Consider the following 57,671-nt stretch of genomic DNA (forward strand, 5'->3'; position numbering starts at 1 on the left):
TCAGCGCGATGAAGTCGGCCGGCGTGTAGCGCGACAGCGCCGAGCGGCAGAACTGCGGGTTCTGCCCCACGAAGTGCTTGTGCGGCGCGGCCGGGTCCAGGTCGCGGTTGGTGAAGTTGCAGCGCCCGCCACCCGAGATGCGGATCTTCTCGGCCACTTTTTCAGCGTGGTCGATCAGCAGCACCGAGAGGCCGCGCTGCCCCGCCTGCGCGGCGCAGAACAGGCCCGCCGCGCCGGCGCCGATGACGACGGCGTCGAACCGCCGCGCGGTGTCCGCCGTGTTCATGGAAGCCACTAGCCCTTCCACGTGAACGGAAACTTGAGCTGCTTCATGAACCCGTTGGGCACGTAGTCGCCCAGCACGCCGTAGTGCTCGGGCCAGAGCTTGGTGCTCTTGACCGCCGTGCCGAAGGCGTAGTCGATGAAGGCGAAGTGCGCCGCGTAGTTCTTGTCCAGCGCCTCCTGGTCCTGGCTGTGGTGCCAGTGGTGGAAGTTGGGCGTGACGATCAGGTAGCGCAGCGGCCCCAGGCGCACGCTCACGTTGGCGTGGTTGAACACGGCCTGGAAGCCCACGATCACGATGTACGCGTCGATCACCTCCTTGGAAAAGCCCAGCACGTAGATCGGTGCCAGCACCAGCGTGCGCGTGATCAGCAGCTCCAGGATGTGCTGGCGCGAGCCGGCCATCCAGTCCATGCTTTTCACGCTGTGGTGCACCGCGTGCAGGCGCCACAGCACCGGCACCTCGTGGTAGGCCCGGTGCGTCCAGTACTGCACCAGGTCGGCCACCAGGATGATGAGGAACAGCGCCACCCAGAAGTTCAGCCCCTGCACCCAGCCGCGGACGCCGTCGCTCGCGGCCCAGCCGAAGAACTTGTGCACCAGCAGGTTGGTGGCCAGCAGCACGAAGCCCACCACCATGTGGTTCACGATGAAGTGGTGGAAATCGGTCTGCCACTCGGCGCGGAACACCGGCTGGTCGCGCCGCAGGGCGAACAGCTTTTCGATGAAGATGAAGATCAGCGCGCTGCCCAGCAGGTCGAGGATGAACCAGTCCAGGCCGATGTAGGGCGTGTTGTCCGCGAAGTCGTTCACCGGCACCTTGTGCCCGCCCAGCAGCGCGGTGGACACCACCAGCAGGAAGGCCGCCGCCGACAGCCAGCGCGAGCGGTTGAACAGCATGTTGACGAGCGAGATGCCGCCCGCCGCCACCAGCGCGGCCAGCATGATCATGCGGATCACGTCCACGTTGTAGCTCTTGCGCAGCTCCGGCGTGGTGAGGTATTGCGGGAAGTGGAAGGCCAGCACCCCCAGCATGCACAGGATGGCCAGCGACAGGGCGATGACGCCCGAGACCAGGCCGCGGCCGGTGCGCAGTTCGCCATGGCTGGCGGTGAGTTCGTTGAGTTTGTCGAGCATTTTTTCTCCGGGCGGGAACGCCGGGCGCGAGTGTAGCGAAGCCGCATCACCGGCCCGATCCGCGCCACGCAAGGCCCGTGCCGCGGGCCCTCGCGCTTCTAAAATCGCGCGCCATGACGATCAACCTTCCGGCCAACCAGCTCAGCATGACCGTGCTGATGTCCCCCGACATGGCCAACTTCTCGGGCAACGTGCACGGCGGCGCGGTGCTGCGGCTGCTGGACCAGGTGGCCTACGCCTGCGCCACGCGCTACTCGGGCTGCTACGCCGTCACGCTCAGCGTGGACCAGGTCACCTTCCTGCAGCCGATCCACGTGGGCGAGCTCGTCACCTTCCTGGCCTGCGTGAACTACACCGGCAACTCGTCGATGGAAGTGGGCATCAAGGTGGTGGCCGAAAACATCCGCACCCAGGTGGTGCGCCACGTGAACAGCTGCTTTTTCACCATGGTGGCCGTGGACGAGGACCGCAAGCCCGTCGCCGTGCCGCCCCTGTCGCCCTCCACCGCCGACGAGCGCCGCCGCTGGGAGGCCGCGCTGCTGCGCAAGGCCCTGCGCAAGGAGCAGGCCGAGCGCTTCGAGCAGGTGCGGCTGGCGGCGGCGGGGCCGGCCGGCCTGTAAGAGGTAAGAGACGCCAGACTCGCGGTGGCCGTGCGCCGGTGCGCGCACGGCTTCGCATGGTGGCATGCCCCGGTCGGGCCTGCCGCCCACCATGCTCCCCCACCGCCCGCCCGAGGGCAGGGGCGCCAGAGGAAGCGAGCCATGGAAACGACCGACCGGGCCGCTTCCCGCCAGAGCCTCGAACACCCGTTGCCATGCGCCGCTGCGAGGCCGGCGCGAGTGGCGGGGCTGGACCGCCTGCCTGTGGGTGGTTTCCATCCGCCTCGGCCCATCCACCGCATCGCGCGTCAACGCGGATCGAAACGGATCCAGGGTGTCGCCACATCGGGGTTCGGGTTGACCACCCACCAGTGGGCGTACACGCTGACCCCCATCTCGTTGGCGAGCGATTGCGCCAGGCTGAACCGTCCCGGCATGCCGGCGAAGCAGGTGACGAGCTTGATGGGCTGGTTCGTTCCGGTGGCACCATAGCCTTCCTGCCTGAGGAAGGCTGCCAGCGTCTGGGCGGACACAGGGCGGTTGATGGGTGTGCCGTTGGGTGCGGTCCACTCCACCATCGCGCTGCCGGCAATGCCGTGGGTCGCCACCACGTCCACGCTGGTGCCGTTAATGGTGGTGAGGTTCTGCTCGAACGTGGCGCGCTGCACAGGATCCAGGTGGGTCCAGGTATTTTCCATGGACTGGGTGACAGGGTCGTTGGGCATCAGGATCCGTACTTTTCCCTTCAGCATCCCGTCCCCGGCGTTTCTCGGAAAATTGGGATTGGCCGCCGGGTCCGGGAAGGACGGGATCTGCGTGTGCTCCGTGAGCGGTGTCGGGTTGACCCCCAGCGATTTGCCGCCGGTGAAAAAGGTCAGGTGCGCACCTGCCGCCATGAGTCCCGCCCCGCCGCCCGCGATGCCGCCAATGGCGATGTTCAGCAACGTGGCGCGGCTGAAGAAGGGCTGCCCGGACATGTAGGCGGAAACACCGGAGCCCGCCGCGGCCCCCGCCACGCCACCGGAAATGCCGGACACCACCGAGATCGATATCGTGGTGGCCGCCTTGCCGGCGCCGACGGCCAGCGCGGCGCGCGCGGTCAGCGAGCCCAGCGCGCCGCCTGCCAGCGCGCCGGCCGCCCCGGATGCCGCGCCCGCCAGCGCATCGATGCCGAACTGCTTCCAGGAGATGGGGTCTCCCGTGGCCATGCTCACCAGATCTCCCGCCATCGACCCCACCACGCCTGCCACGACGCCGACGAGAATCGCAGCGCCCACGCCGGTCCCCAGCAGCAGCACGCCCGCCACGCCGATCGCCAGGGTCGCCACGGCCCCCGCGATGATCCCCCACACGTTCATGCCCTGGGGGTCCGTGAAGCACAAGGGGTTGTTGCCCACGTACACGTAGGGCGAGGGGCTTTCCAGCAGCGGGTCCACGCTGAGATAGCGACCCAGCAGGGGGCTGTAGAAGCGGGCATTGCAGTCGTACAGGCCCGAGTCTTCGTCGTAGTTGTGGCCGGTGAACAGCCGCGGCCATGGCACCTGGCAGGGCACCACCGCCGTCGGCGCGCCGTAGATGTCGTAGCGCCATGCCCCGACCACCGCGTTGTCGGCATCCAGCACGACACGCACGCTTCCCAGATGGTCCAGCAGTCCGAAATAGAACTTTCCATCGATCCACGCCACCTGCACGTCGATGGCGGAGATGAAGCGGGCGATGGAGGTTGACGTGCCCGAATCCTGCACGAGCACCTCGCCGCCGGGCGAGGGCATCTGCCAGCGTTGCTGCCGCTCTCCGGTGCCGGCCGTGCGCGTGAGCTGTGCGCGGTGGCCGTCGGCATCACGCAGGATGTCCAGGGAGGTTCCGTCGCCGCCCCGGTAGGACACCGGGCGGCCGGTGCAGGCGTCATAGCCGGTTTCCCATGCGGGCGCGCCGCCGGGACCGCGGGCCTGGGAAATGGCCCCTGCACGGTCGTATTCCATGGTGAGCGTGCCGTCTGCCGCTGCATAGCTGGAGAGCCGGTTGGTCCCATCCTGATAGGCATAGGTCGCGCTGCTGTCCGCCCGGTCGTGGCGGGTGAAGTTGCCGTTCAGATCCATCTGCCAGCTCTGGGCGTTCATGCCGGTGCCGCAGCCGGTCAGCCTGCCCAGTGCGTCCATGTGCGTGCACAGGGGAGGCTCGGGCAGGTCGGCGATGCTGGAGTCGATTCCCTGCCGGGCGATTTCCCCGTTGTAGTAGCCCTGGCCGTCGCACGCACCGCTGGTGTAGTCCAGCGTTTCGTTCCACAGCGGGCCGGCGTCGAGGGTTCGCGGCCAGCCCGGCGCTTCGTAGGTGAAGGTGCGCTCCAGCAGGGCGCCCGAAGGGGTGGGCAGCAGCGTCGTCGTTTCGGGCTTGCCCTGCGGGGAGTAGGTGTGCGCGACGAGGACCGTGTCCAGGCCGTTCACTCGGGCCGACACCGAGGTCACGCGTGCGAGCGGGTCGTAGGCCAGCAGGCTGGTCAACTGGGTGGACGAATCGGTGCTCGACAGCAGGTTGCCGCCCCGCGACCAGGTGTTGGTGACGGTGCAGGAGCCCTGCGGCGAGCCGGGAATCGTCCGGGCGCGCCGCTCGATCCTCCCGGCCCGGTCGTAGGCGAATGTCTCCACCAGTTGCGCGCTGCCTTGTGCGCCTTGCTGCATCTCCACCTTCCAGAGCCGGCCTACGAGGCTGTCGGCCTGCGTCGCCTCGCTGCCGTCGCCATCGAAGTAGCGGCGAATGCCCCATGTCGTTGGCGAGGGGGGCCAGGAGGCGTCGTCGGCCTTTTGCTGCAGCACTTCCCTGTCCCACGCCTGCTGCACCGTGCCTTCCTCCACGATCCGGCTCAGCGAGTCGTACTTGCGGTAGATGATGTGGCCGTCGGGCAAGCCGCTGCCGTTGGAGAGAAAGCGTGCCAGGCCTGAAGTGCTGTACACCATCTCGCAGTGGCCGCTGTCGGGGTCGGTGGTGCCGATGCGGTGGCCCGCGAAGTCGTAGGTGGCGGTCGCACTGCCCGCCGGAATCCCGTTCTGTGACGCTCCAGCGGCCGCATAGGAATTGGGCGGCACGGAGGCGATGGTGCGGCCGGATGCGTCCTGTACCTGGCTCATGCGCCAGTTCAGCGATGTGTCCTGGGCGGAGGTCTGCACCACCCGGCCAACGAGGTTTTCCGCGGTGTCCTTCCAGGCCTGCGTCACCGCGCCGTTGGGGTCGGTGTCGATGACCAGGTGGTATTCCCCGAGCGGCAGCGGGTAGGCGAATTCGCCGGGCGTCTGGTTGGTGGAATAGGCCCGGGTGGCGTAGTGCGTGCTGCCCGGCCGGATCGCATAGTCGAAGCCGGGCTGCCCCATCGCCACGGGCCGCGCGAGCGGGGCCGCCTCGAAGGCCGTGCGTGAAAACGGATAGCCACCGGCCTGCGGGTGGTATTGGCTGGACAGCAGGCCTTCCAGGGGCGCTCCGCTCCAGAGGCTGCCGCCTTCTCCGGCGTTGGTGGCCATGCCCGCCTGGTATTCGAAAAGCGCTGCATTTCCCTGCGCGGTGATGCGGCTGTCGAGCGCCTTGACCGCGATGTTGCCGCGATCGTCATACAGCCCCATCTCCAGGATGGCGCTGTCACCGGACTCCAGGGAGAGGGTCTGCAAGCTGCGGGACAGGCCGTCGGCATAGCTCACACCCAGCGCGATGTCCTGCGCCACCACGAAGCCGCTGAAGGTGCCGGGTGCGCTCATGCCCACCTGGATGCCGAAGGGGGCCGTGACGTCCTGGCCGGCGTATTCGAAGACCTTGAGGCCGTCCGCGAAAAACAGCAGCCTGCCGGGCGTGGCCACCAGCAGCCACTCGCGCGCACGGCCATCGGCGGCGGCCCGTGCGGACACCGCGCCGGCCGCGTTCCGAAGCTGCCATTCGGGTTCGTCACCCCCGGTGCGCGCCACGAACCATTCGCCCGTGCCCAAGAGGACCTCGCCCAGGCTGGCCGGGTCCACCAGGATCCGCGCGGCCAGGCTCTCGGCCGTGAATCCCGTGCGCGCCAGGCGCGCGCCGAGCGGCTGTTGCGACTGCCCCTGGTAGATGAGCCGTCCCTGGCCGCAGGTCCATTCGGATTCGGAGCCGGAGACCGCCGTGTAGCTTTGCAGGGCATCGTCGGCGAAGGGGTCGTAGAAGCCGTCGCCGTTGCCCTGGATGTTGATGGCCGCATTGGGACGGTCCGTGGGGAAGGGATGGGTGCTGTCCACCACGTGGTCCTGCCGGCAGAAGTAGGCCATGCAGATCAGGCTCGGGTTGTTCCACGGGCCGATGGTCGCGGCGGGTTCCGACACCGGGTTGTAGACCGTGCGGGAGATGTTGCCGTTGGGGGTCAGCGCTCCGACCGTCCGAAGGCTCGCGCTGTCGTACACCACGGCCTGGAACTGGCAGTCCAGGGGGGCGAAGGCGATGTCGTCCAGGCGGATCCAGGGGACGGATGGTCCATCGATCTGCACCGCGATCGCCAGGGTCACGGTCGCCGGGCCCGCAAGCCCCAGTCCCGACATGTCGATGGTCCACTGCACGGGCTGCCATTGCCCGGCGGTCGGCTTCAAGGGGCGCTCCAGGCTTTGGCCTTGGGACGAGGTAATGCGCAGGGTGGCCGAGAACTCCGTGCCGGCGGCGCCCTGGGGCGTTTTCATCCAGAGCGAGAACACCTGCGGCGCCTGGCCCTGCGCGATGGACACGCTGCGCGTCAGCGTGCCCGACGCACTGACCTGCAGGCAGGATTGGCCGGTGGCGGCATCGCCGGCCTGGACGACGCTGCCCTCGGGAAGGCTCCAGGTGGGGGCCTGATAGTCCTCGAAACTGTCGTAGGCATTGCCCGAGGCGGAGTTGACGAACCCGGCGATGCGGAACCTCGCCCGGTCGTCGAACAGGGAGGCCATGGGGCGGCCCGCGAGGTCATGGGACAGCAGCACCTGCCCCAGTCCGTCCCGCTCGGAGATGCGTTCCTGAAGGAGCCAGCCGTGGCCCGGGTCCGTGCCGTCCCAGGCGGTGAAGGGCACCGCATCGGCCTCGTTCGCCACCCAGGTGTCCGCTTCCGCCCAGTAGGGCGTTCCATCGGCATGCTGCCAGGTCCGGAAGGTCTGCACCTTGCCCGCCTGAAACTGCCAGGCGCCGTCGTCGTCCTGGTTGTGCATCAGGGCCTGCGCCACGGGAGCCAGGATGTTCGCGCTCCAAAGCGCCGGATAGACCTCGAACCCGAAAACGGACGAGCGCCTGGTGGCCCGCCATTGCCCGGTGCTGCCGTAGTACCCGGTCTGTACGGTATCGGGACTGCCGCCGGCCAGGGAATAGGTGAACGCCATCGTGCGTGAGACGCCCTGCAGCACCTCCGTGGACGAGGTCACCTGCGGAACGCCACCATACAGGTTGCGCAGCGTGCCGCCGGCGGGCGCCGTTGCGACCTGGTCGACGTAGGTCCATTCGCTGATCTGCGACGACAAAGCGCTGCCGTCAGCGCCGAACACCTGCTTGGAGATGAGCATGCCCGCCACGAGCGAGTAGGCGTCTTCCACCGCGAAGCGGGTGTCCGCCAGCGCCCCGGCCCGCACCTGCCGCTCGGCAGCGGCCTGGAAGCTGCGCGCTGGCAAGCCGTTGTAGAAGTGGCTGGTCGTCCCGCCGTACTGCTGGAGCGCGGGATCGGTGGTGGCCGCGTATTCGGTGACCGTGGCGAACTGCACCACACTGCCGGAACTGTCGGTGGCCGCAGAGACATCGGTGTAGGCGTAGGCTTTTTTCAAGACACCGTAGCCGCTGTCCTGCGTGAGCGCGGTGACCACGAAGGCCCTCAGCGGCGCTTTCACGGAATGGTTGGCATAGCGGTGCAGCGTCATCTCGACGGACGCATCGATGTCGCTGCCGGTCGGGAAGGTCACGAAGCCCGATGGAATGGCCGGCAGTTTCCCGGAAACGGCGGTCTCGTAGCGCAGGGTGTGGTTCAGCATGCGGAACATCTGCTGCCCGGCGAAGGTCTCGCGCACCGGCTCGCCTTGCGCATCTTTCAGGAGCCCGCCATTGCGGAAGAACAGCACCTGCGTGTCCTGGGGAGCCCCGTCGGCGTCCAGCGTCATGTAAGCCAGGAAGTCCGGCGCCTGGTCGATGACCGTCGTGCTGTCGAAGGAGGCCGCGGTGATTTCACCGAGCCGGTGCGACTGCACCGGAGCCCAGCTGGGCCAGACGGACTGCGAATACAGCGTTCCCCCCTGCGAGGCATAGGTGCCCGCGAGGGTGGGAAAGCCGAGCGTCTCGCGCGATGGCGGCGGGGGATCTTCGTCCTGCAGCACCTGCGTGGTCCAGCCCGCGGCCGGATCGCTGGGGTCGAAACTGTCCAGGGCGGAGTACAGCGCCGAAGTCGTGTTCTCCGTTTTCAGCACCGCTTGCCCGTTCCAGGCATACCAGTAGAACTGGGTGCTGGGGTCGGCGCCGGGTGCGTACTGGATCCCGGCGAAGTGGTAGGACCAGTCGACGCCATCGAACCGCAGCACGTTCGGTCCGGAGCCCACGAGGCTGCCGCCGACGAGGGAAGGCCCCAGGGTCTGCAGGAAGGCCGTGGAGAGGTTGGTGAAGCCGGGGCCGTCGAAGACGTCCGGCATCGCCTGGAAGGCGAGATCGCCGTAATCCGCGTCCCAGCGCAGCACGGCCAGGCGATAGTCGAACGCCTGGATGGCGCTGCCTTTCGCGGTGAACTCCGTGATCCACGCGGCCGCCGCCATGCCGCCTTCGGTGGTCATCTGAAAATACGACGTGGTCCCGAAGGCTGGAATCACCACCTGCGTCGTCGCCAGCGACGCACCCTCGTGCCAGGCCAGCAAGGGGTCCCGAAAGCGAAGGTTGAAGAGTCCCTGCTCAGTGTCCGGGTCGTAGCAGAAGGTCAGATAGTGCTGGCCCGCGGCGCAGGCGAACAGACGGGCGTTGTTCCCGCTCTGCGGCGCCGTTTCCGTGGCGATGTCCCAGGACCGGGATTGCCAGTTCAGCGCATAGCGGGTGAACTGGCGGTTGTCCTTGTCCACCACCACATAGAAGTCGCTGCCGCCCACGACCTGCAGCTGGCCGCTGGCATGGGGATAGGGCTCGGGTTGGCCGCCCTCGGAGGCGAAGGCCCAGTCGGCCACCGCGATGGGGCGGCGGGAGGCCAGATAGACCGCGGTGGCGCTGTCGTCCAGGCGGGGCAGCATCAGCAAGAAACTGTGCTCGCTGGTGGTCGCGCCGATGCGGTCGACATCCAGCGCGCCGTCGAAACGCTGCCAGGTCTGCCAGGCGGGCATCCATCGGCCCACCCAGGTCAGAACATTCGCCAGCAAGGCGTTCTGCGCGCTGTCATACCAGGCCATCACCACGTAGTCCGAGCCGTACCAGACCCGGGGCGTGGCAGCCGTGTCGCTGCCGAAGGGGTTCGCAATCGTCAGGTTGCGGGCGCCGGGGTCCAGTTCGGCATCGGCCCCGACGTCGATTTCCGAATATTCGTAGCGGGTGATGCCACCGGTCGGCAAGGTGATGGCGGTCAGGGCGCCTGGAAGCGGCCCCTGCCCCTGCAGGTCGTACTCGAAGGAGATGCCGGGCCTGCTGGCGCCCCCGGGAAGGACATCGGTGACTGCCTTGAGGTACCGCTTGAAGCACGCCCCCGTGCCCAGCGGATTGCTGGCATCCGGGGGCGTGAGGTTCACGAGGTCATGCCATTCGAAGTTCAGGCGGACCTGGGGGGCGCCTGCGTCGTTGAACACATCCACGCTGTGCAGGTAGACCGATTCGAAACGGTCCTGCCAGGCGTTGGGCACCTGGCCGGGGCGCTGCCGTGGGTCCGAGTGAAGGGCGAGGTATTCCTTGGGGGCATCCAGCGACGTGTTGTCGTACGTCATCGGGCTCCAGTTGAATCGGCAGGACCAGCCCAGGTCGTTTTCCATCCGGGCCATCTGGCATTCGCGGGTGTAGGTGAGCGTGCCGGCGCCGACGGTCTGCTCCGACGTGCGGTACGCGAAGGCGATCCAGTTCCCCGCCGTGTTGCGCAGCTCCGCCAGGTTCCAGGCCTGTGCATGGCGCGCCTGCCCTTGCGCCTGCGTGCTCGGCCCGGTCCAGTTGTCCCAGTGGATGCCCCACTGCACGAGATGGCGGTCTTCGATGCCGTCGAGCTGGCGGTCGCTCTCGCCGTAGATCGCGACCGAGCCGTCGGGGCGCACCACTTCCCAGCTGTTCCATTGGGGATAGAACGTGACCTGCCAGAACTGGTAGGGCACGGTCTCATAGGACTGGCCCGCCGTCTCGATGCCCAGCGTGCCGTCCGCTTGCGGCATCAGGGCGTGGGAGCGGCGCTGCTGCGGATCGTCCAGGCGCCATTCGCCCGGCCGCTCCGTGGGCCGGATCAATGCCGCGCTGGAGGGGCGCCAGCCATGCGTTTCCAGTGCCGTGACCAGCCCCGGCGGCACCCGCCCCGGCAGCGCGCCGGCGAGCACCTGCGCGCTGACCGTGCCACGGCTCCACTGCGTCGGAATGGGCACGAGGCGCAGGGCCTGCCCCTGGTTCATCAGGTAGTACTCGGCATCCCGCAGCGGAGCGCTGCCGGTGTTCGCCACGATCTGATCCATCGGCATGTTCCACCCCACGCCGAGCCCGCCGCTGGGGTGCGTGAGGTTCCACTGCGCCACCTGGTCGGCCACGCTGCTCTGGTACATGAGCGTCAGATCGCAGGCCAGTCCGCCCCGCGCCGGGAGCGTGAGCAACTTGAGCGGAAAGGCCAGGTTGCCCCGGAACAGGTTGACGCCCGTGCCCAGGCTGCCTGCGTCGAACTGGAGAATTCCGAGGGCTGGGGCGCTGGATGACTGACCGGCGGTGGATGGCATGGCGACTCCTTGGAAAAAGAAAAGGCTCCAATGGGAACGGCCCTCCTTCACGCAGCAAAGGAGGGCCGTCCGGTCGGTGAATCAGTGGATTTACTGCGCCCAGGCAATCACCGAGGCGGTCAGGCTGCAACTGGCCGGGTTGAGCTTGTTGTTGCTGTTGTCCAGCAACTGCAGGGTGCCCGTGATCGTCACGGTGGGGGAGTTGGCCTGGGTCTGGACCTGGACGCTGGCGCCCACGGTGCGCAGATGGTGGTCCGTGTTGCCGAAGGACGCGGTGTAGGCGGCAACGGAGGCTCCGGCCGAAATCACGTTCGTCGGGAAGCTGTAGGTCGTCTGTGCCGTGACGACGCCCGCGTCGGACACCGAGGCGTTGGCAACCGGAATCGAAATGTTCTGAACGTACATGGATGGCATGGATTACTCCTTGTTCAAGGTGGGGTGAAATGGGTCCTGCCGCGCCCTCGCGTGCGGATCCCGCTGAACCATGGAGCCACGGCATGGCCCACCGGGCCCGCAGCCAGTGCCGTGAATGCATGGAATACAAAAAAATGAAGGCGGGCCGGCACCGGGGGCCCGCAGCGCCGTGCTCAGGGGACGGTGATGCCGTGCTTGTCGTTTTCGCCGGTCACACCGGACGACGTCACGCTGTTGGTGGTCCAGAAGATGTAGAGGTATTTCCGCTCGCCTGGGGCCGGATCGCCCCAGTTGTTGTTGGCGGTGAAGACGCGGGTGCCTTTGGCATACGCGTCCGCCACCTGCGCGGTCACATCGATGGTCTGGTTGTAGACGCCGTAGCCGGCGTTTTCGATCACGGTAATCGCCATGGTTCTCTCCCTTTGAGTATTGTTTTTGGCGGTGCCGCATCGTGTGATGGCGGTGCCTGCCAGGGAGCCAATGTACCGATGCGCTGCCCGTTTTTCACGGGTCTGTAGGCCTTGAATATGAAATTTCAGAACACTTCAGATGCTGAAGCATGGCGCGGTATTCGGGCACCGGCCGGCCGCGCGGTGAGTGCCTGCGACCGGGCCGAGAGAAAGCGCGCGCGCGGGTTCATCGGCCACTTTCCGCGGGGTTTCGGGGGCCCTCTGGCGTCGCCCGGCGCAGGGCGTCGGGCGGTCCTCGGTTCAGGCCGGCGCTGGCCTGCTGGACGCGGGGCTGCCGGCGTGTCAGCCGCCCACGGCGTTGCGCAGCGAGACGGGAGTGGTGGTGGCAGGGCGCGCCGCGCGAGGGGCGCCGGCCGCCGCCACGCCGCTCACCACGTCGCCCACGACGATGACCGAGGGGCTGGCGAGCTGCTCGCGCTCGATGGTGGCGTGCAACTCGCCCAGGGTGGTGAGCGCGTGGCGCTGCTGGGGCAGGCTCACGTGCTGGATGACGACCACGGGGGTGCTGGCGGGCAGGCCGGTGAGCAGCTCCTGCTGGATGTGCGCGGCGCTGCTCACGCCCATGTAGATGACCAGGGTGAGGCGTGCATCGCGCGCGGTGGCGGCCAGCTGGCGCCAGTCGGTGCCGGCGTCGCCGGGCTTGGCGTGGCCGGTGACGAAGACCACGCCATGCGCGTGCTCGCGGTGGGTGAGGGGCGTGCCCAGCAGCGTCATGCCGGCCAGGCCCGCGGTGATGCCGTTGACCACCTGCACGTCGATGCCGGCCGCGCGCAGGTGCTCGACCTCTTCGCCGCCGCGCCCGAAGATGAACGGGTCGCCGCCCTTGAGGCGCACGACGTTCTCACCCTCGTTCACGGCCATGACCATGAGCTTTTCGATGAAGGCCTGGGGCGTGCTCTTGCAGCCGCCGCGCTTGCCCACATGGACGATGCGCGCGCCGGGCGGGGCCATGGCCACGATCTCGTCGCTGACCAGGTCGTCCACCAGCAGCACGGTGGCGGCCTGGATGGCCTTGAGGGCCTTGATGGTGAGCAGTTCCGGATCGCCCGGGCCGGCGCCGACCAGCGTGCAGCGGCCGGGGGGGACGCCTTCGAAGGCGGGGGGGGATGGGCGATTCATGGGTTTGTCTCCAAAGGGATTTGCCCGGCCAGACGCAAGATGTGTTCCACCTGACGGGACAGCGGCGCGGGCACCGGCAGCGCGCCGTCGAGCACCTGGCGCGTGTAGCGGGCGGTGGTGTCCACGTCGATGTCCTGGGGCAGGCCGGGCACCTCGCTGGCCGTGCCGGGCTGCTGCTCTTCCCACAGATGGTGCGCGCCGGCGACGAAGGCGTCGTAACGGGGCGTGCGTCGCGGATCGGCGGCCACTTCGCCTTCCAACCCGCGCGAGAGCAGGGCGTTCATGCCCAGCGTGGCGAAGGTGGCGTGCAGCATGTCCTGGTACTCGGGGTGGGTGTAGGCGGTGACGACCAGCGACGGCCCGGCGCAGGGGTTCATCAGCTTGACCACGCTGTGGCCCGGGTTGCGCAGGCCGATGGCCTCGCGCGCGGCCAGCAGTCGGGCCAGGCCCGGGTGCAGGGCTTCGGTGTGAATGTGGGCCACGGTGCCGTTTGCTATCTTTTCAGGAGCATTCAGGGCAGATATTCCTAGGGCGTCGAGCACATCCGATGCCAGAATGCGCCGCGCTTCGGTGCGCATGCCGTGCAGCAGCACGGGCAGGCCCTCGCGCGCCAGCAGCAGCGCCAGCAGCGGGGTGAGCACGGGCAGCTTGCGCGCACCGTTGTAGCTGGGCAGCACGACCACGGGCCGGTCGCTGGCGGGCAGGCGGGCCAGGCGGGCGTGGGTGGCGTCGAGAAAGCCGCACATCTCCTCGGCGGTCTCGCCCTTGATGCGCATGGCGATGCAGAAGGCGCCGATCTCCAGGTCGGTGACCTGGCCGTCCAGCACCTGGCCGAACAGGTCGTTGGCCTGCTCGCGGCCGATGGCGCGGGCGCCGCGCGCGCCGCGGCCGAGGTCCTTGAGATAGTGGCTGATGGCCATGGCGTGGGGGTTTTTCTGGCGGATCGAAGGGGACCGGATTCTCCCCCACTTCTGCCAACTTTTGGTTATATAGAGAGGGCGGCGGGGGTCTGCGGGGAGGCCGGGGCCAGCGGCCCGGTGGCGCGCACCATGCGCTTGAGTTCGGGCACGCACGAGCCGCATTGGGTGCCGCAGCGCAGCGCGCCCTGCAGCTGCGCGAGCCGGTCGGCGTCGGTGCCGTGGCATTGCGCCAGGTGGGCGGTGATGGCGGCGTCGGTCACGTTCAGGCAGGAGCACACGGGCTTGCCGCGCGACTGCACGGCCTGCGCGCCGGAGGGCGCCTGGCCGCCGGGCACGAGCAGCAGGCGGCCGTAGCCTTGCGCGGGCAGCTCTTCCTGCAGCAGGGTCTTGAGCCAGGCCTCCGCCCGGGTGTCGCCGGCCAGCAGCATGCCGGCCAGCAGGGTGTCGCCGCCCTGGCGCTCCAGGCGCAGCGCGCGGCGCTGGCCCTGGCGGCGGTCGGCGTAGCGCAGGGTGTCGGGAGTGTCCAGGCCCAGCAGGGCCTCGATGCGTTCGATCAGCGCATCGGGCGCGGGCTCGTGGCCGGCGGCGCGCAGCAGCACGCCGTGGCGCTCGCGCTGCGGGCCGGCCAGGGGCGCGTTGTTGCTGAAAGGCACGCAGCTGGCGAAGGGCAGGGCGGGCATCAGCGCGGCCAGCGCCTCGCGCGCGGCCAGGGCGCTGTCGGCCGGCAGCCAGGCCATGGCGAGCAGCCGCCAGGGCAGCTCGGCCTTCAGGATCTTGACGGCGGTGTGCTTGAGTTCGGGCTGCTTGGAGGTGGGGCAGAAGGCCGGCGTGGTGAGCGCGTTCACGCCCGCCAGCGGCGTGCCGGTGGACGACTGCCCGCTCAGGTATTCGCTGCCCCAGTGCATGGCGATGAAGGCCTGCGACAGGCCCACGTCGGTGCTGCCCTGCACCGGCACCACGACGGCGCCGCGCGCGCTGGTGACGTGCACCAGGTCGCCCTCGGCCAGCTGGCGGCGCGCCATGTCCTGCGGGTGCATCTGCACGCTGGGCTCGGCCACGTGGCCGAACAGGCGGCCCAGCGTGCCGGTGCGGCTCATGCCGTGCCACTGGTCGCGCAGGCGGCCGGTGGTCAGGCTGAACGGGTAGCGCGCCTGGCGCGGCTCGGCCACGGGCTGCCAGGCGTTGGCGGCGAAGCGCGCGCGGCCGTCGGCGGTGGGGAACACGCCGTCTTCGTACAGGCGCGCTTTGCCCAGCGGGCGGGGCGGGGCCGAAGGGTCGGCATCGGCATCAGTGTTGTCGGCAGTGCCGGCCGGGCAGGGCCACTGCTGCGGGCCCTGGGCATCGAGCAGCGCCCACGACAGGCCGGTGATGTCCAGGTCGCGCCCGCGCGTGCTCTCGCGGTGCTCGTTCCACACGGCCTCGGCGCCACGCTCGGCCTCGCCGTCCCCGGTGGCGTACGGAAAGAGCGTGGGCCGCCCCGGGCGCAGCCGCGCCTCCAGCCGGTGGGCGAACTGCACGGCGATGGCCCAGTCGTGGCGCGTGTCCCCGGGCGCGGGCACCGCAGGGCGCACGCGGGAGATGCGGCGCTCGCTGTTGGTCACCGTGCCGGTCTTCTCGCCCCAGGTGGTGGCGGGCAGCAGCAGGTCGGCGTACTGCGCGGTGGCGGTGGTGGCGAAGGCCTCCTGCACCACCACGAACTCGGCGCGCTCCAGCGCGCGGCGCACGGTGGCCTGGTCGGGCAGGCTCTGCGCCGGGTTGGTGCAGGCGATCCACAGCGCCCGGATCTCGCCGTCGGCCGCGGCCTGGAACATCTCCACGGCGGTCTTGCCGGGCGTGCCCGGCACCTCGGGCACGCCCCACAGGGCGGCCACTTCGGCGCGGTGCTGCGGGTTGGCCAGGTCGCGGTGGGCCGACAGCAGGTTGGCCAGTCCCCCCACCTCGCGTCCGCCCATGGCGTTGGGTTGCCCGGTGAGCGAGAACGGCCCCGCGCCCGGTCGGCCGATCTGGCCCGTGGCCAGGTGCAGGTTGATGAGGGCGGCGTTCTTGGCCGTGCCGCTGGTGCTCTGGTTCAGGCCCTGGCAGTAAAGGCTGAGCGTGGGCTGGCGCGCGGCACCAGCACTTGCACCAGCACCCACACCGGCGAACCAGCGCGCGGCGGTGGCCAGATCCGCCTCGCTGATGCCGCACACCTCGGCCACCCGGGCGGGCGTGCAGTCGCGCACCAGGGCCTTGAGCGCGTCGAAGCCGGTGGTGTGCGCGGCGATGTAGGCGCTGTCCACCCAGCCTTCCCACAGCATGAGGTGCAGCATGCCGTGGAACAGCATGACGTCGCTGCCCGGCTGGATGGGCAGGAACAGGTCGGCCAGCCCGGCGGTCTCGGTGCGGCGCGGGTCGGCCACGATGATCTTCATGCCCGGGTTGGCGGCCTTGGCGTCCTCGATGCGGCGAAACAGGATGGGGTGCGCCCACGCGGTGTTGCTGCCCACGATGAAGAGGCACTGCGCGTGCTGCACGTCGTCGTAGCAGGTGGGCGGGGCGTCGGCGCCGAGCGTGGTTTTGTAGCCCGCCACGGCGCTGCTCATGCACAGGCGCGAGTTGGTGTCGATGTTGTTGGTGCCGACCAGGCCCTTGGCGAGCTTGTTGAAGACGTAGTAGTCCTCGGTGAGGAGCTGGCCGGAGACGTAGAAGCCGACGGCGTCGGGGCCGTGCCGGGCGATGGTGTCGGCAAATTTTTGTGCGGCGGTGTCGAGGGCTGCTTCCCAGGCGATGGGCTGGGGTTCGTCGCCGCGCTGGGGGCGGTGCTGGGGGGTGAGGAGCCTTGTCTGGAGGGTGACGGGGCTGGCGGCGGTGAGGTGGAGGGTGGAGCCCTTGGTGCACAGGCGGCCGAAGTTGGCGGGGTGGGTGGGGTCGCCTCTCACGCCGGTGATCTGGGGGCCGGTGGATTCGATGATCACGCCGCAGCCTACGCCGCAGTAGGGGCAGGTGGATTGGGTTTGGGTCATGGCGTGGGTCTTTTGTTGGGCTGGTTGCCGGGTTTTTTGTTGGGTGGGGTGCTATTGTTTTTGTCGTTGCTGGATGGTTACGTTCCGGGGCCGGGAGTTGCGCCCGGCGGCGCACTCACTTTCTTTTGCTTCGCCAAAAGAAAGTGAGCAAAGAAAAGGCGACCCTACTGTCCGTGTCCCCTGCGCTGCGCTCCGGGGCAACCTGCGGTGCTCGCGGCTGGCGGGGTCCGCGCAAACTCGCTCCACTGCGTTGCGCTCAAACAGCGCGCGGCCCTTTTTCCGCCAGCCGCTGCGCTCCTCGGCACGGCCAGAAGGGAACCCAACAGCCGAACTGCCCATACGGGCCATTGCTTCGCTCGGCCTCCGGTGCGCGAGCGCGTGGCGCCGCGCACGCTGGGCCGAGCGCAGCGATGGCCCGTGTGGCGGGTTCCCTTCTGGATGCGCCTGCGGCGCGCAGGGCGCGGGGTGGCAGGTGTGCCGTAGGACACACCTGCTTCGTGAACTGACTCGCCGTGGCTGTCCGAGCGCAGCGCGCTGCGCGAAGCGAGTTCCACGGCGCACCCCGCGCACGAGCACCGCAGGTTGCCCGGAGCGAAGCGCAGGGACGCAGCCAGCAGGGTCGCCTTTTCTTTGCTTACTTTCTTTTGGCGAAGCAAAAGAAAGTGAGTGCGCCGCCGGGCGCACACCCCGGCCCCGGAAAGAAAAGCCACCACCAGCGCCAAAACAAGCCACACCCACAACCTCAAGCCCCCGAACCAGCAACTAAACGCCTGATAGGCCCCGCTACAGGCCTAACCAATTCCACCGCATGCCCCGCCAACTCAACAGCATCCAAAAACACCTCCCCCCCCTCCACCTTCACCGCAAACTTCGGCGTACACCCCTCGTCCGGCGCCGAAGCCTGCCCATCGCACAACCCGATCGTCCAGTTGTGCAGCGGACACGCCACGCTCGTGCCGAACACGATCCCCTGCGACAGGGGCCCCCCCTTGTGCGGACACCGGTCCAGCAGCGCGAACACCTCGTCCGCCCCGTTGCGGAACACGGCCACGTCCAGGCCCTGCGGCCGCGCCACGCGGCGCGAGCCCAGCACGGGAATGTCGTCCACACGGCAGATGTATTTCCAGTCGCTCATGGCGGCTCCTTGCGAATCGGGGGGATGAATGAATGAAAGGGGTGGTGGCAATGGCTGGGCCGGGGCTCATGGCGCGATGGCGGCGAACTGCCGCGTGTCCACGCGCGCTTCCTGGAAGTCAAACCACGGGTCGGGCTCGCCATCCAGCGCGAACTGCAGCTGCTCCCACAGCGCGCGGCGGCCTTCGTGGTCTTCGAGGATGCGTTTTTTCACGTGATCGAGGCCCACGCGATTCACGTAGTGCACCGTGCGCTCCAGGTACCAGCCTTCCTGGCGGTACAGCTCGCAAAAAGCCCCGGTGTACTCCAGCACCTCGGCCGCGGTCTTGAGCTTGGTGAAGAAGTGCGCCACCTCGGTCTTGATGCCGCCGTTGCCGGCGATGTGCATCTCCCAGCCGCTGTCCACGCCGATGATGCCCACGTCCTTGATGCCGCTCTCGGCGCAGTTGCGCGGGCAGCCGCTCACGGCGAACTTGACCTTGTGCGGGGCGTACATGCGCCACATGGCGCGCTCCAGGTCCTTGCCCATCTGCGTGCTGTCCTGCGTGCCCATGCGGCACCATTCGCTGCCCACGCAGGTCTTCACCGTGCGCAGGGCCTTGGCGTAGGCGTGGCCGCTGGGCATGCCGATGTCCTTCCACACGGCCTGCAGGTCTTCCTTCTTCACGCCCAGCAGGTCGATGCGCTGGCCGCCGGTCACCTTCACGGTGGGGATCTGGTATTTGTCCACCACGTCGGCGATGCGGCGCAGTTCGCTGGCCGTGGTCTCGCCGCCCCACATGCGCGGGATCACGCTGTACGTGCCGTCCTTCTGGATGTTGGCGTGGCTGCGCTCGTTGATGGCGCGGCTTTGCGGGTCGTCCTTGGCCTCCTTCGGCCAGGTGCTGATGAGGTAGTAGTTGACGGCCGGGCGGCAGGTGGCGCAGCCGTTGGGCGTCTTCCATTCGAGGAAGGCGAACACGTCGCCGATGGACAGCAGCTTGTTGGCGCGGATCGCGTCGCGCACCGCCTGGTGGCCGTGGTCGGTGCAGCCGCACACGGCCTTGGTCTTGGGCGTGGCGGAGTAGTCGCCGCCGGCCGTGAACATGATGATCTGCTCCACCAGGCCCGTGCACGAGCCGCAGCTGGCGCTGGCCTTGGTGTGCTTTTTCACGTCGTCCAGCGTGAACAGGCCCTTGTCCTTGATGGCTTTGCAGATGGCGCCCTTGGTCACGCCGTTGCAGCCGCACACCTCGTCGGTGTCGGCCATGGCGGCGGCCTTGCTGTGGCCCTGGTGGCCCGCGTCGCCGATGTTGCTCTCGCCGAACATCAGCTTGTCGCGGATGTCGCCCACCGTGCGGCCGTCGCGCAGCAGCTTGAAGTACCAGCTGCCGTCCACCGTGTCGCCGTAGAGGCACGCGCCCACGAGCTTGTCGTCCTTGATGACGAGTTTTTTGTACACGCCGCCGAAAGGGTCGCTCATCACGATCTCCTCGGTGCCTTCGCCGCCCTGGAAGTCGCCCGCGCTGAACAGGTCGATGCCCGTCACCTTGAGCTTGGTGGAGGTGAGCGAGCCCTGGTAGCGCCCGATGCCGAACTCCGCCAGGTGGTTGGCCAGCACCTTGCCCTGCTCGAACAGCGGCGCCACCAGCCCGTAGGCGATGCCCCGGTGCGCGGCGCATTCGCCCACGGCGTAGATGCGCGCGTCGGTGGTGGTCTGCAGCGTGTCGCTCACCACGATGCCGCGGTGGACGTGCAGGCGCATCTTTTCGGCCAGCTGCGTGTTGGGGCGGATGCCCACGGCCATCACCACCAGGTCGGCGGGCACCTCGGTGCCGTCCTTGAACCGCACGGCGGTGACGCGGCCGTCCGGCCCGCCCACCAGCTCCTGCGTCTGCGCCTTCATCAAAAATTGCATGCCACGCTCGGCCAGGGACTTTTGCAGCATCTTGCCGGCCACGTCGTCGAGCTGGCGCTCCATGAGCCAGTCGCCCACGTGCACCACGCTCACCTGCATGCCGCGCTTCATGAGGCCGTTGGCGGCCTCCAGGCCCAGCAGCCCGCCGCCGATCACGACCGCATGCTGGTACGTGGCGGCGGCGTCGATCATGGCCTGCGTGTCGGCGATGTCGCGGTAGGCCAGCACGCCCTGCAAGTCCTTGCCCGGAATCGGCAGGATGAACGGGTTGGAGCCGGTGGCGAGGATCAGCCGGTCGTACTCGGCGCTGATGGCCTCGCCCGCCGCGTTGGTGGCGTGCACCACGCGGCGCACGCGGTCCACTTCGTGCACCGTGAAGCCCGTGTGCAGGTGGATGCCGTGCTCCTCGTACCAGGACCAGTCGTTGAGGATGATCTCGTCGATCGTCTGCTCGCCCGCCAGCACGGGCGACAGCAGGATGCGGTTGTAGTTGGGGTGCGGCTCGGCGCCGAACACCGTGATGTCGTAGAGGTCCGGAGCGATCTTGAGCAGCTCTTCGAGCGTGCGCACCCCGGCCATGCCATTGCCCACCATCACCAGCCTGGATTTTTTCATCGTGACCCCCATGGGTGCCCGCCGCGGCGCTGCAAAAACGAATGAACAGCGCCTGCCGGCAGACGAAGCCGAAACCAAAAAACAAAAAAGGCGTCCGCACAGGGTGCGGGCGGTTGAAGCCTGCACTGCCTGTGGGGACGCCTTCGTCCTGACCGCCCCGTTTCCGCCATTGGAAGGGGCCAGCCATGTGACCGGCATTGGTCACGGGGACGCTGTTGCAATGCGCGTGCCAGGTCTGGGTGGGATCGGAGGGGTTGAAGGGAAATCGGGCCCCAGTGCATATTCCACTAGGGCATTGTGCTATTGATTTGGTAGCGAATGGCCGCGTGGCGTGGCCTGCACGGAGGCGAGGGCAGGGCGGGGGCGACCCGCCTTGGTGCATGGCGCCCAGGCCGGTGCGTGGGTCAGTCCTCTTTCGCTGGCGGCGCGCTCCGGGAAGGCAGGGGCACCCGCGCCGGGTTCTCTGCCTGATAGGCCACCATGAACGCATCCGACGCCACCTGGTCGGCCAGCGCCCGCAGGCTCGCGGCCGAGGCCGGGCCCAGGACGGCCTCGACCCGCTCGTTGGCGGCGGCCCAGCGCCCGATCGCTTGCGCCAGCAGTTGCTTGCCGCGCGCGGTCAGCACGGCGTGCTTGGTGCGCCGGTCCTGGGCGTCCTGCCGCAACTCGGCAATGCCGTCGCGCACAAGGGGCCTGAGGGCATGGGTCAGTGCCGATAGTTGAATGGCCAGCCGGTTCGCCAGGTCCTGCAGGGTCGGCCCCTGCCCATCGGCACTCTGGAACTTGCCGATCTCGACCATCAGCGCCAGCTGCGTCGCCTTGATGTTCAGGGGCGCGAGGGCGTCGTCGTACAGCTGCCCCAATCTGCGCGCCGCCAGGCGCACCGACGTGTTCGTGCAGACCTGCGCACCGGTCGTGGCGGTGACCTCCGCGATCGCCTGATTCAAGGCGCAGTCGGCATCCGCAGCCGCATCGACAGGGTGGTTCCTAATTCCCATATTTTCCAAATGGTTGAGTGCTGCACTATTCGAAATGCATCGCTGTCCTGCTCTACATTTGAGCCCTCAACTTATTTGGTTGAGCCCTCAATTTTATTGGAGAACACCCGATGACCCGTCCCCATTCCAGCAAAGTCGCATTGATCACCGGGGCTTCTTCCGGCATCGGTGCGGTCTATGCCGATCGCCTCGCTGCCCGTGGATACGATCTTATTCTGGTGGCCCGGCGTGCCGACCGCCTGCAAGCCCTCAGCGCCCGGATCGCCGAGGCCCATGGCGTGAAAGCCGAGCCGGTGGCGGCGGACCTCGGCAAGGCCGAGGACCTGGCGCGCATCGAAGCCCTCCTGTCCACCCACGAACGCCTGCACATGCTGGTGAACAACGCCGGGATCGCCCGCCTGGGGCCCGCCGCCCAGCGGTCTGCCGATGACGCGGTGTCCCAGATCGACCTCAACATCACCGCCCTGACGCGGCTGACCCAGGCGGTGCTGCCCCCCTTCATCGCCAGGAAGCAGGGCGTGATCGTCAACATCGCCTCCGTGCTGGGCATCCATGCGCTGCCCGTCAGCGCGGTCTACAGCGGCACCAAGGCTTTCGTCCTGCAATACACCCGAGGCCTGCAGCAGGAACTGGCCGACACGGGGGTGCAGGTCCAACTGGTCCTGCCCGCATCGACCGCCACCGAACTGTGGGACCTGTCGGGCGTGCCGCTGGCGGCACTCAACCAAGACACCGTGATGACCACCGAGCACCTGGTCGACGCCGCGCTCGCCGGGCTGGACCAGGGCGAAACGGTCACCTGGCCGTCCGTTGCCGACACCGGCCTGTGGGATCGCTACGAGGCGGCCCGCGCCGCGCTGCTCGCCGGCAGCCAGGTGGGAACGCCGGCCCCTCGCTACAACGTCGTTTGACGCCAGCCCATGGACCCCACCGCCATCGGACGCGGTTCTCCGCACGCCGATGGCCTTTTCCTCCGTCGTTTTCGCCCTGCTTTTTTCCAAGGACAGCCCCGATGCTTTTCGAACCCTTTTCCTTGCGCAACATCCCCCTGGCCAACCGCGTGGTGATGTCGCCGCTCACCCGCAGCCGCGCGGTGGACCACAACACGCCCAATCCGCTCATGGCGACCTACTACGCGCAGCGCGCGACGGCCGGCCTCATCGTCACGGAAGGCACGTCGCCGTCGCCCAACGGCCTGGGCTATGCCCGGATTCCCGGCCTGTTCAACGATGCCCACGTGCAAGGCTGGAAGCGGGTGACCAGCGCCGTGCATGCCCAGGGCGGCAAGATCGTCGTGCAACTGATGCACACGGGCCGCGTGGCCCACCAGGCCAACCTGCCCGCCGGCGCCGAAGTGCTCAGCGCGTCCGCCGAGGCGTGCCCCGGCGAGATGTACACCGATTCGCAAGGCAGCCAGCCGCACACGCCACCGCGCGCCATGACCGAGGCCGACATCCAGGCCGTGATCGGCGAATACGCCACGGCCGCGCGCCTGGCCATCGAAGCCGGTTTCGACGGCATCGAGCTGCACGCGGCCAACGGGTATCTCCTGGAGCAGTTCCTGAATGCCAACATCAACCGCCGCACGGATGGCTACGGCGCAACCGCCGAGGGGCGCAACCGCCTGGTGCTCGAAGTGGCGCGGGCCACCGCCAAGGAAATCGGCGCCGAACGCGTGGGCATCCGCCTGTCGCCGCATGGAGTGGTCAACAGCGCGGGCGCCTTCGACGGCGTGGACGGTCAGTACCTGGCCCTGGTGAAGGCGCTGTCCGCGCTCGGCCTCCTGTACGTCCACGTGCTGGACCACTCGGCCATGGGAACGCCACCGGTTCCCGCCCAGCTCAAGGCCGACCTGAAGGCGGCGTTCGACGGCCCGTTCATCCTGGCTGGCGGCCTGGACAAGGCCGGTGCGGAGCGCGCGCTGGAGGGCGGCCTGGCCGACCTCACCGCCTTCGGCCGTGCATTCATCGCCAATCCGGACCTGGTCGAACGGATGCGCCAGGGCGCGCCGCTGAACGCGCCCGATCCGGCCACGTTCTATACGCCCGGGGCCCAGGGCTATACGGACTATCCGGCGCTCGCCGGTTAGCCACCGTTGGTGCGTATCGAGGCGGCGAGGAGAGCGCCGCCCGGGCCGATGGCCTTCGGCTGCGGCCACCTTCCTTCGGACGCCTGGCCCGGCCCGCGCGGGCGCGCGCCTAGGCTCGGTGCCCACGGAGGTTCAAAACAATGTCGTACCAAGAGATGAAAGCCAGCGTCGAGCTGCTGCCCGCCCAGGCCCCGAAATTCGAAACCGAGCGTTTCGTGGTCGTTCCGCTGGGTGCGGAGCCGGCGCGCGACCTGCTGAACGTGCTGCTGCAGGACGAACGGCTGGCCGGGCAACTGCCCTGGATGGTGGAGAAATCCGCCGATGGCGCGCGCAAGGAGGCGTTCCTGATCGGCCTGCAATGCGCCGCCGAGACCACGCTGGTCTGGGGCATCGTCGAGCGTGCGCGCAGCGCCTACATCGGCGCGGTGCTGGCGCGCAGCACGCTGGAGGGCCTGGACGTGGAGGTGCTGTGCGCCTCGCAGTTCTGGAACCAGGGCGTGGCCGACGAGGCCGGCCTGCCAGTCGCGGACTGGCTGGAAGAGCACGCCGCCGTCGAGTTGGTGCCGGCGGACTGAGCCCCTGGGCCGCAGCCCCTCAGCGCATCGGGTCGTCCGCCACCCCGGCTCCATTGGCAGCCCAGCCACCCCCCAGCACCTTGTACAGCGTGACCCGGTTGGTCTGCTCGGCCAGCAGCAGGGTGATCTGCGTCTGCTGCGCCGCGTACAGCGAGCGCTGCGCGTCCAGCACCGTGAGGAAGCTGTCGGCCCCCAGCCGGTAGCGCGCGTCCGACAGGTCCAGCGCGCGCTGGGTGGCGTCCAGCAGCGAGCGCTGGGCGGCCAGGCGCTCGTCCAGCGTGGCGCGGTCGGCCAGCGCGTCGGACACTTCGCGGAACGCGGTCTGGATGGATTTTTCGTACTGGGCCAGGGCCGTGTCGCGCGCCACTTCGGCCACGCGCAGGTTGGCGTTGTTGCGGCCGGCGTCGAAGATCGGCAGGCGGATCTGCGGCGCGAAGCTCCAGGTGCCGTTGCCGCCGTCGAACAGGCCCGACAGCGCATTGCTGGCCGTGCCGATGGAACCGGTGAGCGTGATGGACGGAAAGAACGCCGCGCGCGCCGCGCCGATGCTGGCGTAGCTGCCCTGCAGCGTGCGCTCGGCCGCGCGCACGTCGGGCCGGCGCAGCAGCACACCGGAGGGCAGGTCGGCGGGCACGGCGAGCAAAGCGGCGGCCGGCGTGGTGGGCACGATGGCGGTGCTGGTGTTGCGGGGGGCGCTGCTGCGCGAGGTGCCGTCGGCCGTTGCCGTTGCCGTGGCGGGCGGCACCGTGGCGGGTGCGGCATTCGCCGCGGCGGCCAGGGCCACGGGCGGCAGCAGGTCGTCGGGGACGGCGGCGCCCACCAGCAGCGCGAGCGCGTTGCGGTCGCGCGCGACCTGGGCGGTGTAGGTGGCGACGTCGGCGCGCGCGGTGTCCACCGTGGTCTGCGTTTGCGCCAGGGTCAGGCCCGAGGTGGCGCCCAGCGCATGGCTGCGCTGCGTGAGGTCCAGCGACTGCTGGCGCGTGCGCAGCGTGTCGCGTGCCAGTTGCAGGCGGCGGCCGTCGGCATCGAGGGTGAGCCAGGCGTTCACCGCCTCGGCCACCAGGCTCAACTGCACGCTGCGGCGGTTCTCGGCGGCGCGGAAGAACTCCTGCAGCGCGGCGTCGTTCAGGTTGCGCACGCGGCCGAAGAAGTCGATCTCGTAGCTGGCAAAACCGAGTTGCGCGCTGTATTGCCCGCCCACGTTGGAGCGGCCCGCGGTGGTCAGGTCGTCGGCCGTGCGGCTGCGGCTGCCCGCGCCGGTGGCGTTCACGCCGGGGAACAGGTCGGCGCGCGAGACGCCGTACTGCGCCCGCGCCCGCTCGATGGCCAGCACGGCCACGCGCAGGTCGCGGTTGTTGGCCACGGCCATCTCGGCCAGGGCGCGCAGGCGGGGTTCCTGCAAGAATTCGGCCCATTCCAGGGGGCGGTCCAGCGGATCGGCCGGGACCGCCGCGGCGGACCCGTCCCCCAGGGCGGCGGGAGCGGTCACGGCCACCGGCACGGAGCCCGTGCCCAGGGCGGCCGGCACCGGCAGCGCGGGCGCCTGGTAGGGCGGCGCCAGGTTGGTGCAGCCGGGCAGCGCGGCCAGCGCCACGGTGGCGGCCACCGCCCAGGCCAGCGGGCGCAGGGCGGGGAGGGTGGGGGCTTGGCGCGGCGTCATGCGGGGGCTCCGGTGGGCTGGCCGCCGGCCTTGGCGGCCCGGTCGGCGAAGAAGCCGCGGATGAGAACGAAGAACACGGGCACGAAGAAGATGCCCAGCACGGTGGCGGAGATCATGCCGCCCAGCACCGCGGTGCCGATGGCCTGCCGCCCGCCCGCGCCGGCGCCCGTGCCGATGGCCAGCGGCAGCACGCCGAAGCCGAAGGCCAGCGAGGTCATGAGGATCGGACGCAGCCGCAGGCGCACGGCCTCCAGCGTGGCGTCGATCACGCTCTTGCCCTGGGCCTGCAGCTGGGTGGCGAACTCCACGATCAGGATGGCGTTCTTGGACGACAGCCCCACGGTGGTGAGCAGCCCGACCTGGAAGTACACGTCGTTGGACAGCCCGCGGATGCCAATGCCCAGCAGCGCGCCCACGATGCCGAGCGGCACCACCAGGATCACCGAGAACGGCACCGACCAGCTTTCGTACAGCGCCGCCAGGCACAGGAACACGAACAGGATGGACACGGCATACAGCAGCGGTGCCTGCGACCCCGACAGGCGTTCCTGGTAGGAGGCGCCCGTCCATTCGTAGCCGATGCCGGGCGGCATCTCCTTCATGATGGTTTCCACCGCGTCCATGGCCGCGCCGGAGCTGACCCCCGTGGCCGCGTCGCCCACGAATTCGTAGCTGGGGCTGCCGTTGTAGCGCTGCAGCTGGGGCGAGCCGTAGGTCCAGCTGGTGCTGGAGAACGCCGAGAACGGCACCATGAGGCCCTGGCTGTTGCGCACCGTCCAGGGCGCGATGTCCTGCGGCAGCATGCGGTAGGGCGCATCGCCCTGCATGTACACGCGCTTGACCCGGCCCTTGTTCAGGAAGTCGTTCACGTAGGTGCCGCCGATGGCGCTGCCCAGCGTGTTGTTGACGTCGGTGGTGGCCAGGCCCAGGGCGCCGGCCTTGGCGTCGTCGATGGCCACGCCCAACTGCGGCGTGTCGTCCAGGTTGTTGCTGCGGGTGTTGGACAGCTCAGGCCGCTGGCCGGCCAGCTGCAGCACCTTGTCGCGCGCGGCCACGAGCGCGTCGTGGCCCAGGCCGTTCAGGTCCTTGAGCTGGAAGTTGAAGCCCGCATTGGCGCCCAGGCCGCGCACGGCCGGCGGCAGCACGACGAAGATGCGCGCGTCGCGGATCCTGGACAGATCGCGCGTGGCCTTGCGGGCGATGGCGTCGGCGCTTTGCGAGGCCAGGGGGCGCTCGCTCCAGTCTTTGAGGCGCACGAAGCCGCGCGCCGAGCTCTGGTCGCCGTTGGAGCCGGTGATGGAGTTGAAGCTCACCACGTCGGGCTGCGCGGCGAAATACTTCTGCACCTCGGCCATCACCACCTGCAGGCGGGTGTTGGAGGCGCCCGGGGGCAGGGTGATCTGCACCTGCACGGCACCCTGGTCCTCATTGGGCAGGAACGAAGTGGGCAGGCGCATGAACAGCACGGCCATGCCGCCCACGATGAGCGCATAGACCAGCATCATCCGCCCGCCGCGGCGCACGATGCGGCCCACGCCGCGCTGGTAGCCGTCGGCGGTGCGGTCGAAGCGGCGGTTGAAGCCGGTGAAGAAGCGGTCCACCCAGCCCAGCACGCCCCGGCGCGGCGCGCCGTGCGGGCTGTGCTGGCCCTGGGGGATGGGCTTGAGCAGCGTGGCGCACAGCGCAGGCGTGAGCGTGAGCGCCACCAGCACCGACAGCACCATGGCCGAGACGATGGTGATGGAGAACTGCCGGTAGATCACCCCGGTGGAGCCGCCGAAGAACGCCATGGGGATGAACACCGCCGACAGCGTGAGCGCGATGCCCACCAGCGCGGGCGTGATCTCGGCCATGGACTTGCGCGTGGCCTCCTTCGGGGGCAGGCCCTCCTCGCTCATCACGCGCTCGACGTTCTCCACCACCACGATGGCGTCGTCCACCAGCAGGCCGATGGCCAGCACCATGCCGAACATGGTCAGCGTGTTGATCGAGTAGCCCGCCACCGACAGCACGCCGAAGGTGCCCAGCAGCACCACGGGCACCGCGATCGCCGGGATCAGCGTGGCGCGGAAGTTCTGCAGGAAGATGTACATCACCAGCACCACGAGCAGCATGGCCTCGACCAGCGCCTTGACCACCTCTTCGATGGAGGCGCTCACGAAGGGCGTGGTGTCGTAGCTGGTGAAGGGCTTGAGCTGGTACGGAAAGAACGGCTGCAGCTCGGCGATCTTGGCGTTCACCGCGTTGGCCACCGCCATGGCGTTGGCGCTGTCGGCCAGCACCACGCCCATGCCGGCGCCGGGCTGGCCGTTCAGGCGCGAGGTGATGGTGAGGTTCTCGGCGCCCAGCTCGATGCGGGCCACGTCTTTCAGGCGCACGATGGCGCCGTCCACGGTGGACTTGAGAACGATGTTCTCGAACTCCTCGCGCGACTGCAGCTTGCTGCGCGCGGTGATGGTGGCGTTGAGCTGCTGCTCGCCCACGGCGGGCAGGGCGCCCAGCTGGCCGGCGGAGACCTGGGCGTTCTGCGCGTTGATGGCGTTGCCGATGTCGGACGGCATGAGCGCGTACTTCTCGAGCTTGGCCGGGTCCATCCACACGCGCATGGCGTAGGGCGTGCCCAGCGTGGCCACGTCGCCCACGCCGTCGATGCGGCTGATGACGTCCACCAGGTTGCTGGAGATGTAGTCGCCGATGTCCACCTGCGTCACGCTCGGGTCGGGCGAGGTGAAGGTGACGATCATCAGGTAGTCGTTGCCGCCCTTGGTGACGGTGACGCCCCGGCTCTGCACCGCGGGCGGCAGGCGCGACATGGCCTGCTGCAGCTTGTTTTGCACCTGCACCTGCGCCACGTCGATGTTGGTGCCGGCATTGAAGGTGAGCGTGGTGCGCGAGCCGCCCGAGGCATCGCTGGTCGAGCCCATATAGATCAGGTTGTCGAGGCCCTTCAACTGCTGCTCGATCACCTGCGTGACCGATTCCTCCACCGTCTTGGCCGAGGCGCCGGTGTAGGTGGCGCTGATGGACACGCGCGGCGGTGCGATGTTGGGGTACTGCTCCAGCGGCAATGTCTTGATGGACATGGCCCCCGCCAGCATGATGACGATGGCGATGACCCACGCGAAGATGGGCCGGTTGATGAAGAACTGTGCCATGGCGGGCGGTCCTTCAGCGGGCGGCCGGGGCCGCAGCGCCGGACGCCGCGGGTGCCGCAGCCGATGCGGCCGAGGAGGCGCCGCCTGCCGGGGCTGCCGCCGCCTTGGCCGCCACCTCCACCGGCTTGACCGTGTCGCCCACCTTCACGCGCTGCAGCCCGTCCACCACCACGCGGTCGCCGGCGGCCAGGCCCCCCACGGCCTGCCAGCGGTTGCCCACGGCGGCCTCGACCTGGATCTTGCGGCGCTCGACCTTGTTCTCGGCATTGACCAGCAGCACGCTGGCATTGCCGGCGGTGTCGCGCGTCACGCCCTGCTGGGGCACGAGCAGGGCCTGCTCGTTCACGCCCGTCTCCAGCACCGCGCGCACGTACATGCCCGGCATCAGCAGGCCGTCCGGGTTGGGGAACACCGCGCGCAGGGTGACCGCGCCGGTGGCGGGGTTCACCGTCACGCCGCTGAACTGCAGCCGGCCGGCCTGGGCATAGGTGCTGCCGTCCTCCAGCTTGAGCGCCACGCGCGCCTGGCCTTCGCCCGCGCGCTGAAAGCGCCCCTTGGCCAGGTCGGTCTTCAGGCGCAGCACGTCGGTGCTGGACTGGGTCACGTCCACGTACAGCGGGTCGATCTGCGAGATGGTGGTGAGCGCCGTGGTCTGGTTGGCGGTGACCAGCGCGCCCGGCGTCACCGCCGAGGTGGTGGTGCGGCCCGAGATGGGCGCCTTGATGCGGGTGTAGCCCAGGTTGATGCGGGCGTTCTCGACCGCCGCGCGGTTCACGGCCAGGTCCGAGCGGGCCTGCACCAGCACCGCCTGGCTGTCGTCATACACCTGCCGGCTGATCGCATCGATCTTGACCAGCTCGGCATTGCGACGCGCGTTGGTCTCCGCCGTGCCCACGGTGGCCTGGGCCTTGCCCAGCGAGGCCTCGGCGCTTGCCAGCGCCACCTCGAAGGGCGAGGCATCCAGCTGGTACAGCACCTGCCCGGCCTTCACGTCCGCCCCTTCGGTGAAGAGCCGCTTTTGCACGATGCCGCCCACCTGCGGCCGGATTTCGGCGACCAGGAACGCGCTGGTGCGCCCGGGCAGCTCGGTGGTGATCGACTGCCGCTCGGGCTGGATCGTGACCACGCCGGCTTCCACCGGGGCGCGCGGCGCGGGCTGCTTGGCGGCCTTGTCCGAACACCCGGCCACCACGAAGGCGGCCGCCAGCACGGCAGCGCCGGCCCGGCGCAGGGCACCGGGGACAGCGGTCACACAGGAAGAGGTCAAGGAGGAGGGCCGTGGGGCCATGGCAGCGGGGGCGGAGGGCAGCGAGCGTGTGGCAGGGCGTGGGCAATTCATGGACAAGGCACGGCTTTCGTTGTGGCGAGCATTCTGACGGTCAATTGAAAAGATCGTGTGAAGCTGTGGCAGGCTGGAAAGCCCTCCGGCGGGCCTCGTGTCCGGACCTTGCAACCTTCATGCCGCGTGCGGGCCGCGCGTGCCCCTCGCAGGCGGTGGCGGGCCCCTCGGGCGCTGGCCCCGGGAGTGTGTGGCCGCGCTGGCGGGCCGCCGGCCGGCCGGGCCGTCGATCCGAAGGGTTTCTGCGGGACGGAACGGGGTTTTGAGATCCAAATCGCCCGCATGCCGGCGTTTTCATTGTCTTGGTAGCTATTCAATTGATAGCAAATGGGTGGTCGGGAAACGACGGTCCGCGTTCGCGGCGCCCCCGGGCTCTTGACCCAGATCAAGCCCCGGCCGAAAGGTTTCCACAAGCCGGGATGTGCCACCTACCATCGGCCGCACTGCATCCCGCAGGGGCCCGCGGCGCCGTGCCGCACCGTCCGTACGAGACAAAAGCTTCTTCCCCAGAAAGGCTTCCCATGCGAAGAAATCTTCCGGTCAGCACGCAGGAATACCCGTTTCCTTCCGGCGAAACCCTGGTGTCCACCACCGACCTGAAAGGGCGCATCCTGTACTGCAACCCGATGTTCATCGAGGTGAGCGGCTACGAGCGCGAGGCCCTGCTGGGCCAGCCCCACAACCTGATCCGCCACCCCGACATGCCCGAGGAGGCGTTCCGCGACATGTGGGACACCATCGGCCAGGGCCGGCCCTGGTCGGCCGCGGTGAAGAACCGGCGCAAGAACGGCGACTTCTACTGGGTGATGGCCAACGTCACCCCGCTGATGGAGGGAGACCGCCCCGTGGGCTACCTGTCGGTGCGCACCGAGGCCACCCGCGAGCAGGTGCAGGCCGCCGACGCGCTCTACGCCCGCATGCGCGCCGAGGCCGAGGCCGGCCGCCCGGTGCACGTGCTGCGCGCGGGCCGGCTGGCACGCCTGACCGCCCTGGGCCGCGTCGCGGAGTGGACCCGCATCGGCGTGGGCGGCCAGGTGGCCATGGCGTTCCTGGCCGTGCTGGTGGCCGCCTTCCTGGCGGGGCTCGTGGATGAAGAGCAGGGCCTGTTCTCGGCCGCGGCCTGGGCTGCCGTGGCCGGCGTGGCGATGGCCGCCTTCGCCCAGGTGCGCCGCGTGGCCGTGCTGCCGCTGTCGGACATGGTGCGCGCCGCCAACCGCATGGCGGCCGGCGACCTGACCGAGCGCCTGCGCGTGACCCGCTCCGACGGCGTGGGCGACCTGCAGAAGGCGCTGAGCCAGCTCAACGTGAACCTGCAGTCCATCGTGCGCGATGCGTTGCAGGAGACCGAGAAGATGCGCGTGTCCAGCCGCGCCATCGCCCAGGGCAACCAGGAGCTGTCCGGCCGCACCGAGACGCAGGCCAGCAACCTGCAGGAGACGGCCGCCTCGATGGAGGAGATCACCGGCACCGTGCAGCAGACGGCCGAATCGGCCCGCCAGGCGGCCGACCTGGCGCGGCAGGCCACGGGCGTGGCCGAGCGCACCAGCGGCGCGGTGGACGGCGTGGCCGCCACCATGCAGCAGATCCAGGCCGCCTCGGGCCGCATCGGCGAGATCACGCAGCTCATCGACTCCATCGCCTTCCAGACCAACATCCTCGCGCTGAACGCGGCGGTGGAGGCGGCGCGGGCGGGCGAGCAGGGCCGGGGCTTCGCGGTGGTGGCCGGCGAGGTGCGCAGCCTCTCGCAGCGCACGCTGACCGCCGCGCGAGAGATCCGCCAGCTCATCGACCAGTCGGCCGAGAAGGTGGGCGAGGGGCGCCAGCGCACCGAGAGCGCGCAAAAGACCATGCAGGAGTCGCTGGACCTGGTGCGCCGCGTGGGCGCCCTCATCGGCCAGATCCACAGCGCGGCCGACGAGCAGCAGGCCGGCATCTCGCAGGTGAACAGCGCGGTCTCCCACCTGGACGGCATCACCCAGCAGAACGCGGCGCTGGTGGAGGAGAACGCGGCCCTGGCGCTGGAGCTGCAGTCCCAGGCGCAGACCGTGTCGGACGCGGTGCAGGTGTTCCGCGTGCACGGCGGCCCGCGCGGCGCCGCGGCGTCCGATGCCGTGGCCCTGCGCAGGGCGGCGCGCCCCGGCCCATCGCTCATCGCCGCGCGGGGGGCCTGAAGGCAAATGCGGTGGCAGCAGGGGGGGCGCCCGGCCGGATAGCATGGGGCCCGGGGCCGATGTCCGTCCGCCACGCCCACGGCAACGCCACGCGCTGCCAACCGCACCGAATGTTGATGAAGGAGCCGCCCATGAACCCGTCCACCCCCTCCCTGGCCGATGAACTGATGGCCCAGTTGCAAGGGGCCCCGCTCCAGCAGCTGTCCAGCCAGCTGGGCACCGACGCCACGCAGACCCGTTCCGCGGTGGCGACCGCACTGCCCCTGCTGCTGGGCGCGCTGGGCCGCAACGCTGCGCAGCCGCAGGGCGCCGAGGCCCTGCTGGGCGCCCTGCAGCGCGACCACCAGCCGGCCGCCGGCGGCGGCGCGGGCGGGCTGGACCTGGGCGGGCTCCTCGGGTCGCTGCTGGGCGGCGGCAGTGCCGCCGGCGGCGGGCAGGGCGCCGACATCCTGGGCCACGTGTTCGGCAGCCAGCGCCCGCAGGCCGAGGCCGGGCTGGCCCAGGCGACGGGCCTGGGCGCCAACGCGGGGCAACTGCTCCAGCTGCTCGCGCCCATCGTGATGTCGTTCCTTGCGCAGCGGGTGCAGGCCGGCGGGCTGGATGCCGGCAGCCTGGGGCGCACCCTCGGCCACGAGCGCGACCGCGCCCGGCAGCCGGGCGGCCTGGGTGGCCTGGGTGGAGGCGTGCTGGGCAGCCTGCTCGATCAGGACGGCGACGGCCAGGTCGGCCTGTCGGACCTGGTCAAGCTCGGCGGCGGCCTGTTCGGCGGGCGACGCTGAGCTGAGAGCGCAAGCGCGGTCCGAGGGCCCGGCGACCGGCGACCGGCGACCGGCGACCGGCGACCGGCGACCGGCGGCGCGCGGGTTTGCAACCAACTGCATCGCCGCCCCGGGCGGCTTCGCAAACCCCTGTTGCGCGCACCCCGCCGTTGGGCGGAAACTGCAGCCATCCACGCCACTTCACTCAGGGAGGCCCCATGACCGCAGTCGCCGACATCCTCAAGTCCAAGCCCCATGCCCAGGTCCACACCATCGGGCCCTCCGATTCGATGCTCGATGCGCTGCGGCTCATGGCCGACAAGGGCATCGGCGCCCTCCTGGTGATGGAGGGCGAGCAGATCGCCGGCATCGTGACCGAGCGCGACTACGCCCGCAAGGTGGCCCTGCTGGGCCGCACCTCCGGCGCCACCCAGGTGAGCGACGTGATGACCCGCGCCGTGCGCTTCGTGCGGCCGCACCAGAGCAGCGAGCAGTGCATGCAGCTCATGACCGACAACCGGCTGCGCCACCTGCCGGTGGTGGACGACGCCAACCGGTTGGTGGGCCTGATCTCCATCGGTGACCTGGTGAAGAACATCATGTCCGAGCAGCAGTTCATCATCGAGCAGATGGAGCAGTACATCACTGGCGGCCAGCGCAATTGAGGCTGCCGCGCCGCGCAAACTGCCCTCTAGGGATCCAGGGCGATCACCTCGTCCTGCGGCCCGGCCTCGCACCCCGGGCCCAGCGCCTGCCAGCCGCGGCGCACCACGATCTGGCGGCGGTCGTGGCACAGCTCGATGCGCTCCGCGCCCGGCATGCGATCGTGCACGAAGGCCTCCAGCGAGGCCGGAAGGCTCACCCGCATGCGCAGCGCGTAGAGGTCGTCCCGCGGGTGGTCGTCCACATGCACCAGCGGCGCGAAATGCGCGGCGAACACCATGCCGTGCGATCCCAGCCCGATCGGCTCGGGCCGGTAGCCCTCCGAGTGCAGCCACGCCTGCGCGCGCTCGCGCGTTGGGGGCGCGTCGCCGGCCGGCGCCCAGGCGCTGGCCATCATCTCCGCCACCCACTGGTTGCAGTTCTGGTAGCGCGTGCTGAACGGGTAGGCATTGGCGCTGTAGTCGGCCGCCAGCAGGGCCAGCGCGGCGCGCTTATCCTGGGCCGTGCGTTCCAGCGCGTCGGCGGGCAGCGCGGGCAGCAGCACGATGGCAACGTAGCCCCGGGACGGATCGTCCCGGCCCATCAGGAACCCCGGAATGCCCTGGTCAAACAGCCGGGGCCGCGACTCCTCGCAGGTGTAGTACAGCTGGCGCACCGCCCACGGGCGGTCCGGCTGCGGCCGCAGGGCCAGGCCGGCGTGCGAGTAGCGCACCCCGAAGCGGCCCAGGTCCAGGCCCGAGCGCGAGATCAGCGCCACGCGCTGGCCCGAGGCGTCGAGCACCTGCTTGACCACCGCGGCAAAGCGCAGGATGCGGTCCTGATCGGTGGCGCTCAGCGGCGCGGCGGCATCGCACAGGCCCCAGGTGCCGGCGTGGGCCGGAACCTCCGCCCCCAGCGCGGCGAGGCCGATGGCGGCGATCCCGGTCCAGCGCGCCAGCGCGCGCCGGTGCCGCATGCGGGATGGCAAGGCGGCACGCCGCATCACAGGGCGAGCGGCCGGGAGTCCATCTCCTCGTACCAGTCGTCGTTGAGCACCAGGAAGAAGGCTTCGCGGGTGTTGCCGCGCGCGAACTCGAAGCCGTAGGGCCGCTCGCGCGCCTGCACCAGGTCGCCGGCGGCGAGCGGCCGCGCGCCCTGCGCCTGGCGCGGCAGGTTCAGCACGAACTCGCGCGCGATGCCGGTCTCGGTCGCGCGCAGCCTGAGGCCCGTGGCGTCGGGCCGGCCGGGCACCTGCTCCACGCCGATCACGCGGTACTCGCCCTCGGCCAGGCGCCGGTCGCGGCCCCCGCCGCCGCTCGAATGGCCGATCGAGTCCGAGGCGCTCGAGGCCGCCGACCCCGCGCTGGAGGCCATGGAGGTGAACAGTTCCGCATGGCCGGGCAGGGCGGCGGTGGCGAGCAGCGAAGACACGCACGCGGCGCGAACGAAGGCAATCAGGGGCATGGCAATCCTCGGGGCCGCGGCGGGCAGGGGGGCGGGGTGGGTGGGGATCATGGCGGCGGTCACTGGAACTGGGCGGTGAGTTCCTGCGCGCCCTTTTCGATGCCGGCCTGCGCTGCATCCAGGGTGCCGAAGGTCGCGCCGATGTTCAGCGCGTTCGGGTATTGCTTGGTGACGAAGGCGTCGAGCAGCTGGTTCGACACCGCGTCGAAGATCTCCACGGCGTAGCTGACCGAGCCGGTGAAGGTGCCTTCCTTGCCGCGAATGCCCTGCACCAGGTTGTAGGGTCCGCCGCCGATGTCGAAGCGCGTGAAGGTGCTCAGGCCCCGCGTGGTGAGCCTGGCGCCGGTCAGCGTCACGCGCAGGCGCAGCGTGGCGGGGGCGGGCTGGGCCACGATCTGAAAGCGCGTGGCCAGCCGCGCCGTGAACTGCCGGCGCATGTCGCCAGCCAACTGGCGCCGCTGGGCCTCAGGCACGTCCTCGAACTGGTGGTCGGGCCCGGAGTAGATCACGATGGGGTCGAGGATCACCTTGGTGTACTGGCTCCAGTCGCGGTGCGATGCCACGCGGTAGGGAATGCGGCCGGTGTCGTCGTCCAGGTTGGGCCGCAACTGGGGCGCGGACTGCAGCCCGGTGTAGGCGATGGGCTGGGTGCTGGCGCAGCCGGCCAGGGCGGCAAGGCACAGCAGGGGCAGGAGCGTCGCGGGGCGCATAAAAGGGGTGGCATGCATGGAGCTTCTCCAAAAGAAAGGGACGAAGGGGGTCCAGCCCCGGCCGAGGGGCCAGGGGATGGGTCTATAACTGAACATACATGTACGGTATAGTATGATTTGCACGAGGGAGCCCTGTCAAGTAAAGAGTACAAGTTAGTTCACTTTTGGAGATGCGAATGCGGGTCAGGACCCAGGCGCGGCGGGATGCCATCGTGGAAGCGGCGGCCAAATTGTTCGAAGAGGTGGGGTACGAGGCGGCGTCGATGAACGAGCTGGCCAAGCGGCTCGGGGGCTCCAAGGCCACCCTCTACGGCTATTTCCCGTCCAAGGAGCCGCTGTTCGTCGCCGTGGTGCAGTCGCTGGCGACCTCCCACCTGGCCGACGCCACCTCCCACCTGCTGGCGGCGCTGGAAACGCGCCCGCCGATGCGGCCCACGCTGACCCGGTTCGGGGACGAGGCGCTGCAGGTGATGCTGAACGACCGCCGCGCGCTCTCGGTGTACCGCATGGTGCTGGCGGACGCGGGTCGCTCCAACATCGGCGAGCTGTTCGACGGCGCCGGCCCGCGCCAGTGCATCGACGCGCTCACCCGCTTCATGGGCGCCGCCATGGCGCACGGCGAGGTGTGCGAGGGCGATCCCCAGGTCATGGCGATGCAGTTCATGGCGCTGCTCACCGCGGAAACCGGGCCGCGCCTGTACCAGCAGGACCCACCGGCCGTCTCCGTCGCCGACATCCACGCGCGGGTGGTGCGGGCCGTGGACTTCTTCCTGCGGGGCGCGGCCCCCGGGCGCTAGGGGCGACCCGAAGCGCGCCGGCATGCCCTGCGGCGCCGACGCCGGTTCGGCGTCTTGTCCTGCGCATTTGCCGGGGTCGCGGGCCAGTGCGGTCGGCTCAGCCGTCGTTCAATAGGGCCATCCCCCGCCGACCCTTCTCTTTGGCCCCTTCGCCTGGAACCCGAATGTCCGCCTTGCCGTCCCGCACCGAGTCTCCCGCCGCACCGCCGCCGTCCTTGCCGGGCGGCGATTCGCCCACCCACCGCGCGCACAGCGCCTTGCGGCGCGCCGCAGCCGCGCTGGCGCCGCCGGCCGACACCCACACGCCCGCGGACCGCTACGAAGAGCTTTTCATCGAAGTGCAGCGCCAGCGCATCTTCGAAGACTCCAAGACCTTCGTGGACTGCGCCCCGCGCCAGCCGCCCGAGACCATCCTCGCGGCCTACCGCGCGCAGTGCCAAGCGCCGGGCTTCGACCTGCATGCCTTCGTGCACCGGCATTTCAAGCCCCAGACCCGCGCCTGCGACGGCCCCACGGTCGAACCCGGGCTGACCATGGCGGCGCACATCGATGCGCTGTGGGACGAGCTCACCCGCCACCCGGCCCACCACCCCCCGCGCGGCTCGCTGCTGGCACTGCCGCACGCCTACGTGGTGCCGGGCGGCCGGTTCGTGGAGATGTATTACTGGGATTCGTACTTCACCATGCTGGGCCTGGTGCGCAGCGGCCGGCGGCATCTGCTGCACACGATGACGGACAACTTCGCCTACCTCATCGACACCTACGGCCACGTGCCCAACGGCACCCGCACCTACTACCTGAGCCGCTCGCAGCCGCCGGTGTTCTCGTTGATGGCCGAGCTGTGCGAATCGTGCGCGGGGCACGGCGCCGCGCAGTACCTGCCGCAGATGCGGCGCGAATACGAGTTCTGGATGGAGGGTGCCGACACCCTGGCCCCGGGCAGTGCCCACCGCCGCGTGGTGGCGCTGCCGGACGGCGCCGTGCTCAACCGCTACTGGGACGACCGCGACACGCCGCGCGAGGAATCGTGGCGCGAGGACGTGGAGACCGCCGCCCAATGCCAGCGCCCCGCAAACGAGGTGTACCGCGACCTGCGCGCCGCCGCCGAGTCGGGCTGGGACTTCAGCGCGCGCTGGCTGGACGATGGCGCCTGCGGCACCTGCCGCACTCAGACCCTGTCCACCATCGGCACCACACGCATCCTTCCGGTGGACCTGAACGCGCTGCTGCACAAGGCCGAGACCACCATCGCTCGCCTGAGCCGCAGCGTGGGCGACACGGCCACGGCCGACGCGTTCGACCACCGGGCCCGCCAGCGCGCCGAGGCCATGTCCCGCGTGCTGTGGAACGCCGAGGCCGGCGCCTTCCTCGACCACGACTGGCAGGCCGGCACGCCGCGTCCCTCGCTCAATGCCGCCACCGTGGTGCCGCTCTTCACCGGCACGGCCACGCCCGAGCAGGCCCATGCGCTGGCCGCCACCGTGCGCCGGCGCCTGCTGGTGCGGGGCGGCCTGTCCACCTCGGAGACCGCCAGCGGCGAGCAGTGGGACCGCCCCAACGGCTGGGCGCCGCTGCAGTGGATGGCGGTGGAAGGCTTCGCCGCCTACGGCACGGCCGACGAAAGCTGCCGCCAGCTGTCGGACGACATCCGCACGCGTTGGGTCAAAACCGTGCAGGACGTGTACGACCACGAGGGCAAGCTGGTCGAAAAATACTCGCTGTGCGAATCCGGCGACAGCCCCTCCACCGGAGGCGATGGCGGCGAGTACCCGCTGCAGGACGGGTTCGGCTGGACGAACGGGGTGGTGCGGGGCTGGCTGGACGACCCCGCCTGACGGCCCGGCGGCCGTGCCACCCGTCGGACCACGTCCCTATGAGGGAATGGCCCAGACCGTCGTGGTGGCCCGCGTCGGGGTATTGGCCTTCGTGGTCACGATGCACGCGGTGCCATGGGCGCCATCGGTGCCGAAAGACATCACCACGTCGGGATTGCCGACGGGGTAGGCCAAGATGTACATCAAAGGGACGTAGATAATGCCTTTGACATTATCGCCGTTGTAGGTCACGCTGTTTTCGCCATTCACCGCGAGCCGGTCGCCCAGGTGGTTGGTGAGGGGTTGGCCAGCGAAGGCAGATAAAGGAACGGGGTTGAAGGGGGTCGATCCCGTTATTTTCTGTCCGTTGATCGTGCCGCTCATTTGAACCAGCGATCCATTGGCGGGATCGTATTTTCGGGTGAGTTGCAGGTGGATATTCTGCTCGGGCATGTCCAGAATGCCATCCTTGAAACTCATTGTGAATGGATTGAAATAATAGGCCTGGGAATTGATGCCATCCGTCGAAATGCTGATGGCCACGAAATTCAGATCCCAGTCGGTGCCCGGCAGAAGCGTTGCGTATTGCGCCTGGATGGAGACGAAAGACCGGCTTTGCAGGGTCTCGATGTCGAATTGGAAGGGGTAGTAGCCGCTGAAATCCGCCAGTTCGCACCCGCTGAGGTCGTACAGCGCGAAGTCGGGTTTCGCGGCCTGGGGAATGGTGACGAGCGACCGGATCTGCGCGGGCTTTTGCCCATCGGTCACCATGTTGTTGCAGGCGAAACCCTGCTCGGCAGCGGTGCCCATGATGAGCGACACGGTCTCGCTGCCCTGGGCGACCGTGAAGAAGTACATGTTCAGGTTGTACGCATAGGTGTGCACCGGCTGAAGATTCCCGGTGGTGCCAGGGTCGTACTGCAGTTGGTTGTCCGAGCCGATCCGCATCACCTTTTTTCCGGTCGCCGTATCGACGTAATCGCCGGCGAAGAGGGCGGCGGCAATGGGGTTGTTGTAGGTGGCGCCGGAGACATCGACCTTCGTTTGCTTCGGCAAGGTGATGCTTCCCGAACAGAAGGCCACCGGCCCGTACGTGTCGCCCGCGCGGGTGAACTCCAGCTCGACCGAGAGCCCCTGGTCGGACGTCTGGTGCAGGGTCTTGCCGTCGAAGCTTCCCGTGAAGGGGTAGCGGGTGGCGGAGGTTCCGTCCAGCGAGATGATCAGCGACACGTGGTACGCAGGGGCGATGGTGCCTGCTTGAAACACCATGTTGGTGTCGACCGCGAAAAAGGCGCCCTGGGCGTTTCCAAGGGTGTAGTAGCCGTTGAAGGTCTGCAGCGCCGGTGCGTCGGGCCGGGCGGAAGGCGAAGCCCCGAGCGCTGGTTGGGCGGGGTTCAACAGCTGCAGATGATGGGCTTGCGTGTCCTCGATGGAAATCGAGCGCGGCACGGACGGAATGGGGGTCGGGGTCATGGTGGAGGGCGTTTCAAGGGTTGCGATCTGCCGAGGCCGGCAGGGCGGAGGGGCCCGCCCAGGGGCTCAGCGCTTCCTGGGCGGCGGTGGCGTGCGCGGCGATGGGCGCGGGCGCAGCCTCAGGAAGGGGACCAGGCCACCGTCAAAGCCCCTGCGGGATCTTTCGTGATGGCACGCACCCGGATGCAGTCGCCATCGCTGCTTCCGGTTTGGATTACCCGCCTTTTCGGCAGGTTGCAATGGTCCCCGGAGTAATGAACGCTGCTGAGCGTGGCGTTGACGCCGGCACCATTGTCAATGGTGGTGATTTTCTGGTCTGCCATGGCGTCGCTAATCCCCGTTTTGGTGAATAATGCGCAAAAATCGTGATATTCCATTCCCCTGATGGGGGTGCTGACTGGAATCAGGATTTTCACGGTGGCGCACGGGCCACTGCGCGATATTATGGGGACGGCTTTCTAACAGATTGAAAAATCCCTGAAAATTGCTTAAACGATCTGATAAAACATGAAAAACAATCGGAGCGCACGGCCTGCGCGGTGCCGTGCCTCCGGGGCCGCCGCTGCCTCAGGCCGCCTTTTCCACATGCGCCTGGCGCGTGTACAGGAAATCGATCACCGCCTTGCGGCTGCGCAGGTAGCGCGGGTCTTCGGCCAGGGCCACGCGGTTGCGGGGGCGCGGGATGTCCACCGCCAGCACCTCGCCGATGGTGGCGGCCGGGCCGTTGGTCATCATCACGATCTTGTCGGACAGCAGCACGGCCTCGTCCACGTCGTGGGTGACCATGACCACCGTGCTCTGCGTGCGCGCCACGATCTCCAGCAGCTCGTCCTGCAGCTTGGCGCGGGTGAGGGCGTCCAGCGCGCCGAAGGGCTCGTCCATCAGCAGCACCTGGGGCTCCATCGACAGCGCCCGGGCGATGCCCACGCGCTGCTTCATGCCGCCCGAGATCTCGCCGGGGCGCTTTTGCGCCGCGTGCGTGAGGCCCACCATGGCCAGCGCGGCCTCGGTGCGGGCCTTGAGCTGGGCCTTCGGTTCCCGCTTGCCGAACACGCGCTCGACCGCCAGGTGCACGTTGCCTTCGCAGGTCAGCCAGGGCAGCAGGGAATGGTTCTGGAACACCACCGCGCGCTCGGGGCCGGGGCCCTTGATCTCCTTGTTGGCGCACAGCAGCGCGCCGGCGGTGGGCACGGTGAGTCCGGCGATCAGATTGAGCAAGGTGGACTTGCCGCAGCCCGAGTGCCCGATGAGGGCGACGAACTCGCCCTTGGCGATGGACAGGTCGATGCCCTTGAGCGCCGGGAACAGCCCCTTGGCGGTCTTGAAGGTCTGGGCGACGCCCTGGACCTCGATGAATTTCGCGGGGTTGTTCATGCCTTCACCTCTTCGAACGTGAATGCCGTGGCCAGCTTGACCAGGGCGTATTCGAGCAGCAGCCCGACGATGCCGATCACGAAGATCGCGATGATGATGTTCTTGACGTTCAGGTTGTTCCACTCGTCCCACACCCAAAAGCCAATGCCCACGCCGCCGGTCAGCATCTCGGCCGCCACGATCACGAGCCAGGCGGTGCCCACGGCCAGGCGCACGCCGGTCAGCATGTAGGGCAGCACGGCGGGGAACAGGATGGTGGTGGCGATCTTCCATTCCGAGAGGTTGAGCACGCGGGCCACGTTCATGTAGTCCTGCGGCACGCGCTGCACGCCCACCGCGGTGTTGATGACCATGGGCCAGATCGAGCAGATGAAGATGGTCCAGATGGCGGCCGGGTTGGCGCCCTTGAACACCAGCAGGCCGATGGGCAGCCACGCCAGCGGCGACACGGGCCGCAGCAGGCTGATGAGCGGGTTGAACATGCGCGAGAGGAAGTGGAACCGCCCGATCACGAAACCCGCGGGAATGCCCACGAGCGCCGCCAGCCCGAAGCCGACCGCCACGCGCTCCAGCGAGGCGAGCACGTTCCAGCCCACGCCCTGGTCGTTGGGGCCGTTGCGGTAGAAGGGGTTGCTGAAGACTTCCAGCGCCTGCTTCCAGGTCTCCAGCGGGCCGGGAATGCTCTGGCCAGTGGTGGAGGACACCACGGCCCACAGCCCGATCAAGAGGCCCAGGCCGCAGGCCGGCGGCAGCACGGCGAGCCAGAAGGCGCGCGAGGCGGCCGCCCAGTCGCGCGGCGCCCGCGGCGGGCTGGGCGGGGCGGACTGCAGTGGTTTTTGCCCCGATGCCGGCGTTTTGATTGCCGGTGTTGCTATCGTTTGCATAGCAGAAGGGGCCGCGGCTGGGGTGGGCTCCGGCGGGGCGTGGAAGACGGCGCTGACCATGGTGGGATTCTCCTGGCGGGGGCTGGGGGCGGGCGGCTCGGGCGGGGCCCGGGGTCAGGCCTTGATCTTGAAGCTGTCGGCGTACTTGGCCGGGTCCTTGCCGTCCCAGACGACGCCGTCCATCAACTTGCTGGAGCGCATGTCGCTCTTGGGCAGGGGCACCTTGGCGGCGGTGGCGGCCTGCTTGTACAGCTCGGTGCGGTTGATCGACTTGGCGACGGCCAGGTAGTCCGGGTGGTCCTTGAGCAGGCCCCAGCGCTTGTGCTGCGTGAGGAACCACATGCCGTCGGACAGGTAGGGGAAGTTCACCGCGCCGTCGTTGTAGAACTTCATGTAGTTGGGGTCGTCCCAGGTCTTGCCCAGTCCGTTCTGGTAGCGGCCCAGGATGCGCTGGTTGATGGCGTCCACGCTGGTGTTCACGTAGGCCTTGCCGGCGATGGTTTCGGCCATCTTGTTCTTGTTGGCGAGGCCCTCGTCGATCCAGCGGCCGGCCTCCAGGATGGCGGCCGTCACGGCGCGCGCGGTGTTGGGGTACTTCTGCACGAACTCCGACGTGGTGCCCAGCACCTTCTCGGGGTGGTCCTTCCAGATGTCCTGCGTGGTGGTGGCGGTGATGCCGATGCCGTCCATGATGGCGCGGTGGTTCCAGGGCTCGCCCACGCAGAAGCCGTCCATGTTGCCCACGCGCATGTTGGCCACCATCTGCGGCGGCGGCACGGTGATGACCTTGGCCCCCTTGAGCGGGTCGATGCCGTTGGCGGCCAGCCAGTAGTACAGCCACATGGCGTGCGTGCCGGTGGGGAAGGTCTGCGCGAAGGTGTATTCGCGTTTTTCCTTGGCCATGAGCTGGGCCAGGCCCGCGCCGTCCACCGCGCCGGCATCGGCGAGCTTCTTGCTCAGCGTGATGGCCTGGCCGTTGTTGTTCAGGGTCATGAGCACGGCCATGTCCTTCTTGGGGCCGCCGACACCCAAGTGCACGCCGTACACCAGGCCGTACAGCACGTGGGCGAAGTCCAGCTCGCCGTTGGCCAGCTTGTCGCGCACGCCCGCCCAGCTCGCTTCCTTGGAGGGCACGATCTTCACACCGTACTTCTGGTCGATGCCCAGCACCGAGGCCATTACCACGCTGGCGCAGTCGGTGAGGGGGATGAAGCCGATCTTGACTTCCTTCTTTTCCGGCGCGTCGGAGCCGGCTGCATGCACCATGGAGCGCAGCGCGGGGCTCACGCCCACGGCCCCCACGGCGGCGGCCTGCAGCACGGTGCGGCGGTGGAGACTGGTTTTGGACAGGTCGGTCATGGAAGGCATCCCTTGGCTTGGCTGGCAACGTGAAAAACAAAAAAGGCGTCCTCACACGCCCGCAGGCTGCCTTGGGGGCAGCGCCGCGAGCGGTGGGGACGCCTTTGTCCGGGTTCTGCCAGGTCGCACCCGCCATTGGGTGGGGCCTGGCAATCGACCAACGTTGGTCTTGCCTCCGTCATTGCAAGCCTTGTGCCAGAGCGGGCCATGCGGGATGTTCGCTATTGTTTTTGTAGCGATATGCCCTAGTGTTGATTGCGCTGGAGGCCTTTTGGGCTCGAACCGTCCGGCGCCGGGCGCCGCGTGGCCCTGGGCCAAAGCGGGCCGCGGCGCGTGCAGGGCCGGGCACGGAAGCCGCGCGATGGTGCAGTGCCGCACTGCCCTTGTGCAGCGCCGCCGGCCGCGCCGGTCAGCCCAGCAGGTCTGCCACGTCCAGCATGCGCTGGGCCACCTCGACCAGCTTCATGCCCTTGTCCATCGCGCTTTTGCGCAGCTTGTCGTAGGCGGCCTGTTCGGTCAGGCCCTGGCGCTGCATCAGCAGGCCCTTGGCGCGGTCGATGGTCTTGCGGTCCTTCAGCTCGCTGCGCGCATCGGCCAGTTCGGCGCGCAGGGCCTGCTCGTGCTGGAAGCGCGCCATCGCCACGTCCAGGATGGGGCGGATGCGCTGGGGCGACAGCCCGGCCACGATGTAGGCCGACACGCCCGCGGCCACTGCCTGCCGCACGTGGGAGGGATCGTCGTCGTTGGTGAACATCACGATGGCGCGGGGCGCATCGCGGGTGGCCATCACCACGTGCTCCAGCGCGTCGCGGGCGTCGCTCTCGGCGTCCACGATCACCAGGTCGGGCTGCAGCTGCGCGAGCCGCTCGCTCAGGAACACGTCGGCCGGCAGCGTGGCCACCAGGTTGAAGTTGTTTTCCAGCAGGCCGATGCGCAGCGCCCGCGAGCGCTCGGCCTGCAGCTGGGCGTGCTCGTCGTCCTCGGCGCCCACCGCCAGGTCGGGGGCCACCACCACGATGCGCAGGGAGTCGGTCATGCCCCAAGCTTAAGCAATAAATACGCCCATGCTGGTGCGCCGGCGGGGTGCAAACCCCGATGGATCGCCGCGGATACCCGAAAGCGCACTGTGCGGGTGCATTAGCACCGCTTTCGGCCTGGGACGGAAATTGCTAATGGATGTAACTTGCTATGGAGCAGGGGTTACCCGATAGCGTAAGACTCTTCGGTCTTATATACATCCGGATACATGTAAACCATTGAATGGATTGGAGCTGGGTCTATGAGCACACAAGGAAGCAGGCGTGCCGCGCTGCTGGCGATCGCGGCGCTGGCCGCCACGTTGGGGGCAGGGTGCAGCAAGGTGCCCGACACCATCAAGATCGGCGTGGCCCAGCCGCTGTCGGGGCCGCTCGGCGCGCTGGGGCAGGATATGCTCAACGGCGTGACGCTGGCGGTGCAGGAGCTCAACAAGTCCGGCTTCACGGTCGATGGTAAGACCGTCACCCTGGAAGTGGTCGCGCAGGACGACCGGGCCGATGCCGACTCCGGCAAGAAAGCCGCGCAGCAGCTGGTGGAGTCCGGCGTGGTGGCGGTCATCGGCAACCTCAATTCGGGCGTCAGCATCGCGGCGGCGCCCATCTATGCCGAAAAGGGCATCGCGCAGCTGGCCATCTCCACCAACCCGCGCTTCACCGAACTGGGCCTGCAGACCACCTTGCGCCTGGTGGCCAATGACAACCTGCAGGCCCGCGCCATGGGCTCGTTCGCGGCCACGCAGCTCAGCACCGCCAGCTACGCCGTGCTGGACGACGGCACGCCCTACGGCAAGGGCCTGGCCGATGGCGCGGCCAAGCAGCTGGCGACGGAGAAGAAGGAAGTCACCGTGCGCCAGTCGTTCGACGACAAGACCACGGATTTCGACGAGGTGGCCCGCCGCATCCAGACGGCGAAGGTGGGCGTGATCGTCACCACGCTCAACGACTTCCAGGTGCTGGCGCTGCTGCAGGCGCTGCAGAAGATCAACTACACCCAGCTGTCCGTGCTGGGCGGCGACACCATCAAGACCACCGACATGGTCAAGGGCATGGGGATGGTCACGGCCATCTATGCCACCTCGCCCGTGCTGGAGGCGCGCGAGTTCATCACCGGCCGCCAGTTCCTGGACCGCTACAACACCGCGTTCAAGAAGCCGCCCGCCTACGGCGGCCACTACAGCTACGACGCCACCTACGTGCTGTCGGCCGCCATCAAGCAGGCCAAGTCCGCCGATCCGAAGGAGATCACCAAGGCCCTGCGGGCCATCAACGGCTACGCGCCCGTTACCGGCACCATGACCTGGGACGAAAAGGGCGAGCAGCGCTACGGCGCCGTGGGCGTGTACAGCCTGCGCGCCGGCAACTGGGAACTGCGCATGCGCTCCGACCGCTGGTGAGGGCCGGGAGCCGCGGCGTGCCGGCGGCCCCCGGCGGCGCTCAGCGGATGGACACCGGCACCGTGGCCTGGGCGGTGCGGCCCAGAGAGTCGCGCGCCACGATGGTCAGCGCGTAGCTGCCAGCCACCGGGGAAGGCCAGCGGGCGGTCACCGTGGTGCCCTGTATCGAAAAACCCATGCCCAGCGGGGCGCCGGTGATCGTCACGGACAGCCAGGAGGCTCCCGGCGCGGAGACCGTGATCGTGCCGGTGAGTGCCTGGCCGGCCGTGCCGGTCCAGGGCGCGGCGGCCACCGAGAGGCCGCCCGGGGGCGTACTGCTGCCGGCCGCCGCGATGCGCACGGAATAGGTGCCGCGGCCGGTCAGGCCGGTCTTGGTGTCCGTGGCTGCCACGGTCACCGCGTAGGTGCCCTGGACGGGGCGTGCCCAGGTCACGGAGCCGTCCGCGCCGATCGCCATGCCGGACGGCGCGCCGCTCAGCGCGTAGCGCAGGGGGTTCACCGAGGTGGCGGCGCCGCTGAATGCCAGGGGCACGCCTTCGGTGCCGGAGATGCTGCCGCCCGGCACCGAAGGAGGCAGGGGCGCGGTGATGGTCACCGTGTAGGTGCCCTGGCCGCTCAGGCCCGTCTTGGTGTCGCGCGCCGTCACGGTCACCGCGTAGCTGCCCGCCACGGGGGCAGCCCAGGTGACCACGCCCGTGCCGGACACCGCCATGCCCGCAGGGGCTCCCGCCAGGCTGAGGCTGACCGCGTTGGCCGAGGCCACCGAGATGGTGAAGGACAGCGGCTGGCCGGCCAGCCCGCTCACCGCCGCGCTGCCCACCACCGGCGGCGGAGCCGCCACGGTGGATCCTGCCAGCCGGCCGAGCAGATCCGCAGCGCGTGGCGTGCCCAGTCCGGTGAGCTGGTCGTAGCCCGAGCGGGCCGTGCAGGTAGCGCAGGTGCCGTGGCTGCCCGCGGCCACGTCGAGGAAGCCCGCGGCGTAGCTGGCGGGCTGGGCGCCCACCGTGCCGTACAAAGCGGCATGCGGCCGGCCCAGCGCGTCCCCGCCTGCCTGGGCGCGCAGGGCGCCGGCCACCGCCATGAGGCCCGACCACATCGGCGTGGACAGGCTGGTGCCGCCCGCGCTCAGCCATTGCGCTGCGCCCCCGCCCTGGGGCATCACGGCCACGTACTGGCCGGTGGACGGGTCGGCATTCATCGCGACGTCGGCCACCGTGCGGCGCGCCACCGATCCCACCCCGGGCAGGCCGGACTGCTGGTAGGCCGGCGTCGCGAAGTACGCGCTGGTGCCTCCGCCCGTGCCCGACCACGCGACTTCCGAGCGCACGCCCGCTCCGGTGTAGGTCAGCGAGGTTCCGCCCACGCCGAGCACGCCCGGCGATGCGGCGGGCCACATCACGCCTGCGCCCGAATCCCCGGTGGCCGCCAGGTAGCCCATGCGCGTTCCGGCGAAGGCGGATTCGAGTCCGCCGCCCCAGCTGCCCTCGGGCGCACCGAAGCTCATGGACACCTGTCCCGGCCCCATGGCGTTGGCCAGCCGCACGGCGGCGGTGAGCGCGCCGACCGACGCGTCGGGCGCCTCGATGAGCACGATGCGCGCGGCCGGAGCGATGGCGTGGGACCACTGCAGGTCCAGCGCGATCTCCGTGGCCCAGCCCGCGTCGTAGGCCGGGGCGGTCCCTGTCAGCCCGCCCGCGGACGTGGCGTAGGCCTGCCACAGCTCGCAGCCCGCGGTGGCCGCTGGCGCGGGCAGGGGCAGGGGCAGGGCGGTGCTGGCGGGAAGGACCTTCGCGGTGCAGGCCGGCAGTCCGAATTTCTGGTTGAACGTGGCCAGTTCCGCGGCCGCATTCGGGTTGTGGCGGGCCGCCACGATGTAGATCGTCTGCCCCGCGCCCATCTGCGCTGCCTGCTGCGCGGTGGGGGTTGCGCCCGTGGCGGGCAGCGCCGGCAGGCCGTAGGCCGCGCGCACCTGCGCCGGCGTGTAGGTGGTGACCACGCTGGCGGCGCGGGCCTCTCCCGTGCCGTCTGCCGAGGGGGCCTGCTGCTCCTGTGCGATGGCCGCCTTGATACGGTCCGGTGTCAGGTGCCGCGTCGACAGCGTGGCCAGGCCGGCGTCGATCGCAGTCGATCGTGGCGCCATCGAAGCGCTGGCGGTGGGGTCGGCCGCATCCTCGGGGCCGGGGTCGGGCAGCAGCACGGGCGCGATGTGGAAGGCTGGCCGCGCCGTCAGCTCGGCCGGCACCGCCGTGGGCAGGTCGGCGGACGACGACGACAGCGTGGTCACGCTCGCGGCGGCCTCGCCGTCGCGCGTGGCCGCGCCATCGGTGGTGGAGCCGCCGCCACAGGAGGCGAGAAAGGCCGCCGCCAAAGCGGCCAGGGGCCAAAGGGGGCTGCCGGGGTGGCAGCGGGCGGGCAGGGAGGGGGCGGGACGGGGCATGGAGGTTTCCCTGGGGCGGTGCCGGAGCGGGAGGGTTTTCGAACGCGGGCCCCGGCAGGGGTGGATGGACCGGCCCAATGTAAGTGTTTGTTTCTTCTGGGGCGATCAAATATTTCAAATAAAACATTTGTTTCATTAAAAATGATAAAAATGATTTCACGCACCCGGGGTGCCGCCTCATGGCCTTGGCGGCCGCACTACACTGCAGGCCCATGAGCCAGCTGATCCTCGGAATCGAATCCTCCTGCGACGAAACCGGCGTGGCGCTGGTGCAGTCGCCCACCGGCGACGGGGTGCCCACGCTGCTCGCCCATGCCCTGCACAGCCAGATCGAAATGCACCAGGCCTACGGCGGCGTGGTGCCCGAACTGGCCAGCCGCGACCACATCCGCCGCGTGCTGCCGCTGACGGAAACCGTGCTGGCCGAATCCGGCAGGCGCCTGGCCGACGTGGATGTGGTGGCCTACACGCGCGGCCCGGGGCTGGCCGGCGCGCTGCTCGTGGGCGCCGGCGTGGCCTGCGCCCTGGGCGCGGCGCTCGACAAGCCCGTGCTGGGCGTGCACCACCTCGAAGGGCACCTGCTGTCGCCCTTCCTCAGCGCGGACCCGCCGGAATTTCCCTTCATCGCGCTGCTGGTCTCGGGCGGCCACACGCAACTGATGCGCGTGGACGGCGTGGGCCGCTACGAAATGCTGGGCGAGACCATCGACGACGCCGCGGGCGAGGCCTTCGACAAATCCGCCAAGCTGATGGGCCTGGGCTATCCCGGCGGGCCCGCGCTGTCGCGGCTGGCCGAGCAGGGCGACCCGGCCGCCTTCAAGCTGCCGCGACCGCTGCTGCACAGCGGCAACCTCGATTTCTCGTTCGCCGGCCTCAAGACCGCCGTGCTCACCCAGGCGCGCAAGCTGGGCGACGACCTCGACGCGCGCAAGGCCGACCTGGCCGCCAGCACGCAGGCCGCCATCGTGGACGTACTGGTGCGCAAGACGGCCGCCGCGCTGCAGCAGACCGGGCTGCGCCGCGTGGTGGTGGCGGGCGGCGTGGGGGCCAACCGGCACCTGCGCGAGCAGCTCAATGCCGCCTGCGCCCGCGCCCAGGTGCGCGTGCACTACCCCGAGCTGCACCTGTGCACCGACAACGGCGCCATGATCGCCATGGCCGCCGCCATGCGCCTGCAGGCCGGCCGCCAGCAGGCCAACCGCGACTACGCCTTCGACGTCAAGCCGCGCTGGCCCCTCGATACGCTGCAGTAAGGAGCGGCGGCCGGAAGTGGCGGCCAGACCGCTGAGCAACCGCTGGCAGGCGATGGCGCCGTCGAGCGGACGCCTTGCCAGCCGGGTGAACCGTTGTCGCTCGAAGCGGATGCGCCGCTGGCCGCAGCCCGCGACCAGGCGTGGGGACGCTCTGCCACCGGATGGGCGAACTTCGGCGACTACGGCTTCACCGTCACCAACACGGCGATGGCCGCCGAAAGCGCGGCGACTGCCGTGGGGCCGTGTCGAAACAGCGACGGCTGGGGCCCGATCTCGCTTTGCAGGCGCCGGCGAAGCGTCGCCGACATCACCCCGTGAATCGCTGAAAGGGCGATGACCAGCGCCATCTTGCCGAAGAGCCAGCCTTGTCCGATCCAGCCACCCCCTGCCGCGAGGCCGAGGCCAAGCACCCACACCAGCGCCATGGACGGTGCGGTCACGCGCCGGTCCCACTGAAGCACCGCCGTACCCAGGCGCTTTTCATGCGGCAGGAGCACGCCGCCGGCCGCGGGCCATCGCGATGCCACCACAGACAGCAGCAGCAGGCCTCCCACGAAGATGAGGGCCGCGCCGACGTGCAGGCCCTTGATCCACAGGTACGTCATCGAAGAACCCATCTGCTGTAAAGCCCTCCGAAGGGAAAGCAGGCAACGAGCATCAGCTTTCCCGCGGCCTGCTTTGAAAGTCCTCCGCTTGCCACTGCTCGCACTGCGGCCCATCCCAACGCGAGGAATGCAAATCCATGTATCGGCCCCATCACCGAGACGGCCATGGGAAAGCCCCCCAGGTGCTTCAACGGCACCGCGACAAAAAGCAGTGCCAACAGCGTGGTCGCTTCCAGGACGCACCAGGTGCGTAGCGCTGCGACACCGTGAGCGGGCCCATCCGGGCGGGCACAAGAGTCAGGGGCTGGATCGTGATGCGTCATTCCCCATTCTTGCTGGAACCCCTACACTGGGACAGTGGCAAGAATGCCAGTATTCGATGGTTTTGAGACAGCGCCGCAGATTGCGCTGCACGGCTCTGGTGCCCCCTCCCGCATGACCTCAACGAGACCTCCGCTTCAAAGACCCCATCGCATTGCATGTCTGGCGCTCCCGGGCGTCTTGTCGTTCGATCTGGCGACCGCCTGCGAGTCCTTTCGATTTGCGACGAATGCTTCTGGCGCGCCCTGCTACCAGATCGCGGTATGCGCGGAGCAACAGGAACTCGACGCAGGCCCCTTCGCCATCCGCATCAGGCACGGCCTGGAACCGCTCGATACGGCTGACACGATCGTCGTGCCGGGCATCCTGCTGCCTTCGCCACCCCTGTCTCTTGCCGCCTCGCAAGCTCTGCGCCGGGCGGCCAAGAGAGGCGCTCGCATCGCTTCCATCTGCTCTGGCGCCTTCGTTCTCGCGGAAGCGGGTTTGCTGGATGGGCTGCGGGCGACCACCCATTGGGTGGCCGCGCCGGCACTGGCCCACCGGTATCCTGCGATCGATGTCGATCCGTCGGTGCTGTTCGTCGACAACGGACAGATACTGACCTCTGCAGGGGCCGCTGCGGGCCTGGACCTCTGTCTGCACATGATCCGCGCAGACTTTGGCGCCGCCGTCGCTGCGCACGTGGCCCGGCTGTCCGTGGTGCCGTTGCAGCGCGAAGGGGGACAAGCGCAGTTCATTCCACCGCCGGCACAGGCCACCGACAAAAGCCTGCAGCCCCTGGTCAGTTGGGCCCTGGCAAACCTTCATCGGCCAATGACCCTCACGTCCCTGGCCCGGCAGGCGTGCAGCAGCACCCGGACGCTGCACAGGCGGTTCAATGAGCAGTTCGGAGAGTCGCCCGCGCAGTGGCTGTCCCGGATGCGCGTGCAGAGGGCGCAAGAACTGCTGGAACGCAGCCGTCTCTCGGTGGAGCAAATTGTCAGCCAGGTGGGCCTGGGTTCTGCCGCGAACTTCAGGCTGCAGTTCCAGCGGATCGTCGGCGTGAGTCCAAGCCACTACCGCAAGAGTTTCGGCCGGCGCCTCGGTACGGGCGATTAGCCCGTTCGCAGCCCGTTCAGCCGTGAAACGGCGCCTTTCCATGGAGACGCCGGGGACACAAAAAAGCGCCCTGGCGTTTCGGCCAGGGCGCTTTGCGTTCTGCCTGCCTCGGCGGGACGGCCTCAGGCGATGGTCAATTGCGTGGCGCGGCTCACCGGCACCACCTTGCCCAGCACCAGCGTCAGCACGCCGTTTTCCAGCTTGGCGGAGCTGGTGGACACGTCGATGTCCGCCGGCAGCTCCCAGGCGCGCTGCACCTGGCGCGGCGCACCCTCCACGCTGGTCAGGCGCACCTGATTGCCTTCGATGGTCAACTGCAATTGGTCACGGCTCAGGCCGGGCAGATCCATCTGCAGGGTGACGGTTTTTTCGTCCTGCTGCACGGTGTAGCCGGCAGCCGTTGGGGCCGACAGGGTATGGTTCAGGAAGCGCTGCAGGGCCACGTCGGCGGAGCGGGGGGCGTTGAAAGCGGCGCGGCGGATCACGGGGGCGAAAATCATGGAAAAACTCCTGGAAAAACAGTGTCTTCGCGGCTCCCGGGTCGTTCGCCGCATGGTCCACAAATGTGTGTGGCGCGCTGCATTTCAAGGGCTTTCGAGCACGCGAATCGGCGCTTCACGCGCATTGGATCGGCCTGGGGATGCCTGCCGTTTTTACAAGGTGCCCCCGCGCACGGGGTTGCGCGGCCGGAACCCGCGCGGCGCTGCCGCATCCCATGTGCAGCCGCCCCCGCGCCGGTTGCGCGGGGTTACATCCCTTTGTCCGGACGCGTCTTTCGCAGCCTTCACAATGCACGCTGATCAGGGAATCGCCATGCCTACTCTTCGTCCATCACCTTCAAGCCCCATGCCTTCGCGCCATCCCCGCACCGTCTGGGTGCTCGCGCTGTCCGCTGCGCTCGTCGCCACCCTGGCCGGTTGCGCTTCCAGCTCGGTCCCCGGCCTGGACCGCACGCCGCGCTTCGACCCGGACGACTTCGACAGCGCCAGCATGCACACCCGCCACATCAATGCACCGCAGGCGCGCGTGTGCGAAGGCGCCCGCCGCGCCCTCCTGAGCCAGGGCTACCTGGTGAGCACCGCCAGCGCCGAAGTGGTGGCCGGGCGCAAGTACTTCCAGCCGTCCAGCGACATCCACTACGAGGTCGAGATGCGCGTCGTCTGCGCCACCGAGGGCGGCGACAAGACCCGCACCGCCGCCTTCGCCAGCGCCCTGCAGGACCGCTACGTCATCAAGAAGATCAACAACTCCGCCTCGCTCGGCGTGGGCGCGCTGGGCTCGGTGTCGCTGCCGTTTTCCGCGAGCGACGACACGCTCGTCAAGGTGGGCAGCGAGACGGTGACCGACCCGCGCTTCTACGACCGCTTCTTCCAGCTGTTCGACCGCTTCGTGCCCGCCGCGCGCGAGCAGGTGGGGCAGGCATCGCCCGCCGTGCCGCCCACGGTCGCCAACGAAACCGCGAAGAAAGAGGCCCGCGAATCCGGCGAGGTGCACGAGATCCTGCCCATGCCCGTCACCATTCCCGCCCCGGTGCCCCGCCCGCCGGCCGTCACCGGATTTCCGATGCCGCCCGCCGCGAACGCCGGGGTGGAAACGCCAGCGGCCGAACCGGCTGCGGCGCCTGCTTCGGCACCGGCCTCCACGCCGGCGAACTGAACGGCGCACGGCGCCGGGAGCGCGGTGCCTGCCGCGCGATGCCAACGGGGCCCCGTGCGATGCCGTTCCGCGGCCGGGCCGGGCGAGCCGCCTGAGGGCGGGCGGCGGTGATGGCGCAGGGCTGGGGCGCCATCCGCGCCCGGCCGCTCCGATACACTGCGCGCCTTTCCCATCCCGGGCGGCTGCCCTGCCGGCAGCGCGGCCCACAGGACCGCTCGCATGACCCATTCCTCCTCGCCCGCCGCGCGCCGCGCGCGCGCCCTGGCCGTGGCCGCCGCCACGCTCGCTCCCCTGGCTTTCATCGCGGCCAGCGCCGCGCAGGCCGCCCCGGCCGCCGCCGCTGCGGCTTCGGGCCCCGGTCCGGCGGTGTCGCCATCGGCCGCTGCGACGGCCCAGGCCACGCCCGCCAGCGCGCCGCGCAAGGCGGCCGCAGCCACTGGCGCGCCCATCCAGGTGGCACTCATCGAAAGCATGTCCGGCCCCTTCGCCAATACCGGCGAGGCGGTGTTCCGCAACGTGCTGTGGGCCACCGAGCGCGTGAACGCGCGCGGCGGCGTGCGCCTGCCCACCGCGGCCGGCGGTGCCCGGTCCCTGGTGATCGAGCGCTACGACAGCAAGGGCCAGAACGAAGAGGCCCTGTCCGCCCTGCGCGCGGCCATCGACGACGGCGCGCGCATCATCCTGCAGGGCAACTCGTCGGCCACCGCCGCCGTGCTGATCGAGGCCATCAACAAGCACAACGAGCGCGAGCCGGGCAAGCGCGTGCTGTTCCTCAACTACTCGGCCGTCGATCCCATCCTCTCCAACGAAAAGTGCAGCTTCTGGCACTTTCGCTTCGACGCCCATGCCGACATGCGCATGGCCGCGCTCATGGACGTGATCCGCGAGGACAAGGCCCTGAAGAGCGTGTACCTCATCGGGCAGGACTACAGCTTCGGCCAAGCCGTACTGCGCGAGGCCAGGAAGCAGCTGGCCGCCCAGCGCCCCGACGTCGCCGTGGTGGGCGACGAGCTGCACCCCGTCGGCCGCGTGAAGGACTTCTCCCCCTACGCCGTCAAGATCAAGGCCAGCGGCGCCCAGGCCGTCGTCACCGGCAACTGGGGCAACGACCTCACCCTGCTCGTCAAGGCCGCGCGCGAGGTCGGCTACGACGGCATGTTCTACACCTTCTACGGCAACGCCCTGGGCGCGCCGGCCGCGCTCGGCGATGCCGGCGTGGGCAAGGTCGTGGCCGTGGCCGACTGGCTGCCCAACGTGCCGGGCGCGCAGAGCGAAGCCTTCTACCGCTCCTTCCGCCAGCGCTTCCCGCAGCCCGCGGACGACTACGTGCACATGCGCATGCAGCTCATGGTGGAGACCCTCGCCCAGTCCATCGAACGCGCCGGCAGCACTGACGCCACCGCCGTCGCCCGCGCCATGGAAACCGCGAAGGTGCAGCTGAACGGCCAGGCCGGCACCATGCGCGCGGCCGACCACCAGTTCCAGCAGCCCCTGGCCGTGGGCGTGATGGACCGGCAGGGCGCGCCCGGCGTGCCGTTCGACGTGGAGGGTTCGGGCTATGGGTTTCGCGTGGTGCGCCAGATCGCCGCGGAGAAGGCGGAGCAGCCGCAGAGCTGCAAGATGGTGCGGCCGCAGTGACGTGATTTTTGGTTAACATCGTGCGTTTCGGCGCGGCCCCTGGTGCGGGGCGGCCGGGCGCACGGCGGAAAGAGACATGCTTTGTTCCGCGCATTTCTGAATGGCATCGAGGGGGGATTCAAAGAATGAGAATAAAGATACTTTTGTCGGCATGGTTGCTGGCCTTCCTGCCAACGGCGTTGGCAGGGGTGGTGAGGTTCGAAGTCGAGCCCAAGTTCACCTACCAGTCGGTGGCATGGCTGGGCGGCGGAGGGGGCTGGCCCAGCGTCGTGGTGGAAAAAGCCGAAACCATGGGCGAGGCCTATTCCATCGCGGCCCAGCGATACCACGACACCAGTTGCCATCCCACGGACGAGGGTGGCGTTTTCTGCCGCAGCGCAAAAGCACCCGTCATTCTGGGCGGTACCGTGAATGGATTGCCGGCGAGCTTCTACTCGGAGGGCAGCCCGGACCTGGGCTCCGGCAGGGCGGCCGCCGTCCAGGTCACGTTGGGGTATGAGTGCCCCACAGTTTTCGACGCCAGCGTCGTGTCGAAGGACGTCGAAAGGACGCAAAACGGCTCGAACGAGCAGATCACTTGCGTGCTGTACGTCGCCAATGACGATTCCTGTGACGACTGCGATGCGCAGGGCAATCCGGTGTTGCCCAGCACGGGGCAGAAGATCCAGTCCGAGCTGGATTACCCGATGGCCAAAACGGGTCTGGTCTTCGAGCGGGTCTATCGAAGCACCAAAGGGCGGTTCTACTCGACACTCGATCAAGGGTGGTACGGAAACGTCTCCAACCAGGGCAATCCCTGTTACCCGGCCTTCTGGTGGAAAAACCGCACCGAAACCGCGTCCCATTGCTATCAGGTCACCAACAATCCGCATGTCTGGCAGTTGGGTGCCGGGCGCTTCAGTATGTACCGGGGCGAGCCCGGCAATTTGAGCGAGGTGTCCCTCGGGGAATACGCCTTCGTCGCGCCGGGTGGTTCCGGCGGGGGCTACGTTCGCTCCAGGGACAACTTTCTCTACGCGCTAGATTCGCGTGGACGGGTGATCCGAAAGATGTCTGCCGATGGCCGTGTCGGGCTGTCGTACACCTATTCGGAATCCAATGATCCCTCGTCGTACTCCGGACTGTCCGGCCTGCTCGCCCAGGTGACGGACCGGTTCGGCCGGGCATTGAAATTCAGCTACGACACCTCGAACCAGTTGGCGTCGATGGTCGATCCCGCGTCCCAGACGTATCGGTACGAATACTCCGGGCCGCACAGGCTCAGCAAGGTCGTTTTCCCCGACGGGGCCTCGAAAACCTACCACTACGAATTCGCCGCCCAAAATGGCTGTGCTGCGCCCTATGGCGACAACCTGCTGACCGGAATCACCGACGAGGCCGGTCACCGCTACGCCACCTATCGATACCTCTGCGACGGCCGGGCGTCCAGTTCGGAGCATGCAGGCGGGGTGCATCGATACAGCTTCAGCTACTACTCGTCTACGCCGAGTGAAACCACCGTGACCGACCCTCTGGGAACACAGCGCCGTCACGGCTTCGAAAAAATCGGTGAGAAGTATTGGCCGAGCCAGGTCACCATCGCGAGCCCCGTCGATCCCGCGATCGCGTCCAGCCAGGCGTTCTGGCGGGATGCCAAGGGCAGGGTGCTGCAGCGTTCGGATTCGGGCAACTTCACCTGTTTCGAATACGACCAGGCCCGTGGCCTGCAGACATCGAAGACGCAGGGGCTTCCTCCAGGGCTCGCGTGCTCCACACTCGCCTCCGGTCAGTACGGCTTTCCGGAAGCGGCCCGCAGGACTTCCTACCAGTGGCACCCCGTGTGGACCTTGCCCACGCGCGTGGCCGAGCCACGCAAGCTGACCACCTACGTGTACCACGGCCAGCCCGATCCGCTGGCCGGCGGCGCCGTGCTGCGCTGCGCGCCCGCCTCGGCGCTGTTGCCCGATGGTTCGCCCATCGCGGCGCTCTGCAAGAAGGTCGAGCAGGAAACGGCCGACGCCAACGGGGGCAGCGGCTTCGCGGCTCAGTTAGTAGCGGGTGGGGTGTCCCGCACCTGGAACTGGACGTACAACGACGCCGGCCAGGTCCTCAGTGAAGCCGACCCTGCCGGCAGCGTGACGCGCTACGCCTACCATGCTGCGACGACGGGGGACGCCACCGAGGGCGACCTCATGAGCGTTACCGGCCCCAGTGGGCAGGTCACCCGCTACACGCGCTATGACCGGCATGGCAATGTCGTTGAGCAGATCGATCCAACGGGGAGTGTCACCGTCTATGCGCGCGATGTGCGGCAGCGGGTGACCCGCATCACACAGGATGGCTTGGCCGTTGTCATGACCTACCAGCCCACGGGTTTGCTGCAGAGCGTCGCCCAGCCCTCGGGCTACGCGGTGTCCTATCAATACGACGACGCCCAGCGACTGACCGGCTGGTCTGACAACCGGGGCCATGCCGGCAGCTACACGCTGGACGGCATGGGCAACCGCATCAATGAGCAGGTTCAGG

At 69.0% G+C, this 57,671-nt stretch carries 42 protein-coding genes (2 of these 42 cut by a window edge); 15 read left to right on the forward strand and 27 right to left on the reverse strand.

Going from position 1 to position 57,671, the window contains the following annotated elements:
• Both AVME950_RS22640 and AVME950_RS22645 read right to left on the reverse strand, forming a co-directional pair.
• Window positions 1–286, reverse strand: the 5' end (the start) of a protein-coding gene (locus AVME950_RS22640; protein ID WP_284431544.1) for a BaiN/RdsA family NAD(P)/FAD-dependent oxidoreductase. The gene continues 968 nt to the left of window position 1, outside the view; only the first 286 of its 1,254 coding nucleotides appear in the window; it begins with the start codon at window positions 284–286; its stop codon lies off the left edge, out of view.
• 8 nt (window positions 287–294) lie between these two features.
• The gene (locus AVME950_RS22645) at window positions 295–1,419 is read right to left on the reverse strand and encodes a sterol desaturase family protein (protein ID WP_284402889.1); all 1,125 of its coding nucleotides are present in this window, start codon (window positions 1,417–1,419) and stop codon (window positions 295–297) included.
• A gap of 119 nt (window positions 1,420–1,538) precedes the next feature.
• On the opposite strand from AVME950_RS22645, the gene AVME950_RS22650 reads away from it, so the two are divergent.
• Window positions 1,539–2,039 (forward strand): acyl-CoA thioesterase, encoded by a 501-nt coding sequence (locus AVME950_RS22650; protein WP_284402939.1) that lies wholly within the window; start codon window positions 1,539–1,541, stop codon window positions 2,037–2,039.
• Window positions 2,040–2,326: 287 nt separating this feature from the next.
• On the opposite strand, the gene AVME950_RS22655 is transcribed toward AVME950_RS22650, so the two are convergent.
• The 9 genes from AVME950_RS22655 to AVME950_RS22695 all read right to left on the reverse strand — a co-directional run bounded on the left by AVME950_RS22655 (window position 2,327) and on the right by AVME950_RS22695 (window position 21,463).
• Window positions 2,327–10,894, reverse strand: a complete 8,568-nt coding sequence (locus AVME950_RS22655; RefSeq protein WP_284431545.1) for an RHS repeat domain-containing protein — start codon at window positions 10,892–10,894, stop codon at window positions 2,327–2,329.
• Between the two features lie 90 nt (window positions 10,895–10,984).
• Window positions 10,985–11,308, reverse strand: a complete 324-nt coding sequence (locus AVME950_RS22660) for a hypothetical protein (protein ID WP_284431546.1) — start codon at window positions 11,306–11,308, stop codon at window positions 10,985–10,987.
• 173 nt (window positions 11,309–11,481) lie between these two features.
• Entirely contained in the window at window positions 11,482–11,718 is a 237-nt protein-coding gene (locus AVME950_RS22665) for a hypothetical protein (RefSeq protein WP_272551932.1), read from the reverse strand.
• 342 nt (window positions 11,719–12,060) lie between these two features.
• The gene (cobA, locus tag AVME950_RS22670; RefSeq protein WP_284431547.1) at window positions 12,061–12,897 is read right to left on the reverse strand and encodes a uroporphyrinogen-III C-methyltransferase; all 837 of its coding nucleotides are present in this window, start codon (window positions 12,895–12,897) and stop codon (window positions 12,061–12,063) included.
• Window positions 12,894–13,817, reverse strand: coding sequence for a DNA-binding protein YbiB (ybiB, locus tag AVME950_RS22675; protein WP_284431548.1), 924 nt, complete (start codon window positions 13,815–13,817; stop codon window positions 12,894–12,896). Before ybiB ends, cobA begins: the two co-directional genes overlap by 4 nt.
• Before the next feature lie 65 nt (window positions 13,818–13,882).
• Window positions 13,883–16,819, reverse strand: a complete 2,937-nt coding sequence (locus AVME950_RS22680) for a nitrate reductase (RefSeq protein WP_284431549.1) — start codon at window positions 16,817–16,819, stop codon at window positions 13,883–13,885.
• A gap of 742 nt (window positions 16,820–17,561) precedes the next feature.
• Window positions 17,562–17,954 carry a nitrite reductase small subunit NirD gene (nirD, locus tag AVME950_RS22685; RefSeq protein ID WP_284431550.1) on the reverse strand — a complete coding sequence of 131 codons (393 nt, stop codon included), beginning with the start codon at window positions 17,952–17,954 and terminating at the stop codon, window positions 17,562–17,564.
• 66 nt (window positions 17,955–18,020) lie between these two features.
• Window positions 18,021–20,465: a nitrite reductase large subunit NirB gene (gene nirB, locus AVME950_RS22690; RefSeq protein WP_284431551.1), complete on the reverse strand. Its 2,445-nt coding sequence runs from the start codon at window positions 20,463–20,465 to the stop codon at window positions 18,021–18,023.
• 404 nt (window positions 20,466–20,869) lie between these two features.
• Window positions 20,870–21,463, reverse strand: a complete 594-nt coding sequence (locus AVME950_RS22695) for a MarR family winged helix-turn-helix transcriptional regulator (protein WP_284431552.1) — start codon at window positions 21,461–21,463, stop codon at window positions 20,870–20,872.
• Between the two features lie 110 nt (window positions 21,464–21,573).
• On the opposite strand from AVME950_RS22695, the gene AVME950_RS22700 reads away from it, so the two are divergent.
• The 3 genes from AVME950_RS22700 (at window position 21,574) to AVME950_RS22710 (ending at window position 24,127) form a co-directional block, all read left to right on the forward strand.
• Window positions 21,574–22,374: an SDR family NAD(P)-dependent oxidoreductase gene (locus AVME950_RS22700; protein ID WP_284431553.1), complete on the forward strand. Its 801-nt coding sequence runs from the start codon at window positions 21,574–21,576 to the stop codon at window positions 22,372–22,374.
• A 101-nt stretch (window positions 22,375–22,475) separates the two neighbouring features.
• Window positions 22,476–23,552 carry an alkene reductase gene (locus tag AVME950_RS22705; RefSeq protein WP_284431554.1) on the forward strand — a complete coding sequence of 359 codons (1,077 nt, stop codon included), beginning with the start codon at window positions 22,476–22,478 and terminating at the stop codon, window positions 23,550–23,552.
• 140 nt (window positions 23,553–23,692) lie between these two features.
• Entirely contained in the window at window positions 23,693–24,127 is a 435-nt protein-coding gene (locus tag AVME950_RS22710) for a GNAT family N-acetyltransferase (RefSeq protein WP_284431555.1), read from the forward strand.
• Between the two features lie 19 nt (window positions 24,128–24,146).
• On the opposite strand, the gene AVME950_RS22715 is transcribed toward AVME950_RS22710, so the two are convergent.
• From AVME950_RS22715 to AVME950_RS22725, 3 genes are read right to left on the reverse strand one after another with little or no spacing between them, the layout of a single operon-like run.
• Window positions 24,147–25,787: an efflux transporter outer membrane subunit gene (locus AVME950_RS22715; protein WP_284431556.1), complete on the reverse strand. Its 1,641-nt coding sequence runs from the start codon at window positions 25,785–25,787 to the stop codon at window positions 24,147–24,149.
• Window positions 25,784–28,942: an efflux RND transporter permease subunit gene (locus AVME950_RS22720; RefSeq protein WP_284407255.1), complete on the reverse strand. Its 3,159-nt coding sequence runs from the start codon at window positions 28,940–28,942 to the stop codon at window positions 25,784–25,786. Before AVME950_RS22720 ends, AVME950_RS22715 begins: the two co-directional genes overlap by 4 nt.
• A 13-nt stretch (window positions 28,943–28,955) precedes the next feature.
• Complete coding sequence (locus AVME950_RS22725) at window positions 28,956–30,281, reverse strand: efflux RND transporter periplasmic adaptor subunit (RefSeq protein ID WP_284431557.1); 1,326 nt, start codon at window positions 30,279–30,281, stop codon at window positions 28,956–28,958.
• A 521-nt stretch (window positions 30,282–30,802) separates the two neighbouring features.
• Here AVME950_RS22725 and AVME950_RS22730 point away from each other — a divergent pair.
• The 3 genes from AVME950_RS22730 (at window position 30,803) to AVME950_RS22740 (ending at window position 33,875) form a co-directional block, all read left to right on the forward strand.
• The gene (locus AVME950_RS22730; RefSeq protein WP_284411768.1) at window positions 30,803–32,452 is read left to right on the forward strand and encodes a methyl-accepting chemotaxis protein; all 1,650 of its coding nucleotides are present in this window, start codon (window positions 30,803–30,805) and stop codon (window positions 32,450–32,452) included.
• Between the two features lie 131 nt (window positions 32,453–32,583).
• Window positions 32,584–33,231 (forward strand): DUF937 domain-containing protein, encoded by a 648-nt coding sequence (locus tag AVME950_RS22735; protein ID WP_284431558.1) that lies wholly within the window; start codon window positions 32,584–32,586, stop codon window positions 33,229–33,231.
• A gap of 197 nt (window positions 33,232–33,428) precedes the next feature.
• Window positions 33,429–33,875, forward strand: a complete 447-nt coding sequence (locus tag AVME950_RS22740) for a CBS domain-containing protein (RefSeq protein WP_272568313.1) — start codon at window positions 33,429–33,431, stop codon at window positions 33,873–33,875.
• Between the two features lie 26 nt (window positions 33,876–33,901).
• Here AVME950_RS22740 and AVME950_RS22745 read toward each other — a convergent pair whose 3' ends face one another.
• Genes AVME950_RS22745 through AVME950_RS22755 form a run of 3 tightly spaced genes read right to left on the reverse strand, consistent with a single transcriptional unit; the run spans window position 33,902 to window position 36,044 of the window.
• On the reverse strand, window positions 33,902–34,828 hold the full coding sequence (locus tag AVME950_RS22745) for a DUF2145 domain-containing protein (RefSeq protein WP_284431559.1): 927 nt from the start codon (window positions 34,826–34,828) through the stop codon (window positions 33,902–33,904).
• A gap of 26 nt (window positions 34,829–34,854) precedes the next feature.
• On the reverse strand, window positions 34,855–35,316 hold the full coding sequence (locus tag AVME950_RS22750) for a hypothetical protein (protein ID WP_284431560.1): 462 nt from the start codon (window positions 35,314–35,316) through the stop codon (window positions 34,855–34,857).
• A 59-nt stretch (window positions 35,317–35,375) separates the two neighbouring features.
• Window positions 35,376–36,044 carry a DUF3313 domain-containing protein gene (locus AVME950_RS22755; RefSeq protein ID WP_284431561.1) on the reverse strand — a complete coding sequence of 223 codons (669 nt, stop codon included), beginning with the start codon at window positions 36,042–36,044 and terminating at the stop codon, window positions 35,376–35,378.
• A gap of 158 nt (window positions 36,045–36,202) precedes the next feature.
• Between AVME950_RS22755 and AVME950_RS22760 the strand changes: the two genes are divergently transcribed.
• Window positions 36,203–36,823 carry a TetR/AcrR family transcriptional regulator gene (locus AVME950_RS22760; protein ID WP_284403023.1) on the forward strand — a complete coding sequence of 207 codons (621 nt, stop codon included), beginning with the start codon at window positions 36,203–36,205 and terminating at the stop codon, window positions 36,821–36,823.
• A gap of 164 nt (window positions 36,824–36,987) precedes the next feature.
• A complete protein-coding gene (gene treF / locus AVME950_RS22765) occupies window positions 36,988–38,658 on the forward strand; it encodes an alpha,alpha-trehalase TreF (protein WP_284431562.1) in 1,671 nt (556 codons plus the stop codon).
• A 36-nt stretch (window positions 38,659–38,694) separates the two neighbouring features.
• Here the strand turns inward: treF and AVME950_RS22770 are convergent, their stop codons facing one another.
• From AVME950_RS22770 to AVME950_RS22795, 6 genes are all read right to left on the reverse strand, one after another.
• Complete coding sequence (locus AVME950_RS22770; RefSeq protein ID WP_284431563.1) at window positions 38,695–40,110, reverse strand: hypothetical protein; 1,416 nt, start codon at window positions 40,108–40,110, stop codon at window positions 38,695–38,697.
• A gap of 119 nt (window positions 40,111–40,229) precedes the next feature.
• Window positions 40,230–40,526 carry a type 2 periplasmic-binding domain-containing protein gene (locus AVME950_RS22775; protein ID WP_284431564.1) on the reverse strand — a complete coding sequence of 99 codons (297 nt, stop codon included), beginning with the start codon at window positions 40,524–40,526 and terminating at the stop codon, window positions 40,230–40,232.
• 151 nt (window positions 40,527–40,677) lie between these two features.
• Window positions 40,678–41,484, reverse strand: a complete 807-nt coding sequence (locus AVME950_RS22780) for an ABC transporter ATP-binding protein (RefSeq protein WP_284411785.1) — start codon at window positions 41,482–41,484, stop codon at window positions 40,678–40,680.
• Window positions 41,481–42,428: a nitrate ABC transporter permease gene (gene ntrB / locus AVME950_RS22785; protein ID WP_092745760.1), complete on the reverse strand. Its 948-nt coding sequence runs from the start codon at window positions 42,426–42,428 to the stop codon at window positions 41,481–41,483. The genes AVME950_RS22780 and ntrB overlap by 4 nt, the downstream gene beginning before the upstream one ends.
• Window positions 42,429–42,482: 54 nt before the next feature.
• Window positions 42,483–43,727, reverse strand: coding sequence for a CmpA/NrtA family ABC transporter substrate-binding protein (locus tag AVME950_RS22790; protein ID WP_284411788.1), 1,245 nt, complete (start codon window positions 43,725–43,727; stop codon window positions 42,483–42,485).
• 409 nt (window positions 43,728–44,136) lie between these two features.
• Entirely contained in the window at window positions 44,137–44,763 is a 627-nt protein-coding gene (locus AVME950_RS22795) for an ANTAR domain-containing response regulator (RefSeq protein WP_272568327.1), read from the reverse strand.
• 243 nt (window positions 44,764–45,006) lie between these two features.
• Here AVME950_RS22795 and AVME950_RS22800 point away from each other — a divergent pair, with 243 nt between their 5' ends.
• Entirely contained in the window at window positions 45,007–46,158 is a 1,152-nt protein-coding gene (locus AVME950_RS22800) for a branched-chain amino acid ABC transporter substrate-binding protein (RefSeq protein ID WP_284411791.1), read from the forward strand.
• Between the two features lie 40 nt (window positions 46,159–46,198).
• Here AVME950_RS22800 and AVME950_RS22805 read toward each other — a convergent pair whose 3' ends face one another.
• Window positions 46,199–48,595 (reverse strand): S53 family peptidase, encoded by a 2,397-nt coding sequence (locus AVME950_RS22805; RefSeq protein ID WP_284431565.1) that lies wholly within the window; start codon window positions 48,593–48,595, stop codon window positions 46,199–46,201.
• Window positions 48,596–48,807: 212 nt separating this feature from the next.
• Between AVME950_RS22805 and tsaD the strand changes: the two genes are divergently transcribed.
• Window positions 48,808–49,848, forward strand: a complete 1,041-nt coding sequence (gene tsaD, locus AVME950_RS22810) for a tRNA (adenosine(37)-N6)-threonylcarbamoyltransferase complex transferase subunit TsaD (protein WP_284431566.1) — start codon at window positions 48,808–48,810, stop codon at window positions 49,846–49,848.
• 179 nt (window positions 49,849–50,027) lie between these two features.
• On the opposite strand, the gene AVME950_RS22815 is transcribed toward tsaD, so the two are convergent.
• Together AVME950_RS22815 and AVME950_RS22820 are read right to left on the reverse strand one after the other, a co-directional pair.
• On the reverse strand, window positions 50,028–50,453 hold the full coding sequence (locus AVME950_RS22815; protein ID WP_284431567.1) for a CopD family protein: 426 nt from the start codon (window positions 50,451–50,453) through the stop codon (window positions 50,028–50,030).
• Window positions 50,450–50,776, reverse strand: a complete 327-nt coding sequence (locus AVME950_RS22820) for a DUF3817 domain-containing protein (RefSeq protein ID WP_502869443.1) — start codon at window positions 50,774–50,776, stop codon at window positions 50,450–50,452. The genes AVME950_RS22815 and AVME950_RS22820 overlap by 4 nt, the downstream gene beginning before the upstream one ends.
• A 112-nt stretch (window positions 50,777–50,888) precedes the next feature.
• Here AVME950_RS22820 and AVME950_RS22825 point away from each other — a divergent pair, with 112 nt between their 5' ends.
• Window positions 50,889–51,872 (forward strand): GlxA family transcriptional regulator, encoded by a 984-nt coding sequence (locus tag AVME950_RS22825; protein ID WP_284431573.1) that lies wholly within the window; start codon window positions 50,889–50,891, stop codon window positions 51,870–51,872.
• A 122-nt stretch (window positions 51,873–51,994) separates the two neighbouring features.
• On the opposite strand, the gene AVME950_RS22830 is transcribed toward AVME950_RS22825, so the two are convergent.
• Window positions 51,995–52,372 carry an Hsp20/alpha crystallin family protein gene (locus AVME950_RS22830; protein ID WP_284431568.1) on the reverse strand — a complete coding sequence of 126 codons (378 nt, stop codon included), beginning with the start codon at window positions 52,370–52,372 and terminating at the stop codon, window positions 51,995–51,997.
• Between the two features lie 346 nt (window positions 52,373–52,718).
• On the opposite strand from AVME950_RS22830, the gene AVME950_RS22835 reads away from it, so the two are divergent.
• From AVME950_RS22835 to AVME950_RS22845, 3 genes are all read left to right on the forward strand, one after another.
• A complete protein-coding gene (locus tag AVME950_RS22835; RefSeq protein ID WP_284411802.1) occupies window positions 52,719–53,528 on the forward strand; it encodes a DUF2242 domain-containing protein in 810 nt (269 codons plus the stop codon).
• A gap of 219 nt (window positions 53,529–53,747) precedes the next feature.
• Window positions 53,748–55,166 (forward strand): branched-chain amino acid ABC transporter substrate-binding protein, encoded by a 1,419-nt coding sequence (locus AVME950_RS22840; RefSeq protein WP_284431569.1) that lies wholly within the window; start codon window positions 53,748–53,750, stop codon window positions 55,164–55,166.
• Window positions 55,167–55,357: 191 nt separating this feature from the next.
• On the forward strand, window positions 55,358–57,671 hold part of the coding region annotated (locus AVME950_RS22845; RefSeq protein ID WP_284431570.1) for a DUF6531 domain-containing protein (this coding region is incomplete at its 3' end). The annotated region continues 941 nt past the right edge of the window; 2,314 of 3,255 annotated nt are visible.

The organism is Acidovorax sp. SUPP950, from assembly GCF_030158935.1.
In the GTDB taxonomy this organism is placed as follows: Bacteria; Pseudomonadota; Gammaproteobacteria; order Burkholderiales; family Burkholderiaceae_C; genus Paracidovorax.

What these genes read in the sequence shown, in the direction of transcription:
- AVME950_RS22665 (WP_272551932.1), bottom strand. Translation starts at nt 11,718, where the DNA reads ATGGCGATTACCGTGATCGAAAACGCCGGCTACGGCGTCTACAACCAG.
- ybiB (WP_284431548.1), bottom strand. Translation starts at nt 13,817, where the DNA reads ATGGCCATCAGCCACTATCTCAAGGACCTCGGCCGCGGCGCGCGCGGC.
- AVME950_RS22815 (WP_284431567.1), bottom strand. Translation starts at nt 50,453, where the DNA reads ATGACGTACCTGTGGATCAAGGGCCTGCACGTCGGCGCGGCCCTCATC.
- AVME950_RS22660 (WP_284431546.1), bottom strand. Translation starts at nt 11,308, where the DNA reads ATGCCATCCATGTACGTTCAGAACATTTCGATTCCGGTTGCCAACGCC.
- AVME950_RS22820 (WP_502869443.1), bottom strand. Translation starts at nt 50,776, where the DNA reads ATGACGCATCACGATCCAGCCCCTGACTCTTGTGCCCGCCCGGATGGG.
- AVME950_RS22795 (WP_272568327.1), bottom strand. Translation starts at nt 44,763, where the DNA reads ATGACCGACTCCCTGCGCATCGTGGTGGTGGCCCCCGACCTGGCGGTG.
- AVME950_RS22735 (WP_284431558.1), top strand. Translation starts at nt 32,584, where the DNA reads ATGAACCCGTCCACCCCCTCCCTGGCCGATGAACTGATGGCCCAGTTG.
- nirD (WP_284431550.1), bottom strand. Translation starts at nt 17,954, where the DNA reads ATGAGCGACTGGAAATACATCTGCCGTGTGGACGACATTCCCGTGCTG.
- AVME950_RS22750 (WP_284431560.1), bottom strand. Translation starts at nt 35,316, where the DNA reads ATGCCCCTGATTGCCTTCGTTCGCGCCGCGTGCGTGTCTTCGCTGCTC.
- AVME950_RS22730 (WP_284411768.1), top strand. Translation starts at nt 30,803, where the DNA reads ATGCGAAGAAATCTTCCGGTCAGCACGCAGGAATACCCGTTTCCTTCC.
- AVME950_RS22825 (WP_284431573.1), top strand. Translation starts at nt 50,889, where the DNA reads ATGACCTCAACGAGACCTCCGCTTCAAAGACCCCATCGCATTGCATGT.
- AVME950_RS22740 (WP_272568313.1), top strand. Translation starts at nt 33,429, where the DNA reads ATGACCGCAGTCGCCGACATCCTCAAGTCCAAGCCCCATGCCCAGGTC.
- AVME950_RS22830 (WP_284431568.1), bottom strand. Translation starts at nt 52,372, where the DNA reads ATGATTTTCGCCCCCGTGATCCGCCGCGCCGCTTTCAACGCCCCCCGC.
- AVME950_RS22800 (WP_284411791.1), top strand. Translation starts at nt 45,007, where the DNA reads ATGAGCACACAAGGAAGCAGGCGTGCCGCGCTGCTGGCGATCGCGGCG.
- AVME950_RS22700 (WP_284431553.1), top strand. Translation starts at nt 21,574, where the DNA reads ATGACCCGTCCCCATTCCAGCAAAGTCGCATTGATCACCGGGGCTTCT.
- AVME950_RS22715 (WP_284431556.1), bottom strand. Translation starts at nt 25,787, where the DNA reads ATGACGCCGCGCCAAGCCCCCACCCTCCCCGCCCTGCGCCCGCTGGCC.
- tsaD (WP_284431566.1), top strand. Translation starts at nt 48,808, where the DNA reads ATGAGCCAGCTGATCCTCGGAATCGAATCCTCCTGCGACGAAACCGGC.
- AVME950_RS22805 (WP_284431565.1), bottom strand. Translation starts at nt 48,595, where the DNA reads ATGCCCCGTCCCGCCCCCTCCCTGCCCGCCCGCTGCCACCCCGGCAGC.
- AVME950_RS22695 (WP_284431552.1), bottom strand. Translation starts at nt 21,463, where the DNA reads ATGGGAATTAGGAACCACCCTGTCGATGCGGCTGCGGATGCCGACTGC.
- AVME950_RS22720 (WP_284407255.1), bottom strand. Translation starts at nt 28,942, where the DNA reads ATGGCACAGTTCTTCATCAACCGGCCCATCTTCGCGTGGGTCATCGCC.
- AVME950_RS22645 (WP_284402889.1), bottom strand. Translation starts at nt 1,419, where the DNA reads ATGCTCGACAAACTCAACGAACTCACCGCCAGCCATGGCGAACTGCGC.
- AVME950_RS22840 (WP_284431569.1), top strand. Translation starts at nt 53,748, where the DNA reads ATGACCCATTCCTCCTCGCCCGCCGCGCGCCGCGCGCGCGCCCTGGCC.
- AVME950_RS22770 (WP_284431563.1), bottom strand. Translation starts at nt 40,110, where the DNA reads ATGACCCCGACCCCCATTCCGTCCGTGCCGCGCTCGATTTCCATCGAG.
- AVME950_RS22790 (WP_284411788.1), bottom strand. Translation starts at nt 43,727, where the DNA reads ATGACCGACCTGTCCAAAACCAGTCTCCACCGCCGCACCGTGCTGCAG.
- AVME950_RS22705 (WP_284431554.1), top strand. Translation starts at nt 22,476, where the DNA reads ATGCTTTTCGAACCCTTTTCCTTGCGCAACATCCCCCTGGCCAACCGC.
- AVME950_RS22655 (WP_284431545.1), bottom strand. Translation starts at nt 10,894, where the DNA reads ATGCCATCCACCGCCGGTCAGTCATCCAGCGCCCCAGCCCTCGGAATT.
- AVME950_RS22835 (WP_284411802.1), top strand. Translation starts at nt 52,719, where the DNA reads ATGCCTTCGCGCCATCCCCGCACCGTCTGGGTGCTCGCGCTGTCCGCT.
- AVME950_RS22745 (WP_284431559.1), bottom strand. Translation starts at nt 34,828, where the DNA reads ATGCGGCACCGGCGCGCGCTGGCGCGCTGGACCGGGATCGCCGCCATC.
- AVME950_RS22755 (WP_284431561.1), bottom strand. Translation starts at nt 36,044, where the DNA reads ATGCATGCCACCCCTTTTATGCGCCCCGCGACGCTCCTGCCCCTGCTG.
- AVME950_RS22725 (WP_284431557.1), bottom strand. Translation starts at nt 30,281, where the DNA reads ATGAATTGCCCACGCCCTGCCACACGCTCGCTGCCCTCCGCCCCCGCT.
- AVME950_RS22760 (WP_284403023.1), top strand. Translation starts at nt 36,203, where the DNA reads ATGCGGGTCAGGACCCAGGCGCGGCGGGATGCCATCGTGGAAGCGGCG.
- ntrB (WP_092745760.1), bottom strand. Translation starts at nt 42,428, where the DNA reads ATGGTCAGCGCCGTCTTCCACGCCCCGCCGGAGCCCACCCCAGCCGCG.
- AVME950_RS22780 (WP_284411785.1), bottom strand. Translation starts at nt 41,484, where the DNA reads ATGAACAACCCCGCGAAATTCATCGAGGTCCAGGGCGTCGCCCAGACC.
- nirB (WP_284431551.1), bottom strand. Translation starts at nt 20,465, where the DNA reads ATGAAAAAATCCAGGCTGGTGATGGTGGGCAATGGCATGGCCGGGGTG.
- cobA (WP_284431547.1), bottom strand. Translation starts at nt 12,897, where the DNA reads ATGAATCGCCCATCCCCCCCCGCCTTCGAAGGCGTCCCCCCCGGCCGC.
- AVME950_RS22680 (WP_284431549.1), bottom strand. Translation starts at nt 16,819, where the DNA reads ATGACCCAAACCCAATCCACCTGCCCCTACTGCGGCGTAGGCTGCGGC.
- AVME950_RS22710 (WP_284431555.1), top strand. Translation starts at nt 23,693, where the DNA reads ATGTCGTACCAAGAGATGAAAGCCAGCGTCGAGCTGCTGCCCGCCCAG.
- treF (WP_284431562.1), top strand. Translation starts at nt 36,988, where the DNA reads ATGTCCGCCTTGCCGTCCCGCACCGAGTCTCCCGCCGCACCGCCGCCG.